Source organism: Collinsella sp. AF08-23 (assembly GCF_003479805.1).
Lineage (GTDB): Bacteria > Actinomycetota > Coriobacteriia > Coriobacteriales > Coriobacteriaceae > Collinsella.
On record NZ_QUHV01000015.1, the window covers coordinates 1 to 56329 of the forward strand.

Annotated in this window: 48 protein-coding genes and 8 tRNA genes; 10 read left to right on the top strand and 46 right to left on the bottom strand. The window is 62.6% G+C overall.

All coding sequences use genetic code 11. The features are described 5' to 3' along the window. The 25 genes from DWV48_RS09420 to DWV48_RS08155 all read right to left on the bottom strand — a co-directional run. A partial coding sequence (locus DWV48_RS09420; RefSeq protein WP_233546241.1) for a hypothetical protein occupies positions 1–186 on the bottom strand: 186 nt, incomplete at its 3' end. Between the two features lie 378 nt (positions 187–564). After that, entirely contained in the window at positions 565–1860 is a 1296-nt protein-coding gene (locus tag DWV48_RS08035) for a hypothetical protein (protein WP_118654298.1), read from the bottom strand. After that, the gene (locus DWV48_RS08040; protein WP_118654299.1) at positions 1860–2207 is read right to left on the bottom strand and encodes a PadR family transcriptional regulator; all 348 of its coding nucleotides are present in this window, start codon (positions 2205–2207) and stop codon (positions 1860–1862) included. The genes DWV48_RS08035 and DWV48_RS08040 overlap by 1 nt, the downstream gene beginning before the upstream one ends. 804 nt (positions 2208–3011) lie before the next feature. Continuing rightward, complete coding sequence (gene rplA / locus DWV48_RS08045) at positions 3012–3722, bottom strand: 50S ribosomal protein L1 (protein WP_118654341.1); 711 nt, start codon at positions 3720–3722, stop codon at positions 3012–3014. Between the two features lie 95 nt (positions 3723–3817). Continuing rightward, positions 3818–4246, bottom strand: coding sequence for a 50S ribosomal protein L11 (gene rplK / locus DWV48_RS08050; protein ID WP_118654300.1), 429 nt, complete (start codon positions 4244–4246; stop codon positions 3818–3820). A 125-nt stretch (positions 4247–4371) separates the two neighbouring features. Then, entirely contained in the window at positions 4372–4911 is a 540-nt protein-coding gene (gene nusG / locus DWV48_RS08055; protein ID WP_118654301.1) for a transcription termination/antitermination protein NusG, read from the bottom strand. A gap of 4 nt (positions 4912–4915) precedes the next feature. Beyond that, the gene (secE, locus tag DWV48_RS08060) at positions 4916–5173 is read right to left on the bottom strand and encodes a preprotein translocase subunit SecE (protein WP_118654302.1); all 258 of its coding nucleotides are present in this window, start codon (positions 5171–5173) and stop codon (positions 4916–4918) included. A gap of 75 nt (positions 5174–5248) precedes the next feature. Continuing rightward, a tRNA-Trp gene (locus tag DWV48_RS08065) sits at positions 5249–5324 on the bottom strand. A gap of 14 nt (positions 5325–5338) precedes the next feature. Continuing rightward, entirely contained in the window at positions 5339–5488 is a 150-nt protein-coding gene (gene rpmG, locus DWV48_RS08070) for a 50S ribosomal protein L33 (RefSeq protein WP_006720939.1), read from the bottom strand. A gap of 265 nt (positions 5489–5753) precedes the next feature. After that, complete coding sequence (gene tuf, locus DWV48_RS08075) at positions 5754–6944, bottom strand: elongation factor Tu (protein ID WP_118654303.1); 1191 nt, start codon at positions 6942–6944, stop codon at positions 5754–5756. 96 nt (positions 6945–7040) lie between these two features. After that, positions 7041–7117, bottom strand: a tRNA-Met gene (locus DWV48_RS08080). A 3-nt stretch (positions 7118–7120) separates the two neighbouring features. Beyond that, positions 7121–7196, bottom strand: a tRNA-Thr gene (locus DWV48_RS08085). A gap of 5 nt (positions 7197–7201) precedes the next feature. Then, positions 7202–7285: transfer RNA gene (locus DWV48_RS08090), tRNA-Tyr, on the bottom strand. A gap of 723 nt (positions 7286–8008) precedes the next feature. Then, a tRNA-Thr gene (locus DWV48_RS08100) sits at positions 8009–8083 on the bottom strand. Between the two features lie 48 nt (positions 8084–8131). Further along, positions 8132–8830, bottom strand: a complete 699-nt coding sequence (locus DWV48_RS08105; protein ID WP_118654305.1) for an NYN domain-containing protein — start codon at positions 8828–8830, stop codon at positions 8132–8134. Positions 8831–8905: 75 nt separating this feature from the next. Next, positions 8906–9880, bottom strand: a complete 975-nt coding sequence (gene rlmB / locus DWV48_RS08110; protein ID WP_118654306.1) for a 23S rRNA (guanosine(2251)-2'-O)-methyltransferase RlmB — start codon at positions 9878–9880, stop codon at positions 8906–8908. 436 nt (positions 9881–10316) lie between these two features. Beyond that, on the bottom strand, positions 10317–11789 hold the full coding sequence (cysS, locus tag DWV48_RS08115; protein ID WP_118654307.1) for a cysteine--tRNA ligase: 1473 nt from the start codon (positions 11787–11789) through the stop codon (positions 10317–10319). A 256-nt stretch (positions 11790–12045) separates the two neighbouring features. Continuing rightward, positions 12046–12534 carry a 2-C-methyl-D-erythritol 2,4-cyclodiphosphate synthase gene (gene ispF / locus DWV48_RS08120; RefSeq protein ID WP_118654308.1) on the bottom strand — a complete coding sequence of 163 codons (489 nt, stop codon included), beginning with the start codon at positions 12532–12534 and terminating at the stop codon, positions 12046–12048. Positions 12535–12828: 294 nt separating this feature from the next. After that, a complete protein-coding gene (locus DWV48_RS08125) occupies positions 12829–13698 on the bottom strand; it encodes a 2-C-methyl-D-erythritol 4-phosphate cytidylyltransferase (protein ID WP_118654309.1) in 870 nt (289 codons plus the stop codon). Positions 13699–13755: 57 nt separating this feature from the next. Then, positions 13756–14820, bottom strand: coding sequence for a DNA integrity scanning diadenylate cyclase DisA (disA, locus tag DWV48_RS08130; protein ID WP_118654310.1), 1065 nt, complete (start codon positions 14818–14820; stop codon positions 13756–13758). Between the two features lie 154 nt (positions 14821–14974). Continuing rightward, entirely contained in the window at positions 14975–17605 is a 2631-nt protein-coding gene (locus DWV48_RS08135) for an ATP-dependent Clp protease ATP-binding subunit (RefSeq protein WP_118654311.1), read from the bottom strand. A gap of 314 nt (positions 17606–17919) precedes the next feature. Then, positions 17920–19377, bottom strand: a complete 1458-nt coding sequence (locus DWV48_RS08140; RefSeq protein WP_118654312.1) for an aminoacyl-histidine dipeptidase — start codon at positions 19375–19377, stop codon at positions 17920–17922. A gap of 290 nt (positions 19378–19667) precedes the next feature. Continuing rightward, positions 19668–20513: a hypothetical protein gene (locus DWV48_RS08145; RefSeq protein WP_118654313.1), complete on the bottom strand. Its 846-nt coding sequence runs from the start codon at positions 20511–20513 to the stop codon at positions 19668–19670. Then, the gene (locus DWV48_RS08150) at positions 20506–20922 is read right to left on the bottom strand and encodes a PadR family transcriptional regulator (RefSeq protein WP_118654314.1); all 417 of its coding nucleotides are present in this window, start codon (positions 20920–20922) and stop codon (positions 20506–20508) included. Before DWV48_RS08150 ends, DWV48_RS08145 begins: the two co-directional genes overlap by 8 nt. Beyond that, the gene (locus DWV48_RS08155; RefSeq protein ID WP_118654315.1) at positions 20919–22856 is read right to left on the bottom strand and encodes an ATP-binding cassette domain-containing protein; all 1938 of its coding nucleotides are present in this window, start codon (positions 22854–22856) and stop codon (positions 20919–20921) included. Before DWV48_RS08155 ends, DWV48_RS08150 begins: the two co-directional genes overlap by 4 nt. 179 nt (positions 22857–23035) lie before the next feature. Between DWV48_RS08155 and DWV48_RS08160 the strand changes: the two genes are divergently transcribed. Both DWV48_RS08160 and DWV48_RS08165 read left to right on the top strand, forming a co-directional pair. Further along, entirely contained in the window at positions 23036–23416 is a 381-nt protein-coding gene (locus DWV48_RS08160) for a hypothetical protein (protein ID WP_118654316.1), read from the top strand. Beyond that, a complete protein-coding gene (locus tag DWV48_RS08165) occupies positions 23386–23862 on the top strand; it encodes a PIN domain-containing protein (protein ID WP_118654317.1) in 477 nt (158 codons plus the stop codon). The genes DWV48_RS08160 and DWV48_RS08165 overlap by 31 nt, the downstream gene beginning before the upstream one ends. A gap of 256 nt (positions 23863–24118) precedes the next feature. Here DWV48_RS08165 and lysS read toward each other — a convergent pair whose 3' ends face one another. The 18 genes from lysS to DWV48_RS08255 all read right to left on the bottom strand — a co-directional run bounded on the left by lysS (position 24119) and on the right by DWV48_RS08255 (position 41336). Beyond that, on the bottom strand, positions 24119–26104 hold the full coding sequence (lysS, locus tag DWV48_RS08170) for a lysine--tRNA ligase (protein WP_118654318.1): 1986 nt from the start codon (positions 26102–26104) through the stop codon (positions 24119–24121). 175 nt (positions 26105–26279) lie between these two features. After that, a complete protein-coding gene (greA, locus tag DWV48_RS08175; protein WP_118654319.1) occupies positions 26280–26750 on the bottom strand; it encodes a transcription elongation factor GreA in 471 nt (156 codons plus the stop codon). 97 nt (positions 26751–26847) lie between these two features. Beyond that, positions 26848–27099: a twin-arginine translocase TatA/TatE family subunit gene (locus tag DWV48_RS08180; RefSeq protein WP_118654320.1), complete on the bottom strand. Its 252-nt coding sequence runs from the start codon at positions 27097–27099 to the stop codon at positions 26848–26850. A gap of 257 nt (positions 27100–27356) precedes the next feature. Beyond that, a tRNA-Pro gene (locus tag DWV48_RS08185) sits at positions 27357–27433 on the bottom strand. A gap of 36 nt (positions 27434–27469) precedes the next feature. After that, positions 27470–28453 carry a 4-(cytidine 5'-diphospho)-2-C-methyl-D-erythritol kinase gene (ispE, locus tag DWV48_RS08190; protein ID WP_199588938.1) on the bottom strand — a complete coding sequence of 328 codons (984 nt, stop codon included), beginning with the start codon at positions 28451–28453 and terminating at the stop codon, positions 27470–27472. Continuing rightward, entirely contained in the window at positions 28454–28750 is a 297-nt protein-coding gene (locus DWV48_RS08195; protein WP_118654321.1) for a Veg family protein, read from the bottom strand. Between the two features lie 258 nt (positions 28751–29008). After that, positions 29009–29455, bottom strand: coding sequence for a D-aminoacyl-tRNA deacylase (dtd, locus tag DWV48_RS08200; RefSeq protein WP_118654322.1), 447 nt, complete (start codon positions 29453–29455; stop codon positions 29009–29011). A gap of 1 nt (position 29456) precedes the next feature. Further along, positions 29457–30122, bottom strand: coding sequence for an RdgB/HAM1 family non-canonical purine NTP pyrophosphatase (gene rdgB / locus DWV48_RS08205; RefSeq protein ID WP_118654323.1), 666 nt, complete (start codon positions 30120–30122; stop codon positions 29457–29459). 94 nt (positions 30123–30216) lie between these two features. Next, a complete protein-coding gene (rph, locus tag DWV48_RS08210; RefSeq protein ID WP_118654324.1) occupies positions 30217–30951 on the bottom strand; it encodes a ribonuclease PH in 735 nt (244 codons plus the stop codon). 172 nt (positions 30952–31123) lie between these two features. Then, a complete protein-coding gene (murI, locus tag DWV48_RS08215; protein WP_118654325.1) occupies positions 31124–32002 on the bottom strand; it encodes a glutamate racemase in 879 nt (292 codons plus the stop codon). Positions 32003–32094: 92 nt separating this feature from the next. After that, positions 32095–33018: an HAD family hydrolase gene (locus DWV48_RS08220; RefSeq protein WP_118654326.1), complete on the bottom strand. Its 924-nt coding sequence runs from the start codon at positions 33016–33018 to the stop codon at positions 32095–32097. Positions 33019–33292: 274 nt separating this feature from the next. After that, a tRNA-Val gene (locus DWV48_RS08225) sits at positions 33293–33368 on the bottom strand. 23 nt (positions 33369–33391) lie between these two features. Next, positions 33392–34675, bottom strand: coding sequence for an aminotransferase class III-fold pyridoxal phosphate-dependent enzyme (locus DWV48_RS08230; protein ID WP_118654327.1), 1284 nt, complete (start codon positions 34673–34675; stop codon positions 33392–33394). Between the two features lie 18 nt (positions 34676–34693). Beyond that, entirely contained in the window at positions 34694–35692 is a 999-nt protein-coding gene (gene argB / locus DWV48_RS08235; protein ID WP_118654328.1) for an acetylglutamate kinase, read from the bottom strand. Between the two features lie 9 nt (positions 35693–35701). Next, a complete protein-coding gene (argJ, locus tag DWV48_RS08240; RefSeq protein ID WP_118654329.1) occupies positions 35702–36991 on the bottom strand; it encodes a bifunctional glutamate N-acetyltransferase/amino-acid acetyltransferase ArgJ in 1290 nt (429 codons plus the stop codon). Positions 36992–37017: 26 nt separating this feature from the next. Beyond that, positions 37018–38085, bottom strand: a complete 1068-nt coding sequence (gene argC / locus DWV48_RS08245; RefSeq protein ID WP_118654330.1) for an N-acetyl-gamma-glutamyl-phosphate reductase — start codon at positions 38083–38085, stop codon at positions 37018–37020. Positions 38086–38468: 383 nt separating this feature from the next. Continuing rightward, positions 38469–39464, bottom strand: coding sequence for a hypothetical protein (locus tag DWV48_RS08250; RefSeq protein ID WP_233546242.1), 996 nt, complete (start codon positions 39462–39464; stop codon positions 38469–38471). Between the two features lie 657 nt (positions 39465–40121). Further along, on the bottom strand, positions 40122–41336 hold the full coding sequence (locus tag DWV48_RS08255) for an iron-containing alcohol dehydrogenase (protein WP_118654332.1): 1215 nt from the start codon (positions 41334–41336) through the stop codon (positions 40122–40124). Between the two features lie 280 nt (positions 41337–41616). Here DWV48_RS08255 and DWV48_RS08260 point away from each other — a divergent pair, with 280 nt between their 5' ends. The 6 genes from DWV48_RS08260 to DWV48_RS08285 all read left to right on the top strand — a co-directional run bounded on the left by DWV48_RS08260 (position 41617) and on the right by DWV48_RS08285 (position 47951). After that, the gene (locus tag DWV48_RS08260) at positions 41617–42033 is read left to right on the top strand and encodes a NusG domain II-containing protein (RefSeq protein ID WP_118654333.1); all 417 of its coding nucleotides are present in this window, start codon (positions 41617–41619) and stop codon (positions 42031–42033) included. 195 nt (positions 42034–42228) lie between these two features. Further along, positions 42229–43314 carry a hypothetical protein gene (locus tag DWV48_RS08265; protein WP_118654334.1) on the top strand — a complete coding sequence of 362 codons (1086 nt, stop codon included), beginning with the start codon at positions 42229–42231 and terminating at the stop codon, positions 43312–43314. Next, positions 43314–44339 (top strand): hypothetical protein, encoded by a 1026-nt coding sequence (locus DWV48_RS08270; protein WP_118654335.1) that lies wholly within the window; start codon positions 43314–43316, stop codon positions 44337–44339. Before DWV48_RS08265 ends, DWV48_RS08270 begins: the two co-directional genes overlap by 1 nt. Before the next feature lie 75 nt (positions 44340–44414). Then, complete coding sequence (locus DWV48_RS08275; RefSeq protein WP_118654336.1) at positions 44415–44867, top strand: peptidylprolyl isomerase; 453 nt, start codon at positions 44415–44417, stop codon at positions 44865–44867. 3 nt (positions 44868–44870) lie between these two features. Next, entirely contained in the window at positions 44871–45665 is a 795-nt protein-coding gene (locus DWV48_RS08280; protein WP_199588939.1) for a hypothetical protein, read from the top strand. Between the two features lie 84 nt (positions 45666–45749). Then, a complete protein-coding gene (locus DWV48_RS08285; protein WP_158574854.1) occupies positions 45750–47951 on the top strand; it encodes a MurT ligase domain-containing protein in 2202 nt (733 codons plus the stop codon). A gap of 65 nt (positions 47952–48016) precedes the next feature. Here DWV48_RS08285 and DWV48_RS08290 read toward each other — a convergent pair whose 3' ends face one another. From DWV48_RS08290 to DWV48_RS08300, 3 genes are all read right to left on the bottom strand, one after another. Further along, complete coding sequence (locus tag DWV48_RS08290; protein ID WP_118654338.1) at positions 48017–48541, bottom strand: biotin transporter BioY; 525 nt, start codon at positions 48539–48541, stop codon at positions 48017–48019. A 266-nt stretch (positions 48542–48807) separates the two neighbouring features. Next, a tRNA-Glu gene (locus tag DWV48_RS08295) sits at positions 48808–48884 on the bottom strand. Positions 48885–48909: 25 nt separating this feature from the next. Continuing rightward, positions 48910–51000 (bottom strand): glutamine synthetase III, encoded by a 2091-nt coding sequence (locus tag DWV48_RS08300; protein WP_118654339.1) that lies wholly within the window; start codon positions 50998–51000, stop codon positions 48910–48912. Positions 51001–51362: 362 nt separating this feature from the next. On the opposite strand from DWV48_RS08300, the gene gltB reads away from it, so the two are divergent. Beyond that, on the top strand, positions 51363–56084 hold the full coding sequence (gene gltB, locus DWV48_RS08305; RefSeq protein WP_118654340.1) for a glutamate synthase large subunit: 4722 nt from the start codon (positions 51363–51365) through the stop codon (positions 56082–56084). Further along, positions 56077–56292: a hypothetical protein gene (locus tag DWV48_RS08310; protein WP_233546243.1), complete on the top strand. Its 216-nt coding sequence runs from the start codon at positions 56077–56079 to the stop codon at positions 56290–56292. The genes gltB and DWV48_RS08310 overlap by 8 nt, the downstream gene beginning before the upstream one ends. Positions 56293–56329 lie beyond the last annotated feature (37 nt).

Consider the following 56329-nt stretch of genomic DNA (forward strand, 5'->3'; position numbering starts at 1 on the left):
GAGCATTTCCCAGTTGACAAAACTATAGGAACACCCCCCGTTCTCAAAATCCGAACTGAGGGATGGTGTTGACGCGTACGTTCCCGCGTTGGCGTCCATCGGAGTATTAGCTTGTTCCAGCATCGCAGCCATGTCTGCCTGGGCGAGCGCCTGGCCAGCCAACGCCGAGGCGAGCTGCTCGCGCATGCGAGCGGTCTGGTATGCGCCAACCCCCGCCGGGAACGATCCCAGCGAGCATGATGCGATGAGCAATCCAACGACAACTTTGCGGAACAAAAAGTGACCTCCCCTGCGGGAATGTTCGGAACGCAGATGTCTCAACCTTAACAAACTTTTTGACCCCCGTTAAGCTACATTTTCCTTTCTTTTGCTGTATTGCTAACCCCTACTCACAGATGGGTATTTCCGCCGCAGCTCATTTGGTGACCCACTGGATACGGTAAAACCGACACGGGGGATTGCTCCATATCTGTTACATGATTTGTCGTATATTCCGCGCAGCAAAAGGGCGGCCGCATGGCAGCGGCCGCCCCCTCCTCGCATCAATCTCGATAGGCAACGGGTCTACCGGGCGTCGCGCTCGGCGCGATCGACCATGTGCTCGGCGAAATCGTTCCTATACAGGTTATCGCCCTTGAGCTGGCCCCAACCGGCCTCGTTCACCATGCTTGCGTCGAGCGGCACGCCGTAGGCCTCCTCTACCGCTGCGCGATCGAACACATAGCAATCGTGCTCGTTCACTTCGTCGCTCTCCGAAACAGTCACCTGGATCTTTTGCGCATCGGGCACAGCGCAAAACAGAGCCGTCACGTTATATGCAAGCGCGAGGTCGATCGAATCGCCATCGAAGTAATCCGGAACGCGAACGTAGTCGAAGCGCAGGACGCCGTTGCCGCGCGTCACATCCAAATTCGCAGCCCACTCCCCCATTGGCAAGTTGAAGATGAGCGTGTTGAGGGTGTCCACGTCGTTCATACTCGCATCCGACTGCGCCAGGACATCGTTGCTGGAGGAACCCACCACTGCGCGCACCAGCTCGTCAGCCGGCTCGCCATCGAAGTAAACGGGGCCGTTTGGATCCACGTACACGCCTTCATCACTCGGAATCGCCGGCGTTGCCGTACCGCTGCCGCTCGCCACCTGGTCGTTCCCACCGCTGCCCTGAGGATCGATCGACTCGTCCTGAGCGCTCGTATAGTGCTCAAGCGAGCTGATGCCCGCCATCATGTTGCAGCCCATGATGCCGATGGCGAAAAAGATCAAGATGCCCACCACCGAGAGAAGCACCAGAGGCCACACGCGGCGGCGTTCCACCGGCTGCTCGGGCTGCGGGTGCAAAGTCGCCGCGGGCGGCTCCGCGACGGGCGTAGGGCCGCCAGGACGAGTCGCGCCGGGCTCGACGGCCGCAGCGGCGCCCAGAGGAATCGTTGCGGCTGCTCCCAAGGGCGTCGTCGCCGCAGCCGACGCGCCCTCGGAGGAAACCGCAGCCGTGCTGGCGGCCTCACCCACACGCGCAGTATCTTCATCTTCGTTAGTGCCCGTCTGTGCGGCAGTCGCGACGTCACCATTCGAGCCGGCGCCCTCGGCCTGACCAAATCCCTCTTCAACAGCCGCAACAGGCACAGATCCCCCATCACTTGCGGCGTCCACATCAGACGGCTCCTCGGCAAACACATCGTCCAGACTCGTAAAGCTCTCCTTGGTGCGGCGAAGCGCCTCGGTCTCATCCACGCCCTCACTCAGCAGGTCTTCGTAACGCGCCACGAGATTGCCGTAGATTTCCTCTTTAAGCTCGATGTTCTCGGCCGTGAGCACCTTGCCTTGAAACAGGTGCTCCACATACATGCGCAACTCGTTCATTATGCGCTCCCTTCCTGCACCAACAAGCGATCAATAATCCGGCGTACATGGACCCAGCGATCCGTCGCCTCGGTCAGCTCCTGCAGCCCCTCGGCGGTCATGCGGTAGTACTTACGACGCGCGCCTTGGGTCTCATTGCCCCAATAGCTCTCTACAAAACCCTGAGACTCAAGTCGCTTGAGGCTCGTGTACAACGAGGGCTCTTTCATCTCATACTCGCCCTTGCTGAGCGTGGCGATGGATTTTAGAATCTCATACCCATAGCTGTCGCCACTCGACAGGATCTTGAGAATGATGGCGTCGATGTTTCCGCGGATCAGGTCACTCACGGCGTCTCGTGTTGCCACATCAGTCACCTCCCTTGAGCTCTTAACCGTGCCCTAAATGTAACACGTAGTACTGTGTGTGTCGAGGTATTTTGTTAGACGGATCTTTGGTCTTGGCTAAATTTCAACATGATCGGTTTTGACAGAACAAGAACATCCATGTGCACGGCAGCATCTTTGAGCAACAATGTGAACGCGTTAATGCCCGCGCTATCTTCGCTGCCAAAGTAGAACTCACCGTTCGGCGTATCCCTTCACGAGCCTAAGCCCCATAAGCAGAGTTGCTGCAAAATTCCCTTAACGTGAATTGCTACATACCACACTTCATTAGTTTTTACAAAATCGCAATTTCTTACCTGCGGTTTCACTGCCAAAATTCTGTACTTTTCTGTGGCATTGTTAGTCACATTTTATTTGAAGGGAATTTTTCAGCACATAGTCGTTTCGACGACATTGGTAAGCGCGCAAACCCTACCGTCCCCCACAGAGCTCTTGAGCCGAGCCCGGCAATGGACTTGCGCCCCATCGCAATATTCGTAGATTCGCACCTAGAGCAGCCGCTTTATGCGAAACGCCATCTTAGGCAAAGTGCAAGTGTGATGTTCATTCAGCGTGATGTTCATTCGACAATGTGGCATTCGCGATCATCTTAAGCTCAAACAAATTTGTTTAAGCCATCTCGTATTGCAGCAGCAACACAACTCCCAAATGGTAACCGAAACTTTGGAAGCCTGTGAGCAGCCTCGCTTACGAGCTCATGCAAAAAACCCGGCTCGCACAGGCGAGCCGGGTTTTCCGAGTCAAAAGGGTTAAGCGAGATATCGCTTAGGCCTCCATGAAGTTGCGCTGAACGGCGGAGTCAACCTTGACGCCAGGGCCCATGGTAGAGGACACGGAGATGCTCTTGACGTACTTGCCCTTGGCGGAAGCCGGCTTGACGCGGAGGATCTCGGTGTAGAGGGCGGCGTAGTTCTCAACGAGCTTCTGCTCATCGAAGGAGACCTTGCCCAGTGGCACGTGGCAGATGCCGTAACGGTCGGCACGATACTCAACGCGGCCGGCCTTGAGCTCAGAGACCATCTTGGCAACGTCCATGGTCACGGTGCCCAGCTTGGGGTTGGGCATGAGACCACGGGGGCCGAGGATCTTACCGATGCGACCAACCTTGGCCATCATCATCGGGGTGGCGATGGCGGCGTCGAAGTTGATCTCACCCTTCTGAATCTGGGCGATGAGCTCGTCGGAACCGATGACATCGGCGCCGGCCTCGGCAGCCTGCTCAGCCTGAGCACCCTCGGCGAACACGGCGACGCGAACGGTCTTGCCGGTGCCGTGGGGCAGGGAGATGGAGCCACGGATGTTCTGATCGGCCTTACGAGTGTCGATGCCCAGACGGAAGTGAGCCTCAACGGTCTCGTCGAACTTGGCGGCGGAAAGCTCCTTGACGAGCTTCACGGCCTCAAGCGGAGAGTAGACGGCGGCGCGATCAACCTTAGCCGCAGCCTCGCGGAACTTCTTGCCATGCTTAGTAGCCATGTCAATACCTCCTGTGGTGCAGACGGGCGAACCCTCCCACATCGTTCACACGCCCCTTTGGCGTGCGAGTTACCTAATAACGAGCGAGCAAATACTTACTCGGCAATGGTGACGCCCATGGAACGGGCGGTACCGGCGACGATCTTCTTGGCCGCATCGATGTCGTTGGCGTTGAGATCGGGCATCTTGATCTCGGCGATCTTGGTGAGCTGCTCATCGGAGAGCTGGCCGACCTTATCGCGCTGGGGAACGGCGGAACCGCCCTTGAGACCGAGCTCCTTCTTAATGAGGTGAGCCGCCGGCGGGGTCTTGCACACGAAGTCGAAGGTACGATCCTCGAAAACGGTGATGACGACCGGGATGATGTCACCCATCTTGTCCTGCGTGGCGGCGTTGAAAGCCTGGCAGAACTGCATGATGTTGACCTGCGCGGCACCAAGGGCGGGGCCCACGGGCGGAGCGGGGTTGGCCTTGCCGGCCGGAATCTGAAGCTTGATGACGGTGGCGATCTTCTTCTCTGCCATGTCACACCTTCCTTGAACGTGGAATATCGAAATCAAATATCGTCAGCGCACGTTCGCTAGAAGCACGGACACCGATGAGCGGTCGGGGCCGAAGCGCTCAAGCGCGGACAAACAAACGGGAATGCTTAGGCAATGACCGTGATCTGGTCGAAGCTAAGCTCAACGGGAGTCTCGCGGCCGAAGATCATGAGCGTTACCTTGACCTTGGCAGACTCAGGCATGACTTCGGAGACCTTACCGTCGAAATCAGAGAGCGGGCCGGAGATGACGCGAACCGAAGACCCGACCTCGATATCGACGACAGCACGCTTGGGCGCAGATGCTCCCTTGTCGGTCTTACGCATCATCTTGTTGTATTCGTCACGGGAAAGCGGGGCGGGCTTGCCGCTGCCGCCGAGAAAACCGGTGACGCCGGGAGTGTTGCGAACACAAGTCCAGGCGTCGTCATCCATCTCCATACGGACGAGCACATAACCGGGGAAGATCTTGACGTCCTTCTCATCGCGCTTGCCGCCCTCTTTAAGTTCGGTGACACGCTCGGTGGGAATCTGAATGTCGAAGATACGATCCTGCATGCCCATGGTCTCGATACGATGCTCAAGATCGGATTTGACACGGTTCTCGTACCCAGAGTAGGTATGTACGACGTACCAGCGCTTGGACATCTGCTTACCCCCTCAAGCCGGCGAAGAGCACGAGGCCCTCACTGATGACAAGATCGAGAACGGCAATCGATACGCCAACGACAATCAGTGAGGCGCAAACGGCGACGGTGTAGTTGACGAGCTCGTTCTTGGTAGGCCACACAACGCGCTTCATCTCGGAACGAACAGAGGCCATGTATGCCTTGCCGCGGGCAATGAGGCCAGGCTTCTTGTCTGACTTCTTCGCCTTCGCAGGCGTCTTGGTGCTCTTCTTGTTGGCCATAATGGCTTACCTCCGCGCAATGCGCCTATACATTGAAAACCGTAAGCCTCGCGAGGAGGCTTACGGATTAAAGACTGGCACGCCAGGAAGGACTCGAACCCTCAACAGACGGTTTTGGAGACCGTTGCTCTACCAATTGAACTACTGGCGTGTATGCGAAAGAGACTAGCGAGTCTCCTTGTGCAGCGTATGCTTCTTGCACCAAGGGCAATACTTCTTAATCTCCATGCGATCAGGCATGTTTGCCTTGTTCTTGGTGGTCGTGTAATTACGACGCTTGCACTCGGTGCAAGCCAGGGTAACCATAGTGCGCATGTATCTAAACCTCCATGTACTGCCCCGTTGCGGGCACGGTCGCTAACAATACCATCATCTTGGTAATGCTGTCAATCCCATTGGTATTACCGCGTCTATTCTGCAAATGAGATTCACAACTCTTATACAAAAGGCCGTGAAAAGCAGCACAGACGTGAGAATACCCAACACCTTTGGCGCGTTAGGTACGAGACTGGCAGAAAAAAGACCCGGCACCAAATGCGGCGCCGGGTCCCTTAAATACGCCTAGATCAGCGAGTGTAGGTTACTCGATGATGGTGGAGACGATACCAGAACCCACGGTGTGACCACCCTCGCGGATAGCGAAGCGCAGGCCCTCCTCCATGGCGATCGGGTGAATGAGCTCGCCGGTAATGGTGATGTGGTCACCAGGCATAGCCATCTCGGTGCCCTCAGGCAGCTTCACGGTACCAGTCACGTCGGTGGTACGGAAGTAGAACTGGGGACGATAACCATCGAAGAACGGGGTGTGACGGCCACCCTCGTCCTTGGTCAGGACGTAGATCTCGCCAGTGAACTTGGTGTGAGGGGTAACGGAACCCGGCTTGCAGAGAACCTGGCCGCGCTCGATCTCCTCACGCTTGATGCCGCGGAGCAGCAGGCCGACGTTGTCGCCAGCCTCGCAGAAGTCCATGGACTTGCGGAACATCTCGATGCCGGTGCAGACCGTGGACTTGGTCTCCTTGATGCCGACGATCTCAACGTTCTCGTTGAGCTTGAGCTCACCGCGCTCGACACGACCGGTAGCGACGGTACCACGACCGGAGATGGTCATGACGTCCTCAACGGCCATCAGGAACGGCTTCTCGTTGTCGCGCTCAGGCGTCGGGATGTACTCGTCAACAGCCTTCATGAGCTCGCGGACGGAATCCATCCACTTCTCCTCGCCGTTGAGGGCGCCGAGAGCGGAACCGCGGATGATCGGCAGGTCGTCTCCCGGGAACTCGTACTCGGAGAGGAGGTCACGGGTCTCCATCTCGACGAGGTCAATGAGCTCCTCGTCGTCGACCATGTCGCACTTGTTCAGGAACACGACGATGTAAGGAACGCCGACCTGACGGGCGAGCAGGATGTGCTCGCGGGTCTGGGCCATCGGGCCGTCGGTAGCGGCGATAACGAGGATAGCGCCGTCCATCTGGGCAGCACCGGAAATCATGTTCTTGACGTAGTCGGCGTGGCCGGGGCAGTCAACGTGAGCGTAGTGACGAGTGGCGGTCTCGTACTCAACGTGGGAAACGGAGATCGTAATGCCGCGCTCGCGCTCCTCGGGAGCCTTGTCGATGTTCTCGAAGGCGGTGAAGTCGGCCTTGCAGCCCTCGGTCTCAGACAGAGTCTTGGTGATGGCAGCGGTCAGGGTCGTCTTACCGTGGTCAACGTGACCGATGGTGCCGATGTTAACATGCGGCTTAGTGCGCTCAAACTTTTCCTTGGCCATGAAGCCCTCCTTCTGGAAAAGGTTGCCCCCTTTTGGAGCAAGTCCCTACTTAACTTAAGCGGCCCCCTCGTTTCCTCGGAAGCCGCCCTAGTTACCTGGTAGCGGTGACTGGATTCGAACCAGTGACAACACGGGTATGAACCGTGCGCTCTGACCAACTGAGCTACACCGCCAGATGGAGCCTGCAACCAGACTTGAACTGGTGACCTCTTCGTTACCAACGAAGTGCTCTACCGACTGAGCTATACAGGCCTGACTGGTGGGGATGATAGGACTCGAACCTATGAACCCAGAGGGAGCGGATTTACAGTCCGCCGCAGTTGCCGCTGTGCCACATCCCCAGTCTGTCAAACTCAACCACGGTCCTTGGTTTCCCTCGTTGCGTGCTCGAGCGAATGGAATAATAAAACGTGAAAACCGGCCATGTCAACAATAGCTTTTATATACACGTGTCCGGGCGTATCGCATTGCAGGTCAATGGCCATATTCTTGATGTGTTGGACCTGTGATTGCCACTCTCTCAGCTCATGTGCACGCATGTTCCGTGCAAGCACTTTAGGAGGATGCAGCGCTGGGGCGTGATGTCCGTACAGATCTGTGCTCGGCTCGATAGGATCCCGTGCTCGGCCGAATCCCGTGCTCGGTAGGATCTCGTGCTCGGTGTGAGAAAACGTTGGTTTGAAATGACCCTGGTATTTCAAACCCATGATAAATCACATTACCAGGCCCTTTTATGTGAGGAATCCGCAGTTTGAAATGTCCCAGCTGTTTCAAACTGCGGATTCCTCACACTGCGCGCAAGCAACCGGGTTCGATTCCAGCCCGTCATAGCAGAAAGCCCGGCACCGCAAATGGCACCGGACTTCTCACCTCAATGGAGCCAGCGACAGGAATCGCCGGACGGCTAGCGCCGCCCTCCTTCCGCTGCGGGCCTCACGGCCCTTGCGCGCTGCGCTGGCCAACGCTTCGCATTGCCTCAGCTCCGCGCCCGCAACCGGGTTCGATTCCGGCCCGTCATAGCAGAAAGCCCGGCACCGCAAATGGCACCGGACTTCTCACCTCAATGGAGCCAGCGACAGGAATCGAACCCGCAACCCACTGATTACAAATCAGTTGCTCTACCGTTGAGCCACGCTGGCACGCTTGGCACGTTCGTACATGCGAAGCCGTTTTAGGATAGCCGAGCTCTACCTGCCGCGCAAGGACTTAAGTTTGGCGAGGGACTCGGGGCTGAGCCTGCTGCCAAGCGTGAGCTTTATGTCCACATGCTCCTCACGTGCGCGCTCGAAGTCGCGCTGCATATCGCCAATCTCTTCAACGAGCATACGGGCGGAAATACGCGTGACGCCATGCCCCATGACCGTGGCCTGGATCATGGCGTCACTGGTAACCACCGAGCATGCCCTCCCCTCCTCGCGCGCTTTTGTGCACAAGTTTTGGATGACCGTATCGGCTGTGACGCCCGTGGGGGAGAATTCGATTCGCACGCCTCCCTGGGGTAGATTCGGCCGCTCGGGAGACACGTTGCCCGCGGCGTCGAACACCACGACTGCCTCGTACTGGCGGCCTGCAAATGCGGCGACATCGTTGATGAGCGCCTCACGGGCACGGTCGTAGAGATCTGTGGAGTACGGATGGTCACCACGATCGAACATGAGGCCCTCGTATTTGGGCGTGGCATGAATTACGTTGTAGCCGTCGACGACGAGCAGCTCCTTTTTGCCCGAGCGCACACCGCGCGGAGGGACTACGGGGCCCGCCGTGTTGGTGGCATTGAGCCCGGCGAACGCGTTCCCCACGCCGTAGGTGCTGGCATCGACAATGGGCTTTGCAGAACCCTCGCCAAAGCGTTTGGCCTTTGACTTTTGGCGGTTCTTTTTGGTCATGTCCTACTCCCCCGCATTCCGTGCCGCGCAGCGCATTGTACGTGGCAGTGCCGTGAATTTGATGTGCATGACCTCTTACTCCCCCATCGCCGGTGCATCCACCAACGTCGTGCGATTGCGACGCAGCCATTCAAAGCACAAAGCCGTGGCGGCCTGGGCCACATTGAGGCTCTCGGTTTGACCGAGTTGGGGGAGCTTAGTGGTGAAGTCGCACGTGTCGAGGACCAGACGCGAGATGCCATCGCCCTCCGATCCCATAACGAGCGCCACGCGGCCCTCGAATGGCGCATCCCAGCACACATCGGTGGCATGCTCGGTGGCACCACCGACCCAAAAGCCAGCGGATTTGAGGTCTTCGAGCGCGCGGGCTATGTTGGGAACCTGCGCGATCGGCAGGTGCATGATCGCGCCAGCCGACGTCTTGTAGGTGGCGACTGTCACCTCGGCAGCGCGTTTGTTGGGGATGACGACGCCAGAGGCACCCACGACCTCGGCGGAACGCACGATGGCGCCGAAATTACCGGCATCGGTCACATGGTCGAGCACCACAACGAGCGCCGGACGGTCGGCGGGGGCGGCGGCGATGATATCGGAAAGGTCCGCGTAGGGGAACCTGCCCACCTCGAACACGATACCCTGATGCGCCCCGTGACTGGAGATGGCGTCAAGCTGTGCGCGGGGGACGCTCTTGACGTTCACGCCTGCCTCGCCAAGGCCCGCGAGCAACTCACGGATAGCCGGTTCGCCCTCCACTCCCTGGGCGATGAGGACACGCTTGATGGGAAAACCCGTGCGCAGCGCCTCGAATGCCGCGCGACGGCCCTCGATGTAATTCCCCTCTGCAACATGGACGTCGCGGCGTCGAGGAGCCGTCTGGGATTGCGTGGTTCGCTGGACATCGCGGGACTGCTGGCCGCGGGCCCTGACGGGACGTTGCTGCCCCGCGGACTTCTGATCGCGACTACGCGGCGTCTTGGAGCGGCTCTCATTGACGCGCTTCGGTTTGCCCTGATAGTCTCCGCCCCTTTGCGGGCGCTTCCCCTGTGCCATCTCGGCCCCCTTCGCTATGAATCATTCAGCGACATTGTCACATCCCGGCGTGCAAAACTGCACCCATCCCCAATTTACACACGAGCGCCGCACCCGGGATCGGATGCGGCGCCCGACGAGTGAACGGCAAGACGGCGTGCCCAAATCCTCGCTTCCTAGGGTGCCCCAGATTGCCCCGAAGGAGGAGGGAGGACGCCTTAGGGCGCCGACCGACGAGTGAGGGGCAAGGTGGGGTGCCCGCCAAATCCTCGGTTCCTGAGGTGCGTCGTATTGCCGTGAAAGAGAAGGGCGTACGCCTGGTGTGCGGCGCCCGACGAGTGAACGGCAAGACGGCGTGCCCAAATCCTCGCTTCCTAGGGTGCCCCAGATTGCCCCGAAGGAGGAGGGAGGACGCCTTAGGGCGCCGACCGACGAGTGAGGGGCAAGGTGGGGTGCCCTAGGAAGCGAGGTGTTTGATGCGGGAGCCGGAGGCGGTATCCTCTATCGCCAGCCCCATGTCGCGCAGCTGGTCACGGATGGCGTCAGCGGTGCCCCAGTCCTTCGCGGCGCGAGCGGCGGCGCGGGCCTCGAGGATCTTCTCGGCGGCTTCGTCAATATCGTCTCCCGTATAGCCCGTAAGGCCAGCGGCCACGCCAAGCAGGCCAACCGGAAGCGGCTCCTCGATCACGGGAAGCTCGACGCCCAGCTGCGCGAGCGCGCCGGAGATCACGGCAGCGCACACGCGGGAGGCGTCCTCGTCAACAGCACCAGCCGCCTGCTCAAGGTACTTGTTCGCCTCGGTCACGAGCTGGAAGTACGCGGCGACGGCCCCGGCCGTGTTGAAGTCGTCGTCCATGCAGGCCTCGTAATCGGCTGCAGCCTTGCTCATGGCGGCGGTCAGGGCCTCGGCGAGCTCGGCATTCGGCTCACCCTCGGCATGGTCGGCAGCCCACTTGAGGTTGCGGACCGTGCCCGCGATACGCGCGAGCGAGTTCTCGGCGCCCTCGAGGCGCTCCCAGGAGAAGTCGAGCGGGCTGCGGTAGTGGGTCTGCAGCATGAGCAGGCGCAGGGCCGCAGCGGAGTGCTTCTCGAGCACCTCGGCCAGCGTGAAGAAGTTGCCCAGGCTCTTGCTCATTTTCTCGCCGTCAACGAGCAGCATACCCGTGTGCATCCAGGTGTTGGCAAAACCCTCGTGCCAGGCGCAGGTGGCCTGAGCGCACTCGTTCTCATGGTGCGGGAAGGCGAGGTCGGAGCCGCCGCCGTGGATATCGATCGGGGTGCCCAGATAGCGGTGGACCATCGCGGCGCACTCGGTGTGCCACCCGGGACGGCCCTCGCCCCAGGGGCTCTTCCAGCTGGGCTCGCCGGGCTTGGCGGCCTTCCACAAGGCGAAGTCGAGCGGATCGCGTTTGTCCTCATTCTCTTCGATGCGGGCGCCGACCATGAGGTCATCGATGTTGCGGCCGGACACCTCGCCATACGCGGGATCGCTGCGGACGGAGAAGTACACGTCGCCGTTGTCGGCCGCATAGGCGTGGCCGCCCTCGATGAGCGTCTTGATCATGCCAATCATCGCGCCGATTTCCTTGGTGGCGCGGGGGCGCACGTCGGGGTCGAGCACGTTGGCGGCGCGCATGACACCGATGAACTTGTCCGAGAACTCAGTCGCGACCTCCTCGGCCGTGCGGCCCTGCTCGTTGGCGCGGTTGATGATCTTATCGTCGACGTCCGTGAGGTTCTGGGCGAACGTGACCTCGTAGCCACTCGCGATGAGCCAGCGGCGAATCACGTCGAAGCTGATGAACGTGCGGGCGTTGCCGATGTGGATGTTGTCGTAGACAGTGGGGCCGCACACGTACATGCGGACCTTGCCCTCCTCGATGGGGCGGAACTCTTCTTTTTGATGGGTGGCGCTGTTGTAGATCTTCATAAGCAACTCCTCCTGGGTCGCTCGGGGGCGTTTCATCCGGCGCTCGGACAGTCCTGCGCAAGACGCAGAGTCCGCTGGACTCTGCTTTGCGTGCGGAACTCGCGGCGGATGAAACGCCCCCCGAGCGACCTTGGAACCGTATACGTGACAGTCTATACGAGCGGGTGACCTTGCAGAAGCGGGGAGTTCCGCTCCGCCGGGTATAGGTCCGCTCAGGATGCAAAGCAAGATGGCGAATCGCCCAAGGGCAATCATTTTAGATACATCGCTCCAGCAGGCAGACGGACCAGGCACCGATGCCTTCGCCTTTGCCTTCCCAGCCGAGCTTTTCGGTAGTGGTGGCCTTGACGCCGATGTTCTCTACCGAACAGCCGATGGCGCGAGCGAGGTTCTCGCGCATAGCCTCGCGGTGCGGGCCGATTTTGGGTTCTTGGCAGGCGATGGTGCAGTCGGCATCTACGAGCTCATATCCGAGCTGCCGCGCATACTCCATCACCTTGGAAAGTAGCGTCAAAGAGTCCGCGCCCTCATACGCCGGGTCGGTATCGGGGAATAGCTTACCGATATCCCCTCCACGGCAGGCTCCCAAGATAGCGTCAGACAGGGCGTGGGCAAGCACGTCGGCATCGCTGTGCCCGAGCAGCCCCTTGCTGTGCGGGATATCCACACCGCCGATAATGCAGCGGCGGCCCTCAACCAACCGATGCACATCATATCCATGCCCAATGCGCAGATTCGATGCCATGCGACCCCCTGTTCCAACTGTGTGCACGGGCTAAGCATATACCCTGCAACGCTCTTTTCGCCCCATAGCGCGGAATTGACTGGCCACTGGGCACCTTCTCGGACATCTTCTCGAGCTTTTTCGTATCGTTTTCGGAAAAGCCCGAATAGACCGCGTTTTCAAGCAACGCCGAGCTGCGCTTTTGTCTTGGAAACAGAAGCTCTACTCGAAGGAATCGAAATCCAGTACGAAAAACCTCAAGATGCGTTCCCGAATGCGGCACTCAACGCTAAGGAAGCACCTGCATCACGATGGTCAGCCTTGAAGCCGGGCGTGCAGGGCGGCCTCCACTGGGGCAAGGTCCTCGGGCAGCGTCACCTTGAGGTTGTCGCGAGGAGCCTTGAAGCCGCGCACACGGCCGCCCATGCCCTCGACCAAGGACGAATCATCAGTGCCCACAAAGCCCGTGCGATCGGCCCACTCATACGCGCGGCGCAGGGAATCGGCCCAGAACACCTGCGGGGTCTGGACCGTCCAGAATTGAGCGCGAGGAGGAGTTTCGACAAAACACCCTCCTGCATCGATGACCTTGAGGGTATCGACCGCGGGCTGGCCGCACACGACGGCATCGAGTGCATGAAGGTCATCGGAGGCAGATATGGAGCTAATCGATGCGTCCTCGCACCGAGTCGGACTGGGCGCATCACCATGGAGTGCGCAGTCTGCTCCAAGCTCGCGTTTGCCAGAAACGTTCCCACCCGGGTCGCCGAATGCTGGGGCCTGATCGGCGGATACCAGCGCGTCGATCGCCGCATCGATCGTCTCCGGGAGGATCAACGGGCGGGCGGCATCGTGCACCAAAACGATATCGCAGCCTGTGGGAACAGAGTCCAAACCGTTACGCGTGGAATCTTGCCGCTCAGCGCCAGAGGGCGCGAATGCGATGGGCGTCGCGAATCCGAACGGCGCGACGGCCGCCCGATGCATCTCGTCCGTCTTCTCGGGTGGGCATACCACGACGATGCGCTCGACCCGGCTTGCGGCATCGAACGCCTCGAGCGTCCAGGTGATCAGCGGCTTTCCCGCCACATCAATCAACAGCTTGCCGCCCGGGTTTCCAAACCGCGTGCCGGACCCGCCGGCGACGATGATGGCGCAGCCGCGGGCGCGCGTATTTGTATCCATGCATCCCCCTACATGCAAAGCGGCGCAAAGCCGCGCCGCCTCGTCCAAGGTATCGTGTTACGGTTCGCGCTTTCCGCCATGCATGCGCGCGAGCGAGTCCGCGAGAATGGCAGGGTTGTTCACGCCAAAACTTCCCAGGCGATCGGGGTCCTTCTTGATGTCGTCCATGAGGTCCTGCAGCGAGCCGTACTCGTCCACGATCCGCTCCGCAACGCCATCGCGAACAACCGAGACACGAGAAAGCGTACGCAGCCCCAGCGGCGACATAACGGAATCCTCGTCGAGGTCCTCGTACCCCAGAGCGGCGGCGACTTTGCTGGGGCTCGTAAGGTCCTGGGCCGACATGTCGGAGAACATCACGCGGATCCGCTCGCTGTTCTCCTCGGAAGCATCGGCGGCGTAGTCGCGGATCATCAGGTTGTATTCGGTCTCCATGCTTGCGCCGGCGAGCTGCTCGAGCTGCATCTGCACGAGCTTGCCCTGGTTGCCGAGCTTGGTGATGCAGCTTTGGAGCTCGACCTTCGCTTGCTCCATGATCTCGAAGCTGGAGAAGATGCTCGTGATGTCAGCGAGGGTGACGTAGTCGTCCAACTCGAGGGCGGTCAAGCGGAGCAGCGCACGGTCGAGCGAGGAGCGCGTGGTCTGGAGCGTGGACACGAGCTGATTGACCGAGCTCATGATCTCGGTGACGGGCTGAATCTGGTAGGAGCGGCCGTCAACGTACACATTCACCACGCCGCGGCGCTCGGAGACCGAGATGACCGTAGCGTTGGTGAGCACGCTCATGCGTGCGGCGGTACGATGACGCATGCCCGTCTCACTCGTGGCGAGCGACGGATCGGGATTGAGGTGAAAGTTGGCGCGCAGGATCTTGTTGAGCCCACCGTCGATGACGATGGCACCGTCCATCTTGGAAAGCTCGAACAGGCGGTTGCTCGTGAAGGAGATGTTGAGCGGGAACCCATCGTTGCCGGCGGCGAGGACGGCCTCAGTGTCGCCCACGCAGATAAGGGCGCCGATGTGACCCGCGATGATCATGTCGAGCGCGGTGCGCAGCGGCTGACCGGGCGCAGTGAGGCGTACGGCCTCCTTCATGCGATCTTCTGTGCTCTTCTGTTCCACGACGAACCTCCTCGATTACACGCTTGTCCCATTGTCGCATGAATCGCGCAGTGTCCGAAGGATTTGCAGAAAAGCTACTCAGCGCGAAAAACTGGACCCGTGCGCCTTTGGGGAACACCCCTTTGGCACACGGGTCCAAATCGCATCCTTGCGTTTACTGCGCGCCCGCGCCGACGCTGGTGAGGCCACCGGCGCTATTGGTCTTGCGCGGAGCACTCGTGGCGCGACGCGGAGCGGAAGGTCCAAAACCGGCACCCAACGCGCCAACCGCACGGGGTGCGGGGATCTCGCCCGTCGTATGGCTGAACACGAACTTGCCATCCGCCACATCGCAGAGCACCGTGTCACCGGCATTCCACTCCCCCGCCAGCAGCTCCTCGGAGAGCGGATCCTCAATCAGCCGCTGGATGGCGCGGCGCAGCGGACGGGCCCCGTTGGACAGATCGGTACCCTCGCGCACGATCTTGTCGAGCGCCTCGTCGGTGAGCACGATGTTCATGCCGTTGGCAATCAGACGTTCGCGCAGGTCGGCAACGAGCAGCTCGGCGATGCGCGTCAGGCTCTCGCCCTGCAGCTTTTGGAATACCACGATGTCGTCCACGCGATTGATGAACTCAGGCCGGAACAAACGCTTGAGCTCGCCCATCGCCCGGCTCTTGATCTCGTTGGCGGTGAGACCGGCCTCGCCCGTGGTGCCAAAGCCCACGCTCGCGTCCTGCGCGATCTCGCGTGCGCCGACGTTGCTCGTCATGATGACGACCGTATTGCGGAAGTCCACCGTCTTGCCCTGGCTATCGGTGAGGCGTCCCTCATCGAGCACCTGCAGCAGTATGTTGAAGATGTCCGGGTGCGCCTTCTCGATCTCGTCGAACAGGACGACCGAGTACGGGCTGCGGCGGACTGCCTTGGTGAGTTGGCCGCCCTCCTCGTGGCCCACATAGCCGGGAGGCGAACCGATGAGCTTGGAGACCTCGTACTGGCTGCCGAACTCGGACATATCGAAGCTGATGAGTGCATCCTTGCTGCCGAACAGATATTCGGCGAGCGTCTTGGCGAGCTCGGTCTTGCCCGTGCCCGTGGGGCCGAGGAAGATGAACGAGCCGCCCGGGCGGCGGGGGTCCTTGAGCGGGCTGCGACTGCGGCGAATGGCCTTTGCGACGGCGGCAACGGCCTCGTCCTGGCCGATGATGCGCGTCTTGAGGGCGCTCTCGCACGCAAGCAGGCGACGACTCTCGTCCTCGGTGAGCGACGAGACGGGAACGCCCGAAGTCACGGACACGATGTCGGCGATCTGCGGCACATCGATGACGATGGGGCTCGCGTCGAGCTCCGCAGTCCAAGCGGCGCGGGCCTCGCCCAGGGCAATCTCAGCAGCCTGCATTCGCTCCTTGAGCTCTGCGGCCTTGTTCATGTCGTCGGCAGCGGTCGCCTCATCCATGCCCGCCCTGAGCTCGGCAACGCGCGCCTCCGCCTCGCGAACCGCCTCGGGGGCCTTGTTGCGGGCAATGCGCGCGCGGGCGCCGGCCTCGTCCATGAGGTCAATCGCCTTATCGGGCAGGAAGCGGTCTTGGACGTAGCGGTTAGACAGGCTCGCGGCCGCCTCGAGCGCCGCGGTCGTGTACCGAACATGATGATGCTCTTCGTATTTGGGGGCGAGTTTGGCGAGAATCGCCACCGTGTCCTCGACGCTCGGCTCATCCACATCAATCGCCTGGAAACGGCGCTCGAAAGCAGGATCCTTGGCGAGGTACTTGCGGAACTCCTCGGCCGTGGTAGCACCGATGATCTGGAAGGCGCCGCGGGCGAGCACAGGCTTGAGCATGGAGCTTGCGTCGATGGAGCCCTCCGCCGAACCCGCGCCGATGAGCGTGTACATCTCATCGATGAACAGGATGATGTCGTCCGCCTCGGTTGCCTCGGCGATCACGTTCTTAAGGCGCTCCTCGAACTCACCGCGATACTTGGCGCCGGCGACGAGCCCGGGCAGGTCGAGCGTCCAGACGTTCTGGTTCATAAGGTTCTCGGGCACGTTGCCCGCCGCGATCTCCTGTGCCAGCCCCTCGACGATCGCGGTCTTGCCCACGCCCGGATCACCCAGAATGAGCGGGTTGTTTTTGGTTCGGCGGGACAAGATCTCCATCATGCGGGAGATCTCCTTTTCGCGCCCGATGACCGGATCGAGCTTGCCGGCGCGCGCTTCCTCGGTGAGGTTGGTCCCGAACTGCTTGAGCGTGCTTTCGGTCTTGCCGCCCGCCTGCCCCTGCGCTCCTCCGCCAAAAAACGGCAGCCCCGCGCCCGGGCGACCGGAACCGGCGCCCGCAAGGGGGCGCTGTTTGCCTTGGTCGTTTGACGTGAGCTTTTCCACAGCGGTGCGCACACTCGCGGCGGAAACGCCCAAACGGCGCAAGATGTCCATCGCGACGCCGTCGCCCTCGCTCACAATGGCGAGCAGCAGGTGCTCCGTGGAAACATAGGTCTGGTTGTTCTCGCGCGCCAGGCGGAAGCTCTTTTCCATAACCGAGATCACAAGCGGCGTGAACGCGAGCTTGGCATCCTCGGTCTCCTGCTCATCCGCCTTCGAACTGCGGATTTCCTTAAGCTGCTCCAGGACGTCATCGTACGTGATCTCGAGGTCGCGCAGGGCCTCGGCGGCAATGCCCTCTTGCTCCTTGGCGAGCGCGAGCAGCAGGTGCTCGGTGCCGACCTTGGTGGTCTTGAGGGACTTGGCCTCCTCTTTCGCAAGTGACATGACCTTGCGTGCGCGGTCGGTGAATCGATCCAACATGCGTGTACCTCTTACGTGCTATCTCAGACGTATTAGTTTTGGTCTGTACCCTTTAAGGTTCACCATCATACCCGATAGCAGCTCAATCGTTGAAGTGACACACACGGACGCAACGCGCTTCGTAACGAAACCTCAAGATCAACGGGGGGCGAGCCCATTTGCGCGAGCACCGTTCCTTTTGGAGCCGCGCAACATGACGCCAAACGAATCAACGCCTCCGGTAGCCCGTGGGCTTACCGGAGGCGCGATGATGAAGTTGGTAGGGACGTCCTCTTCTGTTGCAACTGGAATACGTCCCCAACTGAAAATCCGCGCTACGCGGCGAGGCGCTTGAGCACGTCGACGAGCAACGTGTAGAAGCGCTCGGAGGAGGCGAGCTCCATGCTCTCGTCGGGCGTGTGGACGTCCTTGAGGGTTGGGCCCACGGCAATGGCGTCCAGCCCGTCGAGGGCCTCGGCGAACAGACCGCACTCAAGGCCGGCATGGATGGACTCGATGCGCAGCTCGGTGCCGAACAACGTGCGGTAGCTCTCGAGGAAAACGTCGCGCACGGGCGAGTGCTCGGCATAGCTCCAGCCCGGATACTCGTACTCGAACTTGGCGTCGAAGCCCAGAACGTCGGCGAGCGTCTGCAGGCGGTCCTTGAACTCCTCCTGCAGGGAAGTGATGGAGGAACGCGGGGACAGCAGAATCGTGGCCTCGTCGTCGGAAGTGGCGACCACGCCGATGTTGGAAGAAACGTCCACGGCACCGCCCGCCGCGAGGTTGCGGCGCATCACGCCGTTGGGCGCGAGGCGAAGGGTGCGCACGAAGGCGAGCGCCGTGTCCTCGTTGATGGCCTCGACCTCGGCGTCGTCGGCGATGGCGAGGGCGCAGGAGAAGCCGGGGTCGTAGACCTCGAGCTCCGCGGAGACGGCATCGGCGATGCTCCGGGCAAGTTCGGCGCCCGCCTCGGCGGCGGCGTGATCTTTGTAGACAAGGACCGCCTTGCATTCGCGGTTGATGGCGTTGTCCTTGGTACCGCCGTTGAAGCTCACGAGGGCGGGTTCGCCGGCAGCCATGAGGCGCTCGACGATGCGGGCCATGATGAGGTTGCCGTTGCCGCGCTCAAGGTGGATATCAGCACCGGAGTGACCGCCCAACAGGCCGGAGATCTCGAGCGTGAGGGTGCTGCCGGACTTGTGCTCGCGCGTGATGGGACGGGTGTAGGTGACCACGACGCCGCCGGCGCAGCTCACGGTGGCAACGCCCTCCTCCTCGGAGTCGAGGTTGATCATGATGCGAGCGTCGATCTGGGACTTGTCGAGGGTCTCGGCGCCCACGAGGCCGGACTCCTCATCGGTGGTAAAGACGCACTCAAGTGCCGGATGGGCAAGCGCATCATCATCGAGCACGGTGAGCATGAGGGCGACGGCGATACCGTTGTCGGCACCGAGCGTGGTGCCGTTAGCAGTAAGGATGCCGTCTTTGACAACCAGGTCGATGCCGTCCTTCTCGAAATCGTGCTCGACGGACCCGAGCTTGTCGCACACCATATCGATGTGGCCCTGCAGCATTACGGCGGGTTTGTCCTCGGCGCCTGCGGAGGCGGGCTTCTTGATAATCACGTTATATACGTCGTCCTGGTACACCCATAGGTCGCGGTCTTTGGCGAACGCCACCAGGTAATCGCTGATGCCCTTCTCATTGCCGGAGCCGCGCGGGATAGCGCTGATCTCCTCGAAGTAATGGAATAGCTTGGCTGGTTCGTAACCGGTGATCTTGTAGTCCATGGTGCCTCCTTGGAACAACGTCAGTGAATACTTCACATACGGTTTTGTATATTCCCAAAGATCAACGCGCCAAACCAGCACGCGCCCGCAGACGCTTCCGTGATGTCGCTAGACGGCGGCAGCGGAATCTCCTCGCGTACGTTGAAACCCCTGATTCCTCACAGTTTTAGGCCGTTTTCTGTGAGAAATCGACGGTATCAATGTTCCGACAGCCGCATGGGACGACCGCGCGCCAAAGGGGGACGTGCCCCTTTAGCGCGCTTTGGCGTGCATGTGCCACGATGAACGGACTACGTACGTGGATTGCGCGACTCGATGAGGTATACAACGAGTGCGCTCAAGACAAGCACGATTGCAATCGCTGCAAATAAAATGAGGTAGTTGACGTTCATCCACGGCTGGTCACTCGTATACACAATTGAGCCAAATTCCCCCGGTAACATCGCTCGCATCGAAGCCTGCGCCTGGACAATCGGAGCGATGGAATCCAATACGAGAGGATTGAAGATGATGACACCTCCGGGCAGCGTGATGACGCCGACTACTGACGTATACCACATGAGCAATGCATGCAGTAAAGGTGCCGCAACTGCAGGCAACGCATGCGGCCATGGATTACGGCGAGCACGTGCTGAGACGATTTGCACGATAAGAAAGACTGTCGCCACCAGGACGACCTCCATGTTGAACATAAGCATGTCGAAGGTCCGCAGATTCACCATGTACCAGGGCAGCCAGCCTCCCGGGGGTTTGCTGCCAACCCGGTACGCCAAGTGCGCGGCGAGCACCACGGCAAGCGCTACGAGCATCAGGGCGAAAAACCTCACGACGACGAGCGCCGTAGGCAGCCGCGGACACTCGGGCGCGACGCCGTCACAAAACGCGTTGATCGCCGCATCGAAGGACGACACGCTGGCGGTGCCCAGCAGCATTTCGACTGGATCGCCGCCCGAGGACTCGCACTCCGCCAGCATGAGCAGATTGTCGTGCAAGATGCCCTCGCGTTGAGCCGTGGTGAGGCCACGGCGGGTGAGCTCGGTCCGGATGCGCCGAATCGCGTTTTGCGCCGACTTGGATGCCAAGGCGCACTCGAGCTTTGCATTGCGCACACGCAGGGTGATGATGGTCTCACGCATGGGTCTTCCCCGCCTTCTCCTCGATACTCTCGCTCATTTCGAATGTTGGCCTGGACACGCTGCCGAGCGCTTTCCCAGCTGCGCTGCCGGGCTCCTCCCCCAGTACGCTCTCCACCACGTCGGACAGCTTCGCGAACTCCTCGGCGAACGCGTCGATCTCCGCCGCGCCCTCGGGCGTGATGCGGTAGTACTTGCGACGCGGGCCCATCTCGGACTCGCGGTACGTCGAGGAGATGAAGCCCTTCTTTTCCAGGCGCATGAGCAGCGGGTACAGAGTGCCCTCGGCAATACCCGAAAGCCCGCACGATGCAAGTGTGCCCACAAGCTCGTACCCGTAGGTCTCCCCTCGCCCGACAAGCGCCAGCACGCACCCCTCGAGCACGCCTTTCAACATCTGCGATGAGGTCATGGAGTGCCATCCTTCCCTTCGCTCCCGTATGTGCGAGGCATTCCAAACAACCGCTCGTACACCTCTCGCGCGCCCCCGCTCTCCGCATCGAGTGCAGCACGAATGAGCGAGCCGTCTTTGATGGCCAGCATGGTATCGCAGAGTTCGTCGAGGTTGGACAGAATATGCGATGAGAGTAAGATGCTCATTCCCTGCAACGCCAAGCGCTTCATGATGTACGTATTGAGCGCCACGTTACCAGGGTCCAATGCGTTCATGGGCTCGTCAAGCACCAGATAACGAACACCCGTACAGTACGCCACCGCAAGCGCCAACTGCTGCTTCATGCCCGAGGAATACGCGCGGACGGGCTTGTTGAGATAACCCGTAAGACCGCACAGCTCGATGAGCTTGCGCGTGTCCACCTTATCGGGCCACAGTGCTGCGGCGAGCTTGATATGGTCCGCCGCCGAAAGGTTGGGGTACAGCAGTCCTGCATCGCAGGGAACGTACAGCACCAGCCTGCGAAACGCCGCTTGCGCCGATGCAATGCCGTTGGCATGCACGCTTCCCGCACGTCGCGTCCCGCTCAACGCCACCATGGCCTCGAGCAACGTCGTCTTGCCCTTGCCATTCGGCGCTATGAGTCCCGTGATCGTGCCCGGGGGCAGCTCGCATGAGGCGTTGTCAATCACCACATGGGTTCCGTATGATAACAAGACTCCCTGGACGACCATGCCGCTACCGGACGAAGCGGGGCGGTGGGCATCCTTGCGAGCAAGCGCCCGGCCTCGCACAGCGACAGCGCCAAAGGCAATTGCAAGGGCCACGAACGCCCACCCCAACAGTACGACAGCCGCCAATCCAAGCGTAAGGCGCTCGTCGTTCAGCTGAACCTGATTGGGCCAATAGTTCGCACGACCCGCCACGTCCATAAAGTCGTTCAAATATGAAAGCGGATTGTATGGCGCGATTACCTCGAGCATGGCAGATTCATTATTCACGCTTTCGACGCCGGGGAGCGACCCCATCGCCATATACGCCTCGACCATCGGCCAAGCCAGGAGCAAGCAAACCGTCACAGGGGCGACAAACAAGATTCGCCTCGGCACGACACGGGCTATCGCATGAGTGAGAAGCGTGGAAAACATGGCCGCTAGAAGCAGCATTAGTAGGGCACGGGGAACAATTTCTCCCACCGACCATTCGCGCACCGCTGTCTGGGCCTCGCCCAACACATTCACTACTGGATAACTCGCCTCGCCGAAACCATTGACGAGCATGGGGATAATGAACGAGGGAAGGGCGATAAGGATGATTGCGCCTACCGAGAGCACCGAGAGCACAAGGATCTGACCCGCCATCGCGGTAAAGCACCCCAAGGGAGCTTGAGCGAGCAGGCATCTGCCACTCACCGAGCGGTTGAGCAGTACCGCCAGCACAACCGAAGGCAACACCCACATGAGCAGGGGAAGCGAGCTGTATGCCGCAGCGAAATAGAACAACGCAGGAGCCTCGCGGTACGTTTCGAATATGCGCGAGTCTTCTTGCTGGGAGAGCAGGGTGAAGAACTGGTATTCCGACTCGAGACTCTTCTCGGTGGGGCCGATCAGATTGCCCGCCCTGAATGATTCGAGGTCACTCGCGAGAAGTTGGGCGCGTAGACGGGCGTACTCCGCCGGATCATCGGTCAGGCTCGCCCGCGTCATGAGGCTCAGTTCCTCTTTCATCTGCTCGCGGAACTCGGGCGGAGCGGAGTCGTACGCACCTTCCTCAATGCTCTTGCGCCTCTCTCGCAACGCGGTATCGAGCTGCTCCGCTCCCAGGAAGTAGCCCATCGTGTCGTCGCCTTTGATAAACGGAGCCGCCAACATGAGTTGGCACACCAGGATAACCAACCACAAAACAGGATTCTTCACCATGACTTTTACCAATGCCTGCATGTAACGCAACATGTGCACCACCGCCTTGAGCCGCTCTTCCGCAAAGCTACTTTGCCTTACTAGGTAGCAGCTACATAGTAACGCTAAGTAGCTTATGGCGGGCGCGAAACCGTTCACCGCTCGGCAGACGGCGAAGCGTATGGTCCGTTACCTGATACACTTATGCTATACGTATAGCGTCAGGAGGAGCCATGGAAGCGACAATGCAAATGAACACACGCCTAGCACGCTCGATAAAAGTCGGAGGCGACGCGGTCTTGAGCCAGTGCGGCTATAGCCCCAGCCAGGCCGTTCGGGCGCTTTGGACATATCTATGTGACCACCAGGATGTGCCCCCGTTTATGAAGGAGGCCGAGGCATGCGATATAGACGCAGACCGACAAAGGAAGCTATCTCTCATCCATGACGGCGCCGGCTTGGCAATCAGGGCCGCACGACAACACGGCTACACGGGTCCCACCGGCGACCTGTTAGGGGAAAAGACCTGGCATCAGCTGCGCGACGAGATGTACGACGACATGATCGGCGAGATGGAGGCCCGATGCGTGTATCCGGCAAAAACCTCAGCCTGATAATCGACACCAACGTGTGGATCGACTACTTCATGCGAAGCGAAGTCGACGCAGGCGCATCAGAGCGCTTGCTCGAGGCCGCCATCTTGAGCGAGACGACCCTGCTCGTTTGCCCCACCACCCTAAAGGACGTGTTCTACATCCTGCCGAGGCGATTTCGACAGCAGGATATGCGTGAGGGCAAAGCGGGCCCATCATACGAACCCGTCGCATGGGCATGCGTCGAGCGCATCCTTGAGCTCGCCACGCCAACGCCCCTCGGTCTTTTTGAATGCACCATGGCGCGGTCTCTGCGAGATAAGTTCGGAGACCTGGAGGACAATCTGGTTCTCGCATCGGGCGAATCCGCGCAAGCGGATTACATCGTCACGCGCGATGCCCCGCTGCTGCAACGCTTCCCCGAGGCATGCATCACCCCCGACCGAGCACTGGAGCTCATTTCATAGCGAAAGGCCGCTCGAGCAGCTCGAACGGCCTTTCACAAAATGGTGCAGTTGGGGTACGTCCCCAACTGCACCATTTCGTGCGAAAGAGGAGGGCGCACACCTTGCGTGCGGCGCCCGACGATTGAACCCGAAGGCGGGGTGCCCCGTGCGAAGCTAGGGTTTTCCAAGTGCCCGATATTGACGCGAAAGCGGGGGCGCGTACACCTTAGGGTGGCGCGCCCCCGCTTGAACGGCAAGATCGGGTGCCTGGGAAAGCCTAGTACAGCTTGGCGCCGGCGGGGATGCTGTCATCCACGATCAGCACGTTGAGGCGCTCGGGGGTCTCGTCGCCCTCTACCTCGGCATGGACAGCGGAGATGATCATGCCGCAGCTCGGGATGCCCATCATCTTGCGCGGGGGCAGGTTGGTGATGGCGATGAGCGTCTTGCCGATCAGGTCCTCCGGCTCGTAGTAGTCGTGGATGCCGGACAGGATAGTGCGGTCGGTGCCGGTACCGTCGTCCAGGGTGAAGTTCAGCAGCTTCTTGGACTTGGGCACGGCGACGCAGTCCTTGACCTTCACGGCGCGGAAGTCGCTCTTGGCGAAGGTGTCGAAGTCGACGAAGTCCTCGAACAGCGGCTCGACGACCACCTTGGAGTAGTCGACCGTGGGCTTCATGGGTGTGAGGAACGGACTCGCGGCGCCCGCGGCCTCGGCCATCTGGGCGGCCTTGGCGGCAGCGGCGCCGGACTTGGAGCCCTTCTCGGGCTTCATGTGCGGGAACAGCAGGACGTCGCGGATGGACGTGGAGTTGGTAAGCAGCATGACCACGCGGTCGATGCCGATGCCGATGCCGCCCGCCGGGGGCATACCGTACTCGAGGGCGCGCACGTAATCCTCGTCGTACTCCATGGCCTCATCGTCGCCTCCGGCCTTCTCCTCCATCTGCGCGGCGAAGCGCTCGGCCTGATCGACCGGGTCGTTGAGCTCGGAGAACGCGTTGGCGTACTCGTGCGCGGCGATGAACAGCTCGAAGCGGTGCGTGAGACGCGGGTCGTCCTCGTGGCGCTTGGCCAGCGGGGACACCTCGACCGGGTAATCCACGACGAAGGTCGGGTTGATGAGGATGGCCTCGCCCAGCTCGTCGAAGAGCTCGGCGATGAGCTTACCGGCGGTCCACTCGGGCTTGTACTCGATGTCGTGCTCGTCGCAGGCGGCACGGAGCTCCTCGACGGGAGTGTCGATGGTGACCTCGCGGCCGAGGACCTCGGACACGACGTCGGTCATGGGGCGAGACGGCCACGGGGAGAACAAATCGATGGCCTGGCCCTGGTAGTCGATCATGCCCTCGAGGCCGATGGCGCGCGCGGCGGCCTTGATGACGCCCTCGGCGAGCTCCTTCATGCCCTCGAGATCGGAGTAGGCGCGGTAGGCCTCCATGGTGGTGAACTCAGGGTTGTGGGTGAGGTCCATGCCCTCGTTGCGGAAGATGCGGCCGATCTCGAACACGCGCTCGTAGCCGCCCACGAGCAGGCGCTTGAGGTGCAGCTCGGTGGCAATACGCAGGTAGTTCTCCTGGTTGAGCGCGTTGAAGTGCGTGATGAACGGCTTGGCGGTGGCGCCGCCTTGGATGGACTGCAGGATGGGGGTCTCGACCTCCATGTAGCCGTTGTCCTCCATGTAGCGACGGAACGCGGAGACGATGGCGGAGCGCTTGCGGAAGGTCTCGCGCACACCCTCGTTCACGATGAGGTCGACATAACGCTGGCGATACCTGGTTTCCTTGTCGGAGAGACCGTGGAACTTCTCGGGCAGCGGACGCACGGCCTTGGAGAGCAGCTGCGCCGTGCGCGGGGCGACGGAGAGCTCGCCGCGCTTGGTGCGGGTCACCTGGCCGGTCGCCTGGACGATATCGCCGAGGTCGAGCTCCTTCAGCACCTCCCAGGACTCCTCCTCCACATCGTTCACGCGGCAGAAAAGCTGGATATCGGCGGAGGGGTCGCGCACGACGATGAACATGATCTTGCCCTGGCCGCGCTTGGCGACCACGCGGCCGCCAATGGTGACGACCTCGGGAGCAAACTCCTCATTGGCAAGCCCCTCGTAGCGCTCGAGCAAATCGGCCGCGTGGTCGGTCACGCTGGAGTGCTCGGGATAGGGGTTCTTGCCGGCGGCGTACAGGGCGGCGCGGTCGGCGAGACGGCGGGCTCGCTCGTCATTCAGCGTGTTGACGGCCTCGGTGGCAACGAGGTTCTCGGCCATGCGAACAGCTCCTCTCATACGACGGAATCGGGTCCGTCGGACAGTGATGGTCAACGGGAGACGCGGACATCGTCCCCGCCATAAGCAACGTAAACGAAAACCGCCCCCCAGCGCCATGAGGCGCCAGGGAGCGGAACGAGCGCTAGGGTTCTACCGGAAATACGGAGCGCGAACCCTAGCGCGTGATCTTGGCGATGGTGAAAACGCGCTTCTTGCCAGATGCAAGCACGACCTCAACGCTCTCGCCCTCGGCATGACCGATGATGGCACGGCCGACCGGAGACTCGTTGGAAATCTTGTGCTCAAGCACGTTGGTCTCGGTGGTACCGACGATGGTGAAGTCGGAGACCTCGCCGTCGCCGTCAATCAGCGTCACGATGCTGCCAATGGAGACGATCGCATTGGAGCCGGCGACGGCGTCCTGAGCGTTGGCGAGTGTGGCGCGAATCTCGGCGATACGGGCGGCGTTGCGGGCCTGGTCTTCCTTGGCCGCATCGTACTCGGCATTCTCGGAAAGGTCGCCGAACGCACGGGCCTCTTTGATGTGCTCGACGATCTCCTTGGCCTTCTCACCCTCGAGATAGGCGAGCTCCTCTTCGAGCTTCTTGCGGCCTTCGGCGGTCAGTACGATCTGGCTTGCATCCATGCGTCGAACTCCTCTTCTTATTGTGCAGAATAACAGCAAAGCGACCGGTGAACCCAAAGCGGGTCAACCGGCCGCGATCAACCCTTTTGCGAGCGGGTTACTCGGCGTCCTTGGCAGCGGCTTCCTTCTTGGCCTTGGCCTCGGCGAGCTGAGCCTCGAGCTGGGCGACCTCGTCGTCCTCCTCGACGACTTCGGCGTCCTCGGTGGTGGACTCCTCGCCAGACATGCCCTCACGGATGTTCTTGACGGTCTTGCCCAGGGACTTGCCGAGTTTAGGCAGGTTCTTGGGACCGAAGATCAGCAGGGCGACGATCAGGATGACAACCCACTCAAAACCTTTAGGGAACATACATTTCCTCCCAGAAACTTTCCGTTTGGCGTGAACGGCGAAACACCGTGCGCGTTACAGCTCGAATGAGTATAACCCGCCGCCATGGCTCTGCACAACATCCGCCTATTTTACACGGGCGATCGAGGCCCTTCGTAAGGACTCGGTAAACGGCTTCTAGACAATCTATGGGGCCTTGCACGCTTCTTGCCATATGCCAGCATTCGCAGAGCCCCTTACGCAACAGGGCCGCCCGAAGGCGACCCTGTAAAAATCGATGGTCGGGTTGACTGGATTTGAACCAGCGACCCCCGCGTCCCGAACGCGGTGCTCTACCAAGCTGAGCCACAACCCGAAGCTTCGCTATAGTATCAAAGCCTCGGATGAAAATCTAGCCCACGGCGATAATTGGTCCAGTTTTTTCCATCTTCGCAGCTTGCGCCCACCAACCATGCTCCTTCATGGCCGCGATGCCAATCTTTTCGGCCGCCATCTGCGTGTTGCACACGGCAAAGACGGTCGCGCCGGAACCGCAGACATCGACCGCGCGGACGTCGGGTTGCTCGCGCATCCAGTCCACGATCTCGCCGATCTGGGGGCACAGTTCGCGCGCGATCGGTGCAAGGTTGTTCGAGACATGCTCGAAGATGGCCTGTTCGTCGTGGGACCGCATCGCCTCGAGCATGGGCTCGAGCGGGCTGGCCGCAACGGGGGCCTCGTCGAATCGGCGGTATGCCTCGACCGTGGACACGCCACCCGTCATGGGTTTGACCAGAGCCACAGGAGTGCCGGTGAGCGGGCGGAACAACTCGCTCATGCGATCTCCGCGTCCATCCAGGTGGGCGGGTGGCCCGTAGAGGAAGAACGGCACATCGGCGCCGATGGAACGAGCCACGGCATCGATGCGTTCATCACGCGGGTCAACACCCCAATAGCGGCAGATACCCATGATAGTCGCAGCGGCGTCGGTGGACGGACCACCGAGTCCTGCGCGGATGGGAATATGCTTGTCAATGAGGATGGCGAAGTTCGGTTCGCGATCGAACGCCTTGCCCATCGCGACGGCGGCCTTGTAGGCGGTGTTGCTCTCCTGCGGAAAATCGGCCTCGGGCACCGTCTTGACCATGAGGCGATCGGACGGCGCGATGGCCAAGGTGTCCGTGAGGTCGAGCGTCGTCATGACCGTATCGACACGGTGGTAGCCGTCTTCGCCAGTGCCCTCATGAACCCCCAAGTACAGATTGATCTTGGCGGGCGCGGTGATAAGCATGAACCGGCCCTGCGGGGCTATGGTGCCCTGCGCACGAGCGGTTGCGCGATACGGGTCGAACGCCGGGTTGGGCACAGTGCCCGTCATTTGACCGGTCGCCGACATCTAGTGCTCCTCGAGCTGCGTGCCAAGCGGGGTGAAGATGTGCTCGCCGCTCTCGGGGTCGAACAGCTCGACCGTACCCGTGAGCACGTCGACGTACTGATACGACTGGCGGGACTTGCGACCACGACGCTCGTCGACCTCGATGATGAACACGGCAGGGTGCACGCCCTTGATGACGCCCATGCGCTCGATAACGCGGGTTCGGCCCATGTTGGCCTTAACCTTCACACGGTCGCCGACCATTCCAGCAAGCGCATCCTGAATCTCCGCGACGTGGTTAACTTCCAGCTCTTCCATGCTATAGCCTCCGTTGGGGCGCAAAAGTACAGATTGCACCCAAAATATACAAACGCTGGAAGTATAGCAGGGAGACGGCGTGTCCCTCAAGGTCACGCCGGCCATGGGCACAACATTGCCTATGGCACGGGGGAGATTGCCTATGACGTTCGTCCCTTTGGACTTGCGAAAAGGATGTTTTCCATAGGCAATCTCCCGGTGGGCATAGGCAATCCCGGCAATCGGTGTGCCGGGGTGGGTGTCGATTCGTCTTGCGAGTTACAGCTCGTCGGTGTCGAGGACGATGGTGAAGGGGCCGTCGTTGACGAGTTCCACCTGCATGTTGGCTCCAAAGCGGCCTGTCGCGACGTGCGGCACATCGGCTCGGGCGAGACTGACGAAGTACTCGTAGAGCTCCGTTGCTTGCGCCGGGGGCGCGGCCTCGGTGAAGGACGGGCGGCGGCCCTTTTTGCAGTTGGCGAACAGCGTGAACTGCGACACGACGAGAACCTCGCCCGCTACATCGTCGAGGGCGAGGTTGGTCTTGCCTTCCGCGTCATCGTTGATGCGCAGGGCAAAGATCTTGCCCCAGAGCTTCTCGGCAGTCTCACGCGTGTCGGCATGACCAACGCCGAGCAAGATGAGGTACCCGCGGCGTATGGACCCCACGAGCTCGCCGCCAATGCTCACACGGGCATGAGACACGCGCTGGACGACGGCGCGCACGTCAGCGGCCCTCCGCCGCGGCGTCGCCCGCCGAGCCGACGAGCTGGCGCGAGAGGTCCTGCAACGCGTGGAACCTATGGCTGATGGCGTTCTTCTCCTCTGGCATGAGCTCGGCCATGGTCTTGCCGGGCGTGTCGTCCGGCAGGAACAGCGGGTCGTAGCCGAAGCCGTGGTCACCGCGGCCCTCATGGCCGATAGTACCCTCGCAGGCTCCCGTGCCGGTGAGGACGGCACCCGAGGGCTCGATGAGGGCGATGACGCTCATGAACCGTGCGGTGCGCTCCACATCCGGCGTATCACCGAGATTCCTCAGGAGCTTGGCATTGTTCGCGGCATCGTCACCGTGAACGCCGGCATAGCGGGCGGAATAGACGCCAGGTTCTCCGTCGAGCGCATCGACCACGAGGCCGGAGTCGTCGGCGATAGCGGCGAGCCCCGTCGCCGCGACGGCGGCCTCGGCCTTGATGATGGCGTTCTCCACGAAGGTCGTCCCGTTCTCCTCCGGGTCCTCGAAGTCCCCGAGTTGTCCCAGGGCGACGAAGCGGACCTCGGGCAGGACCGCGCCCAGAATCGCCTCGATCTCCGTGAGCTTGTGGGCGTTGCCCGTCGCCACCACGATGGTGCGCTCGGAGTCGAGGGTATCGATGTCGATCTTATCCAGCGCCATGTGCGCCTCCTGTCCTCTCATGTGCTCTGTCGATTTACGTGCGCCCGGACGGGCGTCTGATGGGTCGAGTGGGAACCTGGGCGCCCCGCATTCCTCAGTCGCGGAAGGCCGTCACGTCGTTCTGCAGGTCGATGAGCTCCCGTATGCCGAGCTCCCCGAGGTCGATCAGCCGGTTGAGGCGCGCGCGGTCGAAAGGCGTCTGCTCTCCGGTGCCCTGGATCTCGATGATCTGACCGGAATCCGTGGCGACGAGGTTCATGTCGATCTCGGCATGGCTGTCCTCGGAATAATCGAGGTCGAGCAGCTCGCAGCCGTCCACGAGGCCCATGGAAACGGCGGCGACCTGGCCGGTGAGGGGTAGACGGGAGATCTTCCCCGCCTCCACCCAGGCCATGAGCGCGTCGTGGAGCGCGACCCAGGCGCCGGTGACGCTGGCCGTGCGCGTACCGCCATCGGCCTGAATAACGTCGCAGTCCACGGTGACGGTGCACTCCCCGAGGGCCTTCATGTTCACCACGGTGCGCAGGCTGCGGCCGATCAGGCGCTCGATCTCCATGGAGCGGCCCTTGCGGCTATTCGTCTCGCGACGAGTACGACGATTGGTGGACGCGGGAAGCATGGCGTACTCCGCAGTGACCCAACCCTGGCGGCTCGCCTTGCGCCAGCCGGGCACGCCCTCCTCGATCGTGGCGGCGCATAGCACCTTCGTATCGCCGAATTCAACCAGGCAGGAGCCCAGTGCGTTCTTCATGACGTCGCGGGTGAGATTGACGGGGCGCATCTCGTTTGCTGCGCGGCCGTATGAGCGGTCGATGAGCATGCGGTCCATGGATTTCGTTCCTTTCGATCTGAGCGCGCATGGCGCGACACGTACCTGTGAGTCGTATATGGGTTGGGGTCTCACCAAACGCGGGCAGCCGACTTCAGGCTGACGGGCGAACGGCACTCAACGTTCGCGGCCCGCCTCGGTCTTGCCCACGGGGCGGTCCCCGCAGCGGTCCCTACAGCCCGCGAAGCTCGTCGAGTGCGATATGCTCGATGCTCCTGAGCGGTTGACCGAAGATGAAGCTGCCGGCCGCGGCAAACTCGGCAATGTTGTCGGACGTGGTGGCAAAGCGATGCTCGGGACGGACGGGCTCCGGCGCCAGCTGGTCGCGGCGACGCAAGATGTCCTCGAGCTCACGCGTGGTCTCCTCCGCAGAGGACACAACGCGCACGCCCGGGCCGAGCGCATGACGAATGGGTCCTGCAAGCAGCGGGAAATGCGTGCAGCCCAAGACCACGGTATCCACCTTGGCCCCGCCATCGACAATCGGCGCCAACGTGCGCTCCACTTCCACGCGGTTCTCCGGCGTGTCGAAGATGTCGCCGTCTTGGAGCCAGCGCTCCTGCAGGTGGGCCCCGGTGGCAAGCTCACGCTCGACCATCTCGACGAAGCTGGGAGCGGGGCAGCCATACACGTCGACGCCCGCGTCCAAGTCCTGAATGGCGCGCGTATAGGCACCGGTACGCACGGTGAGCGGCGTGGCGAGCACGCCGACCTTGCGGGTGCGGGTCGAATTGATGGCGGCGCGCGCTCCGGGCGCGATCACGCCGATCACGGGTACGGGCAGGATCTGCTGTGCGATGCGCAGACCCGCCGCCGTCGCGGTGTTGCAGGCGATCACCATGATCTTGATGTCGCGCTCGGCCAGCCAGCGCCCCGCCTGGAGGACGAACGAGCGGACCTCCTCCTCGGAACGCACGCCATACGGGCAGCGCTTGGTGTCACCCACGTAATAGATCGATTCATGCGGCAGCGCCTCGGCGATGCAACGTGCCACCGTGAGCCCACCCAAACCGGAATCGAATACACCGATCGGTCGTTCGCTATCGAGCATCAAACGCTCTCCCCTCTTGCCGTGCCCACCGTGCGGAGCGGCACCGTGTGATATTTCGCCTGCGCGATACGGGGCAATCCCGCGTGGTCTTTCTACGCCTTAGCCGCCAGCAGGGCGTTCGCCATCGCGATCCAACCCTCGACGACTTTGCCGCGCGTGATGTAGACGTTGTCGTTCTCCTCGATGAGCGCGGGCGCAGCCGGGTCCTTGAGCGCATTTTCCACGCACACGAAGGTCCCCACGTAGGGGGCGGCGAGGAAGTCGGACTCGGAATCGCCGATGGCGAGGGTCTCGGAGCGGTCGATGCCGCACAGCTCGCAAAAGCGCTCGATGCCGCGGCCCTTGTTGAGGCCGGCGGGCATGATGTTGAAGGCGCGACCGGGACCGTCCTCGCCGAGGTCGAGGGTGGTGGGCTTGGACACGTGGGTGAGATAGCCGTTGTTGCCCCACACGAGACCGAGCCCGGCGACGTCGATCATCGCCTGTGCCTGATCGTCCGGCACCTCGCCGCGCATGCCGACGGTGACCTCGCGGTACTTGATGCCGTTGGCCATGTCGTTGTGGTACTCGATGCGCCCCGGCCAGCGATCGATGATGCCCTGGCACACGCCTGCCCGCTCGATGACCTGATGCGGTGTGAGGCCGCAATCGGGGTCGTAGGGCATGTCGCCGGTAAAGTACTCCCACCGGTTCGCCTTCAAGTCGAGCATGAGCAGGCCGCCCATCTCGCCGATGTAAGAGTTGAAACCGAGGATGCGGGAGTCCTCGTGCATCATCACGCGGGCACGGCCGGAACACGGGATGATCTCGATACCGGCGCGCTTGAGGGCGACGATGGCCTCGACGAGTGTGGTTGACGGGTTGCCGTCGTTGTCCGAGAGGGCGCAGGAGCCAGGCGCCAGCATAGTGGCGTCGAGGTCGGTGAAGACGTATTTCACGCGGGCGAGCTTGTCGTGCAGCCCACCCGTGGGTTCGCACGGCAGGACGGGATAGTTCGAGAGGTCGAAGTCGCTCATGGCAGCCTTTCTCGCGATGCAGGTTCGTCCTCACCATCATAAACAAAAATGCGAGGGCACTCTCTGCCCCCGCGTTCAAAAACATGGGTGGGCGATGAGGGATTCGCCGGGCGGCTGGCGCCGCCCTCCTCCCGCCGCGGCGCTCGCGCGCCTTGCGGGCTGCGCTGGAAAACGGCTCGCGCCGTTTCCTCAGCTCCGCACCCCGAACGGGGTTCGAATCCGCGCAATTCAAACAAAAACGCGGGGGCGCCGTGACCCCCGCGTTGACGTTCTATGGTGGGCGATGAGGGATTCGAACCCCCAGCCTTGTGCGTGTAAAGCACCTGCGCTAACCGTTGCGCCAATCGCCCGTGGGTGAACAGTATAGCGGCAACTAGGCCAAAACGCGAGTGAGAGCGGAAATGAGCCGGTCGATATCCGCAGTACCGCAGATGAGCGGGGGTAGGAACCGCAGCGTATGCGGGCCCGTAGCGTTGATCACGAAGCCCTCCGCGAGCATCGCCGCCACCACATCATGGGCATCTCCCACATCCTCGGCGATATCGCAGCCCACCATGAGGCCGATGCCACGCACCTCGCGAACCGCATCCAAGCTGCCAAGACGCTCCGCAAAATAGGCTCCCACCTCGGCGGCGCGGTCGTCATATGCGCCGAGCGTGAGTTCGCAAAGCACGGCTGCCGCCGCCGCAACTGCCAAGCAGCTCCCGCCGAACGTCGACCCGTGGTCGCCGGGACGGAACACGTCGGCAATCTCCTTCTTGGCCACACACGCCCCCGCCGGAACGCCGCCGGCGATACCCTTTGCCAGGCTCATGATGTCGGGCTCTACCCCGAGAACCTGGAACGCAAACGGTTTGCCGGAGCGGAAGATGCCCGTCTGGACCTCATCGGCAATGAGCAGCGCTCCATGCTCATGCGCCACGTCGCGCGCTGCCTCCATGAACTCGCGCGTGAGCGGATGCACGCCGCTCTCCCCCTGGATGGGTTCGAGCATGACGGCGCAGATCTCATCGCCCAGGGCATCGAAGATGGCCCTCAGCTCATCAACGTCGTTCGGCGTGCACGCCGCAAAGCCGCCCGGCAACGGCCGGAAGCTATCCTGCAGCCAATCTTGCATGGTCGCCGCGATGGTCTCGAGCGTGCGCCCGTGAAAACCGCCGCGCAGGCACACGATCGTGTTACCGCCGTTGCCGACACGCTTGGCGTACAGGCGAGCGAGCTTCATCGAACCCTCATTTGCCTCCGCACCCGAGTTCGCAAAGAATGTCTTCCACACCTGCTCGCCCTCCGCCGGGGCAGACGCGGCGCGCACCGCCTCCTCATCACCTGCATCCATGGCATGAGCCAATGCCCGCGCACCCTCCACATCGCCGTTGGCAAGCTTGGAGATGAGCGCCGCCACCTCGCCTCGATGCTCGATATAGAAGTAGTTCGACACGTGCGCCAGCCGATCCGCCTGCTCCCCCACGGCACGCGAAACCGCCGGGTGCCCATGACCCAGGCAGCACACGCCGATTCCCGCGAGAAAATCAAGGTACTCGCGTCCCGCGTCGTCGACGAGCGTCATGCCGTGACCGCCGACGAACTCTACCTCCGACCTGCCGAAGGTGTGCATTACATATGAAGACTCGAGCGTCTGTTGAGCCGCAAGCGACATACGCCTCCCCTTTCTCGTTTAGCTGTTCTCGGTCAAGCGCGCGGAAAACGCGTCAAGCGGTGCTGGCGAAGACGGCGCGCAGGCCTCGGCGTCATACGCCGACGGATCGGGATGGCGGTCGTATTCGTAGGCATTGCGGGACGCGTGAATCACCGTGCCGATGCCCGCGTCGGTGAGCAGCTCCAGCAGCAGCGAATGCGGCATGGTCCCGTTGATGATGTGGGCGCGCAGCACGCCGCCGGCGAGGGCGGCGATGCAGCTCTCGAGCTTGGGGATCATGCCCGCGTCGATCGCACCGTCCTTCAACATGGCGCGCGTCTCGTCGACCGTGAGGTTCGATATGAGGGAGGACTTATCGGAAAAGTCCTCGTACAGGCCGTCGACGTCCGTGAGGAAGATCACCTTGTGGGCGCCAAGCGCAGCGGCTATGTGCCCTGCGGCGACATCGGCGTTGATGTTGTAAAAGCCGCCGTCCTCGCCAACGCCCACGGTCGCGACGACGGGAATGTAGTCGTTCTCGACCAGGTTGTTAAGGTAGCCGCCGTTGATGCGGACAATGCGCCCCACACGGCCCAACTCGGGCGCGAGCTGCTCGGCCACAATCGTTCCCGCATCGGAGCCCGACACGCCCACGGCAAGATTGCCGTGCTGGTTGACCGCCGACACGAGCTGTCCGTTTACCTTTCCCACGAGCACCTCGCGCACGAGCTCCATCGCCTCATTGCTCGTAACGCGCTGGCCGCCGCGGAACTCCACGGGGATCTCGTGCCGCTTGAGCGCGGCGTTGATATCCTTACCACCGCCGTGGACGATGACCGGCTTCATCCCCATGATCTTGAGCAGCACGATGTCGCTCATCACATCGGCACGCAGGCGCTCGTCCACCATCGCGGCGCCGCCGTACTTGATGACGACCGTCTTGCCCGTCAGGTTCTTCATCCAAGGCAGCGCCTCGAAGAGCAGCTGCGCGGTCTCCTCGCTTGAAAGCGAGGTCCTGCTGTCGCGTGCGTATTTCATGACTTGCTCCTAGGAACGGTAATCGGCGTTGATGGACACGTATTCGTGCGTGAGGTCGCAGGTCCACACCGTCGTGGAGCACGTGCCCGCGCCCAGGTTGGCCTCGATGACGATCTCGGGCTCCTCGAATCGTCGCAGGGCCTCGGCCTCATCGAAGGGCACGGTGAGGCCGGCACGACACACGGGCATCCCCATGATGTCGATGTCGACCCGGCTCTGATCGAACGGCACCCCGCATTTGCCAAGGGCCGCCGCAATGCGCCCCCAGTTGCAATCGTGACCGGCGATCGCAGTCTTGACCAGCGGCGAATTGGCAACGGAACGGGCGGCGGTATCGGCATCGGCTTTGGTAGCGGCACCGTGAACGTTCACGGTCACGAGCTTCGAGGCACCCTCGCCGTCCGCGGCGATTGCACGGGCAAGGTTCTCGCACACGGCATGGACCGCTTGGCACAGCTCGGCGTAGGCCGGCGTCCCCTGCTCGATGAGCGCAACGCCCGGTGCCGCGTCACCCGAGGCGAATATCACACACGTGTCGTTGGTGGAGCTGTCCGAATCGACGGTCACCTTGTTGAATGTCACACGCACCTGCGAGAGCAAGATCTCGTGCAGGGCGGCGGGCTGAACGGGGGCGTCGGTGGTGATGACGGCGATCATGGTCGCCATGTTCGGCATGATCATGCCCGAGCCCTTGCACATACCGCCCACAGTGAACGCGCAGCCCTCAAAACCCGGCGCCGTGCTCTCGTACGCAACCGCGTACTCCTTGGCATGCGTATCAGTCGTCATGATCGCGCGGGCCGCATCATGGGCGCCCTCGCGCGAAAGCGCCGCCGCCGCTTGCGGGACCCCTTGCTCGAAGGGCTCGATATCGAGGGGGACACCGATGACCCCCGTCGAGGCGACAAGCACCTCACCTGCCTTGCAACCTAGGGCATCCGCGACGACGCCACAGGTCTCCCGTGCGATGGCGAGACCGGGCTCCCCCGTCGCAGCGTTGGCGTTACCGGAGTTGATGACCACAGCGCGCATCGTGCCATATCCGTGCTCGATTCCGCCGAGCTGCTCGCGGCTCACCTGCACGGGGGCTGCGCAGAACCGGTTGGTGGTAAAGACGCCGGCTGCGGCAACGGGGCGGTCGGCGACCACGAGCGCGAGGTCGGCGCGGCCCGGGTTCTTTCGAAAACCGGCATGGACGCCGGCGGCGGTGAAGCCCTGCGCACTCGTCACGCCGCCCCGAGCGATGGGGCGCAACGATACGGCGGAAGATGTCGAGGTCGTGTTGAAGGTCGTGTTCATAATGCATCCCTTAGGACTCGTTTTGGCTAGACTGGCATGGCGACAAGCGGCAAACCTCGTCGCTCCTCGAGCCCAAAGACGATATTGGCGCACTGCACAGCTTGACCGGCAGCCCCCTTGCACAAGTTGTCGATGGCTCCCGTTGCCACCAGCACTCCCGTGCGCGGGTCCACGGCGAGGCCGATCTGGCACCGGCACGTGCCCGCCACTGAGGCAGTTCGCGGCATGGCGCCCGCATCGAGCACGGTGACAAGGGGCGCATCCTCGTAAAACGAGCGGTACGCCTCGACGGCCTCCTCAACATCCATAGCTGCCGCCTCCTGCGTGAGCCTCAGCGTCACGGTGGACAGCAGTCCGCGTTTGAGCGGCGCGAGGTGCGGCGTGAACACCACACGGTCTTTCGCCTGCAAGATCTGCTCGATCTCCGGCGTGTGACGGTGTTTGCACACACCATATGCCTCGACATTTTCATCGGCCGAACAATAATGCGTGCGGGCGTTGCAGCCCTTTCCCGCGCCCGTCACGCCAGAGACGGCATCCACCACCACAATCGTATCCTCGCGGCACCAGCCCATGCGCAACGCCGGAGCAGCCGCCAGCGACGTGGCCGTGGGATAGCACCCCGCGCATGCCACCAGGGCTGGCTCCCCCGTCTCCAAACTGGCACGGGCATCGGCGAGATCTTTGGCGAACAGCTCCGGAAGCCCGAATGCGCGCCCTGCGAGCAGTTCGGGCGAGGCGTGCGGGACCCCATACCATTCCTCGTAGACCTCCGCGCTCGCCAGCCGGTAATCCGCGGACAAGTCGAACACCGAGACGCCGTGCGCCAAGAGGCTGGGCGCCATCCCCATGGCTGCGGTATGCGGGACGGCAAGGAACACCGCATCGAGGGCCATCAGCGCGGGATCGTCATGGCTGGTGAACACGAGGTCCGTCTCTCCCGTAAACGCGGGGTAGATGTCCGCGAGCCGCACACCGGCATCGGCGTTGGACGTTATCGCCTTGAGCTCGTAATCCGGGTGTGCGAGGAGCAAGCGGACGAGCTCCGCCCCGGCGTACCCCGCTGCGCCAACGACTCCTACCTGATACGCCATGTGTTCCGCCCTTCTGCCATGTATACGCTGCGATGCAGCTCCGCCCGCCGGACCCGGGGCCGTGCGTCGCTCCCGGGGCCGTTGCCGAGCCCTGGTCCGCTGCCGCTTCCGGGACCGTTGTCCGACCCGAGGCCGTTCGTCGCTTCCATATGCATTGCCCATCAAAACATTTGCAATATTGCGAAAGTTTGACAGTAAATATTATCATTTCTGATTGATTCATTCACTTTTATACATTCGTAACAAAGCCGACACGCGCGCTTCGAAACGCGAGCTCCGAAACGAGGGTCCCGATTTCAAACCGTTGGTAAATCACATTACCAAGCCTCAAAATGTGAAAAATCATGGGTTTGAAATCGTCCCCGCTGTTTCAATTCGCCATATCAGCGCGATGTCCCGCCGCGCGCAGCACCTTGTCGTGACGCCCGGTCGACGTAATCCCGTCGAGGAACGCCCGCCGTCGTCAACAGGTTCTCGAAGTACTCGACGTTGTAGACCTCCTCCATGGAGAACCGAATCACCGTTGCATTGGCCATGTTGATATGCGCCTCCCGACGGCGCTCCTTCGCCATGGCATGAATCACCGCATCGATATCGCCGGCATTCGCCGCTCTCGCCCGGTACTTCTCCAGCCCGTCCAGCTCGCCGATGATCCAGTGGCCGTTGCTCAAGCACCAGCCAAAGTCACCGTACTTCGGGTTGTCCGGTTCCATGGGGTCGATTATTTCCACCTGCAATTCAGGCGGCTGGAAACCGAGCTCGATCATCGCGGCGCGCGCGATGGACTCTCCTCCGTTCTCACTTCTCCCATCCGCCCACAACAGCGTCTCGCGTGCCTGGCGAACACCCCGTTTACGGAAGCCATCCTCCGCCAGCCACTGACTCGGCTCTTCCTCACTTGTCATCCCCCAATGCAATGCGGAGTCGACAATCGCCAGACCCTCTTTAAACGGCGCCGCGCAGAGGCAATCGATAAGAGTCCTCCGAAGGGACGTCACCTGCACTCCCATGACCTTGACGACGTCGCCATCGCGTAGCGCCCACGTGTGGCGCGCGATTGGACTTGCAGGGCTGTTTGGGAGCGCCGACACCACGTGCGCCTTGTCGAGTAGCCGGTTCGGAACCTGCAATCCGTGCACCATCGCAGCGGAATACAGGCAGAATATCCATTCCGGGTGCGTTTTGCCCAAAGTGCGGACGAGCTTGTAGGAACGCACGCGCGGCGGGGCAGACCCATACGCCGCGGTCCGTGCGAAGATGCCTCGACAGGGGCAGGTCACTTCGCCTGCCGCGCGAAGCCGATGCAGCAAGGCCTCTTCTGCGTGGCACTCCGGCATCAGCCACAGTCCCTGCCGGTCACACCGGTCGAACTTATCCAAAACTCGCTGTTTTGCGTCCCCCATATGTCGTCCCGTCATCCGCACACCTCGGAACCTCTACGGTATCAATGAGACGACGGAATGAGTCTTGCACGTGGTTGGGGATTATCTGACACCCAGCTCAGTGCCACAGCCGATGTATTTTTATCCATGGGCGGTGGCAATTCATCGGCCAACGGTCGGGTCAAAGGTCGAAATCGCATCATCAGAGCTCGACTTGCGTCACATTGAAAGTTCTTTCGACCGTCTGTACCCCCAATATGGCCGTACGACCTATTCGGAGCTTGACAAATCGATCAAACCCTCCTTGGCCGCCCGCTCGTCCTGCTGGATTGTGAGGAAACACGAGTTTGAAATGAGCACGTTCATTTCAAACCCGTGATAAATCACATTACCAAGGCCGTTTATGTGAGAAATCATTGGTTTGAAATAATGCACTCGTTTCAAACCCACGTTTCTTCACATCGTCGAGTGAAGGAGGCCGGGGCCGGCCAACAGCGGCATCGGCCGGGACGCAGGCGCGGAAACCGGGCGATCGTAAGAACAAGCATCAAAAAAACCGCCCTGGGACAGTTCAAAACTGCCCAGGGCGGCTCATGTGTGCGATGACATCGCACGTGCACGCCGCGAATCACGCAGCGCGCACGCCAAGGGAGACTAGAACGTGACCGGGGTATCCGTGTAGACGCACTCAAGCAGCTGCTCCATCTCCTCCTGCGTCGGGATACGCGGGTTGGAACCGGTGCAGGCATCGAGGATGGCGTTGGCGGCAACCTCGGACTTCTTGGCCTCGAACTCATCGTAGTCGATGATAGACTCGTCGGCCTTCACGCCGTACTGGCCGTAGTTCTTGATACCCTGCGGGATGTCGAGAGCGTCGTTGAGGTCGCGGATCTTCTGGACAAGGGCCTCCACGAGCTCGTCCTCGGTCTCACCCTCGAGATGCAGGATGTCCTTGGCGATGAAGGCGTAGCGGCTCTTGGCGCGCTCGTCCTTCGCGTTGAACTGGATGACCTTGCCGAGGTACATGGCGTTGGCGCAACCGTGGATGATGTGGTCGCCGGAGAATGCGGCGCCGGTCTTGTGGGCCATGGAGTGGACGATGCCGAGCAGGCCGGAGGAGAAGGCGATGCCGGCGATGCACTGGGCGTCGTGCATGTGGGCGCGGGCCTCATGGTCGCCCTGGTAGGACTTGGGCAGCCACTCGACGATCTCGCGGATGGCGTGCAGCGCGTTGCCGTCGGTGTACATGGAGCCGGCGGTCGAGACATAGGCCTCGATGGCATGGGTCAGCGCGTCCATACCGGTGTGGGCGCAGAGCTTGGCCGGCATGGTGTAGGTGAGCTCGGGGTCGACGATGGCGACGTCGGGCGTGATGTTGAAGTCGGCCAGCGGATACTTGATGCCCTTCTCGTAGTCGGTGATGACGGAGAACGCGGTGACCTCGGTCGCGGTGCCGGAGGTGGAGGCGATGGCGCAGAACTTGGCCTTGGTGCGGAGCTCGGGGAAGGAGAAGGGCACGACGGCCTGCTCGAAGGTCTCCTCGGGATACTCGTAGAACAGCCACATGGCCTTGGCGGCGTCGATCGGGGAACCGCCGCCGATGCCGATAATCCAGTCGGGCTGGAAGGCCTCCATGGCCTTGGCGCCCTTCATGACCGTCTCGACGGACGGGTCGGACTCGACGCCCTCGAAGATCTCGACCTCGAAACCGGCCTCCTTAAGGTCCGCCTCGACGTCCTGCAAAAAGCCGCCACGGCGCATGGAGCCGCCGCCAGTCACGATCATGGCTTTGGAGCCCTTGAGGTTCTTGACCTCGTGGCGAGCACCCTCACCAAAATACAGGTCGCGAGGATTGGTGAAACGTCCCATTACTTACCTCCCATTTCGCGGAATCAACCGCGTTTGCGCGGGGCACCGTTAGCCCCACATGGACTATGCCCGCAGATCGACCGGTTTCACCGCTCGGGCCCAAACAGGTGCCCGAGGGGGCGCCCCCCGCGGATTCCCGAGTGCCTAACGAGAGCGTGGTAAATCGTTCAATCACAGACGCTCACATCATATCGCGTGCGCCCATCCGACTAGGTTCGAAATCTGTTAGGCTTCTTGCATACTTCGCCCTCTTAGCAGCAGGTCGCGAAAGGGAACGTGTATGAAAACGCGCATCAAAACGGGGGATATCCTCCTTTTTACTGGTCTTTTGCTGGCAGCCGTCATAGGTGGAATCTGGTGGTTGGCAAACTCCGCAAACGCTGGCGATTTTTCGGCGAGCGGCGAGCTCGTGGTTACCCAGACCAAAGAGGGCTTCCGCCGCACCGACCCGCTCTCCACGGAGACGACATATGTGGTCGAAACGCCCGGGACGGGAACGGGGCCCGATGCGCACGAAGGCCTCAACACCATTCGCATCGCGAACGGCACCGTAAAGGTCGAGAGCGCCAACTGCAACAACCAGGTCTGTGTCGAGCATGACCCCATTGCGGGCGTTGGAGAAGAAATCGTATGCCTTCCCCACGGACTCGTCGTCGAAATCGTTCAAGACGAGTCACAGGCGACCGTCCTTCATTGACGCGTCAACGTCCTGCAAGCCAATGGCGTGAGCCCAAAGGGACGCACGCCATGGGCAAGAAGAAAACGGCTACACTAGTTCGATAACGAATAAGAGCCGTACGTGCGGATATATACCTCGGGCCCCGGAGCCACGTCCCGCGACCATCACGAACGACCAGGCCCACGCCACCAGTCAACCGGAAAGGAGAGACCCATGGCATTCGACCCCATCCAGGAGGACTGCCTTCGCCTCATCCTCGCCAATATGGAACGCGAAGGCGTTCAGCTCCTCCAAGACCCCTTGTACATCGATCGTGCCTCCGAGGCGTTCCAAAACGACCCCTCGTCGCTCATCCACACCGATCGTGAGCGCTCGTTTCACTTGGTATCCAAGGCAACGGAGGTCGTCGACTACCGTGCGCCGTTCGCACCGACCGAACAGGACGCCGAGGCGCAGTTCGACATTGCGGAGAACTACCTGCGCGAGGCGACCGAGCTCGACCCGCGCAATTGGGATGCCCAGCGCATGCTCGCCACCCTGCAATCGGAATCGGACGACGAACTCATCTCCTATCTGCTCGACCATCGCGCAGATGTCGAACGCGACGTCGAGCACCTCCTCGAGGACGCATCGAACCCCTACGAAGAGGAGTTCGCGCGCGATTTGGGGCAGCGGCCCCTCCAACGCTGGATTGCCATGCTCGCCTCGCGGCTGTTCATCGCCGGGCAGTACCGCATGGCCCTCATGTGCGCCGAGGAGGGCCTGAGAGCCTACCCACTCGACATGGCGGGCATTCGCCACACCGGCATGCTCGCGCTCGCCAAGCTCGAGGTGGCGCCCGAGGAACTCAAACGCTACCGTTCGCGCCATGCAGCCGCCTATCAACTTGCGGGCAAGAGCGCCTCGCGCCGCACACAACCCGGCGGCCACGCACCGGACGCGTGGAGCCTTATCGCGCAGATGAGCCTGGCATACCGCTCCTTCGACATGGCAGGGGCCACGACGGCGTTGCGAACGCTCATGCGCGTGTACCCTCGCAGTGCCCAATCCCTCTACTTCCAGGCAGAATTCCCCGACGGCGTGTTCTCGCGCGTGAATGTGCAACCCGGCAGCGAGGATGAGCTGGTGCTGGCCCTCTCGGAGGCGACGCCGCTCCTGCAAGAAGGGATGGGCACGCCCGATTCGGCGAGCTTTGCGTTGTGGATCGCCGAACACGACCTGGTGCAGCGTTCCCTCGACGCACGCGACCCGCTCCCCCACACCGAGACGCGCGGCAACGCACCCGGAGGCGAGAACTGATGAATCCACGTGCATACGTTCCCGCGTACCTTGAACATCGCTACGCCCTCGCCCATCCCGAGCTCACGAACGCGGCGCGCGAACTCGTTCACGAACAGATCGAGCGCGATCCCGATCGCTATGCAACCGATGACGGCGCGCGGGCCCTCGTGTCGTACATGCGCGTGCAGGAGGAGCTCCTCGACGGGTTGCTCCGCATGGAGGACCTGCCCGACGGAGATTTCGAACGCGACCGCAGCGCGCTCTTCGAGCGTGCCCGCACCCAGCTCGCGGCGATCATGCGAACGGACCCCCACTGCGTCGACGCGAGGCTCGTCGCCATACAGCTCGCCGAGGTGCCCCTCGATGCCTGCCTGGGCGATATGCTCCAGCTCGAACGTGAAACTCGGGAGAGACTCGTGATGTCCCGTCCGGGATTCGACCCCGATATCGAGGGGCTATGGCGTGAAAGCGCACTCGCGGCAAGCGAGGATGCCGGGGAGCTCACCGCACGCGACCCCGAGGTCATCGGCTGGCTTCACACCGTTGAGGCGCTCGCCCAAGGATGCATCTTCACAGCCCGCTACCGCGCCGCCGCCTCGTACGCCCGCACGGTGATGCGCGCGCACGGCTACCCCAACCTCGCCGTGGGCACGCTCTTCCTCGCACTCGCGCGTCTGGAGGACGAAGACGGGTTCTTCGCGGCTGCGCGCGATGCGGGTGAGGGCGCCGAGGACCTGCCGTGGTTCCTCTTGGGACGCACCATCTTGCTCTACAAGCTCGGACAGCGTCGCAGCGCGCGCCGTGCGCTCCGTGATTTCGCGGCGCGCTGCGACGGCGGGGCGTTCTTCCTCATCAACCCGACCTACCACGACCCGTACCTGCCCGTGCGGCCCGCGGCCCTCGAGGCATGGGACTTGTCGCACCAAGCCGTGTGGGAGGCCGACGGCATCATCGCCGACACGCCCGATTTCGCCGCATGGGCGGAGGGCGTCGAGGGAATCCGAGAGCGTGCCGAGGAGTTCGCGTTACGGCATGGGTTCTAGCCCCCATGCGCGCCGGGCACCGGGCCATCCGTGATACGCTTATCGGGTTGCCAATCGATTCCGGAGGAACCGCCCGTGCAGGATTTTTCGCTCAAGCACCGCGTCACCGTGCACTACACCGGCTCATTTGAGGACGGCGAGGTCTTCGATACCACCGAGGGCCGCACGCCGCTCACATATGTCGAGGGAAACCACGAGGTCGTCCCAGGCTTCGAGGTCGCGGTGCTCGGCATGGAGCCCGGCGAGAAGAAGACCGTGACCCTTGCGCCCAGGGACGCCTACGGTGAGCACGACCCGCGCCTTCTGTACGTCATGCCCACGATCGAGATTCCAAACTATGAGGAACTGGTACCCGGGCAACTCATCTACCTCATGAACGGCGAGGGCTACCAGCAACTCGCACGCGTGATGCGCGTGGCCGACGACGGCGACACGCTGTTTGACTTCAACCATCCCATGGCCGGGCACACCCTCACCTTCGAACTCTCGCTCGTGAGCCGTGAGCCCTATACCGATGAGGAGGCGTAGACCATGGTGACGTCCCATCCCATCCGGCGCGGCGTGGCGTGCCCGGGTTGCCCCCACCGCGCGGCATACGTGGCATGTAGGGAGGCACTTGGGCGTGGACGCGCCCGCGTTATCTGCGGCGACGCAGGCTGCGCCGCCGTTGGCTCCATGCACCCGGCCGCCTGCACGTGCGTAGGCGGCGAAGAGGCGCTGCTCGACCGCTACAAGGTGCCTGTGCCCCAGGGCGGTACACCGCAGGAACCCTCCTGCGAGGCGTGCATCCACTTCGTGCCCGACGCCGCGCTCGCCCGTGATGACGAATCAGCCGAACTCGCGGGGCTTTCCGCAGAGGGACGGGTCACCATCCTTGCCGTGCTCGCATCCAGCCGCGCATTCCTCACGCGTGAGGCCATCGAAGGACTGGCGGAACGTGCCCTCGCCCTGGGTTGCGGCGACGCCGTGATCGTGGATCCGTTCGACAGCCAACGCGCCGCGGGCGTTCTCTGCGGTGCCTTGGCGCGCCCCGGCGTCCACGCCGTGGTGTTCGCCTCGCCCTGCGCCCAAATCCAGCGCGGCGAATACGAGGCGGAGCCCGCCGAGATCGATGCATACGCCTGCATGAGCTGCCACCGCTGCCAGCAAATCACCGGCTGCCCGGCGATTAGCTTTGAGCCGCCCGTGTTCCGCATCGACGCAGATGCCTGCGCCGGATGCGATCTGTGCGTCGAGTGCTGCCGCACACACGTCATCTACTCCCCGCGCAGCCGCATGACACCCGAGGAGCGCAGCCGCGCCCGATACGCAGCTGCCAGCCAGTAAGCCCGTCGTTCTCCCCGGCCCTCCACCATGGAAGGCGGGATCGAACGCCAGGCACATGACATCCCCGTCACGATAGGAGCTCTCATGAGCATCAGATCGAACATCGCAACCGTCACCGCCGACCTTGCCCGCTGGGGGCTCCGCTCCGTCCTCCATCGTAACGGCGGTGCACTGCCCGGCAAGCTCGCCCTTTCCATCGACCCCGAACTCGTCGCCGATCTTGCCGGCCTCCTGGACGCAAGCGTGGTCATCACCGGCACGAACGGCAAGACCACCACGACGAACCTCATAGCCGATGCCGTGGCGGCGAGCGGAGCCGTCTGCGTGTGCAACCGAGCGGGAAACAACATGGAGACCGGTATCACGGGCACCCTGCTCGAGGCGAACTCCAATCGACGTCGAACCGCCGGCAAGCGCCGCGTGGGCGTGTTCGAGTGCGACGAGCTGTACACCGTGCGCATCCTGCCGCGCCTCAAGCCCACGTATTTCGTCTTGCTCAACCTGTTCCGCGACCAGCTCGACCGCTATGGGGAGATCGACCATACCCAGGACGTCATCGCGCAGGCGCTCGCCTTGTCGCCAACGACCACGCTGATCTTCAATGCCGACGACCCGCTGTGCGCCTCCATCGCCGACCGCGTGCCCAATCCCTCGCTTCCCTTTGGGCTCGATGGCCCCACCGGCGGCGAGGCCTCGCACATCGCCGAATCGCGCTTCTGCGCCCACTGCAACGCCCCGCTCGAATACGACTACATCCAATACGGTCAGCTGGGCTCCTACCACTGCCCCGCCTGTGGCTGGAGGCGCCCCGACCTCGCCTCGGGGGCCTCGAACGTGCACCTCAGCAGCACCGGTTATTCCTTCGAATTGAAGGCGCAGCAAGACGGGTCCTCGCAGACCGCGCCCCTCTCCACCAGATACAACGGCCTGTACATGGTCTACAACATCACCGCCGCTTGGACCGCCGCCTGGGTCCTCGACGCGCTCGACGGCGATTCCAGCCGCTTCCAGGGCGTCCTCGACACTTATGTGCCCACCGGAGGGCGCATGACGCGTTGGCAGGCGAAGGGGCGCATCGTCGCGACCGACCTGGCCAAGAATCCCGTGGGCTTCGATCGTCAGATCCAGCAGATCAAGGCCTCGGGCGGCAAACTCATGGCCTTCTACCTCAACGACGCAGATGCGGACGGACGCGACGTCTCGTGGATTTGGGACGTTGACTTCGAATGTCTGAGCGCTCCCGGCGTACGCGCCTTTGCGGGCGGATCGCGCGCGCACGACCTGCAGGTTCGCCTCAAGTACGCCGGCATCGACGCCTCGCTCGTTAATAGCATCGGCGATGTCATCGATACCTTGGCGGGTGAGGATGTCGGCGAGGTCCTTCATGCCGTTGCCAACTACACCGCGTTCCCCCCAATCGTCAAGGAGCTCGAGGGGCTCGGGGACGTCGTGACCGGCGATGCGAAAACCGTGTCCATCGATGTGACGGCCATCCACGATGACGACGACACCCCGCACTCGGACAAGATGCTCGACCTGGGCCGTCCGTTGCGCATCGTCCACCTCTATCCCGACGCCTTGAACCTGTACGGCGATGGCGGCAATGCCATCATCCTCGAACGCCGCTGCAGGTGGCGGGGCATTCCCGTCGAGGTTGACGACGTGCACATGGGCGATGTGCTCGACCTGTCCACGGCGGACATCGTGCTCATAGGCGGCGGTGCCGACCGCGACCAGCTCGCCGTTGCCAACGAGCTGCGCCACCAGCGCGACGAGCTGCAGGGCTACGTTGAGGATGATGGCGTCGTTCTCGCAATCTGCGGCAGCTACCAGCTCCTCGGGCGCTCGTATTACATGGGCGATGAAAAGGTTGAGGGGCTGGGCATCATCGCCGCCGACACGGTACGTGGCGAAGGCCGCCTCACGGGCAACGTCGCGGTGAAAACCGATATCGCCGACGCCCCGTTCGTAGGGTTTGAAAACCACGGCGGACGCACGGTGCTCGACGCCTGCGAGCATCCGCTCGGCACCTCAGTGCTCGAGGGCACCGGCAACAACGGTCAAGACGGCTCTGAGGGATGCCTCCACCGCAACCTGGTGGGAACATACCTCCACGGACCCGCGCTCTCCAAGAACCCCGAGCTCGCCGATTGGCTCATCACGCGAGCCCTCGAGCGCCGCGGGCGCGGCGGTAACATACAGGCGCGAGAGCTGTTGCCACTCGCCATGCTCGACGATGCCTGCGAGCACGCCGCACACGAGGCGGCGATGAAACTGCTTGGTTAACGCAGCCGCCAGTCCCTGTGGCACATATTCGAAGATGCGCGCGTCACGTCCCGTGGCGCGCGTTTTTATGGCAAGACGCGGGCAACGGACACCCCGACCCGCGCGCCGCAGACGAGCTTGACGGCATCGGGGATGATGAAGGGAGCCACCGCGATGGCAAGCGCGCCCCACAGGTCGATCGACAGAAACGCCATGAGCTGGACGGTGCCGCATACATACGAAACGAGCAGCAACACAGCGGCGGATGCGAGGGCACGCGGGTACGCGGGGATACGTGCCGGAAGCGCCCTGTCCAGAACGCCGGCTGCTACCATGCCCAGGATGAATCCCCACAGAAAACCGCCCGTGGGGCCCGCAAGCGCACCGAAGCCTCCCATGAAGCCGGAGAAAACCGGAAGGCCAACGGCGCCGAGCAAGACGTACGCGACAACCGTAAGGACCGCCGTGCGGCGATCGAGCACGGCGGGGATCATGGCGAGCACGAACGTCTGCAAGGTGAAGGGCACGGGGCCAAAAGGCAGCATGACCTGGGCGGAAGCCGCCAATAGCGCCACCATGAGTCCGGCACGGGCAATACGCTTGGCGTCCATGTTGCTCCCCCATTCATGAAAAGAACGAGCCCCGTTACAACAACAAGCCCGAATCCCGCAAGGGATCCGGGCTGGCAATTCGATGGTGCCCCCAACGGGATTCGCGTCCGGCTGCGCCGTCCGCGGCTTCGGGCGCATAGCGCCCTCGCACGCTCGCTGGGAAACGCTCGCGCGTTTCCTCAGTCTCGCGACCCCAATGGGTTCGAACCCCGGCCCGTCAACGTAACAAGCCCGAATCCCGCAAGGGATCCGGGCTGGCAATTCGATGGTGCCCCCAACGGGATTCGAACCCGTGATATCCACCTTGAAAGGGTGGCGTCCTTGGCCGCTAGACGATGGGGACAGCGCGCAAGAGTATAACAGAGTTCCTACACGTAGAACAAGACGTCATCATACGTCGGGACCGGCCAGTAATCTGCGGCCACGATCTCCTCCATGGCATCGACTGCCGCGCGCAGGTCGGCCATAGCGGGTGCAACCTCGTGCGCATAGCAATTCGCCTGCTCCTGGCCATCTGCCATGGACTCCGCCTTGACGTGCACCGCATCGAGCGCCTTGATGGCCTCGTTGATGTCGGTGATGCCGTTGCAGAGCTTATTGAGCGTATTCTGCTCGCACTGCATCGCCGCCTCGGCACCGGCGGCGCGGATGGCCTCAAGACCCTTGGCGACCTTGGTGGCGTAGGCGGTGATGACCGGGCGGTACGTGCGGCGCGCCTCGCGGATCATCGTCGTGGCCTCGATGTTCATGAGCTTGTTGTACTTCTCGAGCTTGACCTCGTAGCGGCACACGGCCTCGGCCTCGGAAAGCACGCCGAGCTCCTGGAACAGCGCGAGGTTCTTCTCGGCGACAAATGCCGGCAGCGCGTCGGCGGCGGTGCGGAAGTTGCACAGGCCGCGAGACTCGGCCTCCTTCTCCCACGCCTCGGAATAACCATCACCGGAGAAGAGGATGCGGCGATGCTCACGCAGATGCTCGGCGCAGTAGGCCAGCGCGGCCTCCTGGAAGTCGTCCTCGGGCGTGCCCTCGAGGGCGTCCGCGAAGTCGCGCAGGGCCTGGGCGACGGCACAGTCGAGCACCAGGTTCGCGTCGGAGACGTTCGCCTCGGAGCCCACGGCGCGGAACTCGAACTTGTTGCCCGTGAAGGCGAAAGGGCTCGTGCGGTTGCGGTCGGTGTTGTCCTGCTCGAGGTTGGGCAGCAGCACCGTGCCGAAGGTGAGCGTGTCGGTGGTGGCGTGGACGCTCGCCTCGCCGTCCATCAGCATCTCGACGACCTCGGTGAGCTGATCGCCCAGGAAGATGGACATGATCGCCGGCGGCGCCTCGTTGGCGCCCAGACGGTGGTCGTTGCCGCAGCTCGCGACGCTGGCGCGCAGGAGATCCTGGTACTTGTCGACGGCCTCGATGACCGCAGTAAGGAACACCACGAACTGCAAGTTCTCGAGCGGCGTGTCGCCGGGCTCGAGCAGGTTCTCGTCGGCGGTGCCGAGCGACCAGTTGTTGTGCTTGCCCGAACCGTTGATGCCCTCGAACGGCTTCTCGTGCAGCAGGCACACCAGATCGTGGCGGCTGGCGATGAGCTTCATCTTCTCCATCATGAGGAGGTTGTTGTCAACGGCCTCGTTGAGCTCGGAATACACGGGCGCGAGTTCGTGCTGGCACGGCGCCACCTCGTTGTGCTTCGTCTTGGCCGGGATGCCCAGTGCCCAAAGCTCGTTATCGAGGTCCTTCATGTACGCGGAGACGGTTGGGCGAATGGCACCGAAATAGTGCTCTTCGAGCTCCTGGCCCTTGCACGGAGCCGCGCCGAACAACGTGCGGCCGCAGATAACGAGGTCGCGGCGCTTACGGTATGCGTCCTTCTTGATGAGGAAGTACTCCTGCTCGTCGCCCACGGAAGGCACGACGCGCTTGGGATGCTTGCCGAACAGGGCGAGTACGCGCTTGGCCTGCTCGTCGAGGGCGGTCATGGAGCGCAGCAGCGGGGTCTTCTTATCCAGCGCCTCGCCGGTGTAGGAGCAAAACGCCGTGGGGATGCAGAGCACGTCGTCCTTGATGAACGCCGGGCTCGTGGCGTCCCATGCGGTATAGCCACGTGCCTCGAAGGTGGCGCGCAGGCCGCCGTTGGGGAAGCTCGAGGCGTCGGGCTCGCCCTTGATGAGCGCCTTGCCCGAGAACTTGGTGATGGCGGTGCCATCGTGGTTGGGCTCAAGGAAGCTGTCGTGCTTCTCGCTCGTGATTCCCGACAGGGGCTGGAACCAATGCGCGTAATGCGTGGCGCCGTGAGCGATCGCCCATTCCTTCATGGCGTGGGCCACGGCGTTCGCGACGTCGAGGTCGAGCGGCTTGCCCTCCTCAATGGTTCCCGCGAGCTTTTTGTACACGTCCTTGGGCAGCCACTTCTTCATGACGTCTTCAGAGAAGACCATCGTGCCGAAGCGGTCGGTGAGATCGGCCATCAGATGCTCCCTTCGTGGCGCGCCGCGCGTGAGCGACGCTGGTGCTAGCGGACGATTGCAGCCTATACGCCATACGTTTCGATGCAATTACCGCTGCGTTGCAAGCGTGAAACATATCGTAGCGTACCGCATGCTGCCTGCGGAAAGAATGTCGTAAGCACACCTGCGGCAAAAAAATCATGCGACGGCGTATTTCGTCCGTTTTTGGATAATCCCAGCTCAGCATGGGTGTGAAATGTGCGTATTCAGATGTTCGCATGCCGGAAACCATCGGGAAACACACCTGCAAACCACACGCAACCAACCGAACGTACCATTCCTGCCGAACGATTCTCACTGGCATCAAGAGCAAAGGAGCAGGCATGGAACAGACACCCATATCGCCCGCCACAGGCAAGGACGACCAGCCGACCCTCTATAAACCCGAATTCGAACACGATGCATGCGGCATCGGCGCCCTGGCGAGCATCAAGGGTGAGCGCAGCCACCAGATCCTCGACGACGCCCTCTCCGTCTTGGTGAACCTCGAGCACCGCGGCGGCGTGGGGCTCGAGCGCAACACCGGTGACGGCGCGGGCATTCTCTTCCAGGTCCCCCACCGATTCTTCCGCAAGGAGGCACAGAAGTGCGGGCATCTCCTGCCCGCAGAGGGCGACTACGGCGTGGCGATGGTCTTTTTGCCGCGCGATGAACACGGAGTGGTGGACGCACGCCGCATCTTCGAAGAGGAATGCGCCGCTTGCGGTATCCCCCTGCTCTTTTGGCGCACCGTCCCCGTCGATCCGCACGACCTCGGTTCGACCGCACAAGCTTGCATGCCCACCATCATGCAGGCGTTCCTGGGACGCCCCGACTCGATCGAGGCCGGTGACGAATTCGAGCGCGCCCTCTACGTGTGCCGTCGCTCCATCGAGAAGCGCGCCGATGCCGAGCCCTCCCTCGACGGGAAGATCTTCTACATCTGCTCCATGAGCGCGCGGACCATCGTGTACAAGGGCATGCTCGTCGCGACCCAGATGCGCCGTTTCTACATCGACCTCAACGACGCCGCCGTCAAGACGGCCGTCGCGCTCGTCCACTCCCGCTATTCGACCAACACCACGCCCAGCTGGGAGCGCGCGCACCCCAATCGCCTCATCATCCACAACGGCGAGATCAACACCTTGAAGGGCAACGTCAACTGGATCCGCGCGCGTGAGCCCAACCTCTATTCGCCCGTGCTCCAACACGATTTGGAACGCGTGCTGCCCATCATCAACCGCGAGGGATCGGACTCCGCGATCCTCGACAACGTGCTCGAATTCCTTGTGCAAAACGGCAGGCCCCTCACGCGCGCCGTCTCGATGCTCATGCCCGAGCCCTGGGATCACAATGACGCACTCACGCCGGAGCGCCGTTCCTACGACGCCTACCAGTCCATGCTCATGGAGCCCTGGGACGGACCTGCCGCCATCGCGTTCACCGATGGACGCACGCTCGGCGCCGCCCTCGACCGTAACGGCCTGCGCCCGGCTCGCTATTACGTGACGCGCGACGACCGCTTCCTGCTGTCCTCCGAGGTTGGAACCATCGAGGTCGACCCTGCCAACGTCCTCACCTCCGGGCTGCTCGGTCCGGGCGAGATGCTCGAGGTCGATTTCTCCCAGGCGCGCGTGATCTACAACGACGAGCTTCGCTCTGGCCTGGCCAAGCTCAAGCCGTTCCGCGACTGGATTGCCGAGGAGATGCTCACCCTTGCGGACATCGCGGACGAATCTGGCAGCAATGCAGACGCCGACGGGGCAGATATGCTGTCGGCCGTCGAGGCCGCCAAGCTCGGCCACCACTGGGATGACGTCGATGAGGTCGTGCGCCCCATGGCCCTGACGGGCAAGGTGCCGCTCGCCTCCATGGGCATCGACGCCCCGCTCGCCTGCCTCTCCACCAAGACGCGCTCTTTCTTCGACTACTTCTACCAGCTGTTCGCCCAAGTGACGAACCCACCCATCGACGCACTGCGCGAGCACGTGGTCACTTCCACCATCCTGTACCTGGGCAATCACGGCAACTTGCTGGAGGACAGCCGCAGCGCCTGCCAACTCATCCGCCTAGACTCCCCAATCCTCACGGGTGAGCAGTTCAAGGCAATCTCCTCAATCGACCGCACGGGTTTCCATGCCCGCACCTTCCGCGCCGTCTACCTGCGCGATGCGGGAGAAGGTGCGCTTGAGCGCGCGCTCGATGAGCTGTGCCGCGAGGTCGAGCGGGCGGTGCGCGACGGCGTGAACATCGTGACACTCTCCGACCGCGCGGGCTCAGGTGAGGTCTCCATTCCGTCCCTCCTCGCCGTCGGAGCGGTTCACAACCACCTGATGCGCTCGGGGCTGCGCACCTTCGCCGACCTCATCGTCGAGTGCGGCGACGCGCTCTCGGCGCACGACCTCGCCGCGCTTGTAAGTTACTCGGCAAGCGGCATCTACCCGTACGGCGCCCACACGCACATCGCGCGTCTGGCGCACGAGGGCGACCTTGTGGAAGCCGACGGCCGTGTGCTTTGCGCTCGAGAGGGCATCGAACGCTTCGACCGCGCGGCAACAGCGGGCGTGGTGTCCATCATGTCCAAGATGGGCATCTCCACCATGCAAAGCTACCATTCCGCCCAGATCTTCGAGGCCGTCGGCCTCGCACCTGAGCTCGTCGACCGCTTCTTCTCGGGCACGGTCAGCCGCGTGGGCGGCATGGGCCTCGCCGAGCTTCAGCGCGAACTCGATGAGCGGGTGGATGCCGCGGAGAGAATCGCGCATTCTCCCGCGCCCGACCAGCTCCCCACGCTCGGCCTCACCAAGTGGCGCCCCTTGGGCGGCGAAGACCACCTCATCGACCCCCAAACCGTCTACCTGCTGCAACGTGCCGTGCACGAAGACGACGCCGAGGCATTCGAAGCGTATAGCGCCCGCCTGCACCGCCCGGGCCGCGTCGTGCGCCTGCGCGACCTGATCGACTTCGACGCATCCGATCGCGCGCCCATCCCGCTCGATCAGGTCGAGGACGCGCGCTCCATCGCCACGCGCTTCAACACCGGCGCCATGAGCTATGGCTCCATCAGCCGCGAGGCCCACGAGTGTCTCGCCATCGCCATGAACCGTCTGCACGGCCGGTCCAACTCGGGCGAAGGCGGCGAGGACCCGCGCCGCGAGACGCCGCTCGCGGATGGCGACTCGGTGAACTCCGCCATCAAACAGGTCGCTTCTGGCCGCTTTGGCGTGACGAGCCGGTACCTCTCCTCGGCAACCGAGATCCAGATCAAGATGGCGCAGGGCGCGAAACCCGGCGAGGGCGGCCACCTGCCCGGCAAGAAGGTCTACCCTTGGATCGCCGAGGTCCGACAGTCGACGCCCGGCATCGGCCTCATCTCGCCTCCTCCGCACCACGACATCTACTCCATCGAGGACCTGGCCGAGCTCATCTTCGACCTCAAGTGCGCCAACCCCCGTGCGCGCGTGAGCGTCAAGCTTGTGAGCGAGGCGGGCGTGGGAACCATCGCCACCGGCGTCGCCAAGGGTGCCGCCAACAAGATCTTGATCTCGGGCCACAACGGCGGCTCGGGCGCGGCCCCGCGCGATTCCATCTGGCACGCCGGCCTGCCGCTGGAGCTCGGCCTTGCCGAGGCACAGCAGACGCTCGTGCGCAACGGCCTGCGCTCCCGCGTGGTGCTCGAGGCGGACGGCAAGCTCATGGACGGCACCGACGTCGCCGTGGCGTGCCTGCTGGGCGCCGAGGAGTTCGGCTTCGCCACCATGCCGCTCATCGCCATGGGGTGCCTCATGCAGCGCGACTGCCAGCAGGACACGTGCCCGGCCGGCATCGCCACGCAGAACTGCCGCCTGCGCCACGGCTTCGCCGGTAAGCCCGAGCACGTCGAGCGGTTCATGTTGTTCGTCGTCGAGCAGCTGCGCGGCGTGATGGCGCGTCTGGGCTTCGCCACCGTCGACGAGATGGTCGGGCACGTCGAATGCCTGCGCCAGGTGCGCGGCGCCGGAAACTGGAAGTCCGACCTCCTCGACCTCTCCCGTGTCCTCGCGCCGGCTCGCTGCGAGTTCGGCTCCCATATCCCCGGGGCCGATTGCCGCCACTACCTGCCCTACATGGCGGCCGATTCGAACCTCGACGAGACGCTCGACGCCACGCTGCTCATCCCTCGCACCGCCCACGCCCGCTCGCACATGGTCCCCGTCCAGCTGGACGTCGACATTGCCAACATCAACCGCTGCACGGGCACCATGCTCGGACATGCCGTCACCAGTGCGCACCCCAACGGGCTGCCGGAGGGCTCCATCACGGTACGGTGCACGGGCTCTGCGGGCCAGAGCTTCGGCGCATTCGTTCCCAGCGGCATGACGCTCAGCGTGCGCGGCGACGCGAACGACTACTTTGGCAAGGGCCTCTCGGGAGGCGTCCTGTCCGTGGCACCCCCAGAGGGCGCGACCTTCAAGTTCGACGAGAACGTCATCGTGGGCAACGTCGCGTTCATGGGCGCGACGGGCGGTCGCGGCTTTGTAAACGGCCTTGCCGGCCAGCGCTTCGCCGTGAGGAACTCGGGTGCGACCGTGGTCGTCGAGGGTGTGGGCGCACATGGCTGCGAGTACATGACGGGCGGTGTCGCGCTCATCCTCGGCGAGGTCGGGCACAACTTCGGCGCCGGCATGACGGGCGGCGTCGCCTACGTCTACGACGAGTACGGCACGCTTGCCAGCCGCGTGAACGCGGAGACGCTCACGCTCGAGCGGCCGGACGCCTCCGAACTCGCCCGCATCCGTTCACTCATCGAGGAGCACGTCAGGTACACGGCGAGTCCGCGCGGCATGAGGCTTCTGTACTGCTTCTCCGACATCGAGCACGCCTTTATCAAGGTGATTCCCACCGAATACCGGCACATGCTCGAAATCGTGACGGAGGAGGAACGCGCCGGACACTCCCACGAGGCGGCCGTCGAGCGCGCCTTCGAAATCATGACCGCGCCCTCAGCAAGCGCAGCATCCGCTGCAAGCACCATTCCCTCATCCATCTGCAGTCCCATGAGCACCAAGGAGGCCCACCATGGGTAAACCCGGAGCTTTTCTCACCACGGATCGGCAGGCCCACGTCCTGCGGCCGACCGATGAACGCACGCGCGACTTCGACCCGCTGTATCGCGAACCCGGCGAGGATGTCCGGCGTGAGCAGGCGAGCCGCTGCATGATGTGCGGCGTCGCCTTCTGTCAATCGGGCATATCGTTCGGGCGCGCACGCACGAGCGGGTGCCCGCTGCACTGATGTGGCTATACTAAATTGGACAGTCGGATGAGAGTCT

Bases quoted from the DNA above. Each gene is read 5' to 3' on its own strand.
- DWV48_RS08035 (WP_118654298.1), bottom strand. From the start codon at position 1,860: ATGAACGAGTTGCGCATGTATGTGGAGCACCTGTTTCAAGGCAAGGTG.
- rplA (WP_118654341.1), bottom strand. From the start codon at position 3,722: ATGGCTACTAAGCATGGCAAGAAGTTCCGCGAGGCTGCGGCTAAGGTT.
- rplK (WP_118654300.1), bottom strand. From the start codon at position 4,246: ATGGCAGAGAAGAAGATCGCCACCGTCATCAAGCTTCAGATTCCGGCC.
- nusG (WP_118654301.1), bottom strand. From the start codon at position 4,911: ATGTCCAAGCGCTGGTACGTCGTACATACCTACTCTGGGTACGAGAAC.
- secE (WP_118654302.1), bottom strand. From the start codon at position 5,173: ATGGCCAACAAGAAGAGCACCAAGACGCCTGCGAAGGCGAAGAAGTCA.
- rpmG (WP_006720939.1), bottom strand. From the start codon at position 5,488: ATGCGCACTATGGTTACCCTGGCTTGCACCGAGTGCAAGCGTCGTAAT.
- tuf (WP_118654303.1), bottom strand. From the start codon at position 6,944: ATGGCCAAGGAAAAGTTTGAGCGCACTAAGCCGCATGTTAACATCGGC.
- DWV48_RS08105 (WP_118654305.1), bottom strand. From the start codon at position 8,830: ATGACCAAAAAGAACCGCCAAAAGTCAAAGGCCAAACGCTTTGGCGAG.
- rlmB (WP_118654306.1), bottom strand. From the start codon at position 9,880: ATGGCACAGGGGAAGCGCCCGCAAAGGGGCGGAGACTATCAGGGCAAA.
- cysS (WP_118654307.1), bottom strand. From the start codon at position 11,789: ATGAAGATCTACAACAGCGCCACCCATCAAAAAGAAGAGTTCCGCCCC.
- ispF (WP_118654308.1), bottom strand. From the start codon at position 12,534: ATGGCATCGAATCTGCGCATTGGGCATGGATATGATGTGCATCGGTTG.
- DWV48_RS08125 (WP_118654309.1), bottom strand. From the start codon at position 13,698: ATGGATACAAATACGCGCGCCCGCGGCTGCGCCATCATCGTCGCCGGC.
- DWV48_RS08135 (WP_118654311.1), bottom strand. From the start codon at position 17,605: ATGTTGGATCGATTCACCGACCGCGCACGCAAGGTCATGTCACTTGCG.
- DWV48_RS08140 (WP_118654312.1), bottom strand. From the start codon at position 19,377: ATGGACTACAAGATCACCGGTTACGAACCAGCCAAGCTATTCCATTAC.
- DWV48_RS08145 (WP_118654313.1), bottom strand. From the start codon at position 20,513: ATGCGTGAGACCATCATCACCCTGCGTGTGCGCAATGCAAAGCTCGAG.
- DWV48_RS08150 (WP_118654314.1), bottom strand. From the start codon at position 20,922: ATGACCTCATCGCAGATGTTGAAAGGCGTGCTCGAGGGGTGCGTGCTG.
- DWV48_RS08155 (WP_118654315.1), bottom strand. From the start codon at position 22,856: ATGTTGCGTTACATGCAGGCATTGGTAAAAGTCATGGTGAAGAATCCT.
- DWV48_RS08160 (WP_118654316.1), top strand. From the start codon at position 23,036: ATGGAAGCGACAATGCAAATGAACACACGCCTAGCACGCTCGATAAAA.
- DWV48_RS08165 (WP_118654317.1), top strand. From the start codon at position 23,386: ATGCGTGTATCCGGCAAAAACCTCAGCCTGATAATCGACACCAACGTG.
- lysS (WP_118654318.1), bottom strand. From the start codon at position 26,104: ATGGCCGAGAACCTCGTTGCCACCGAGGCCGTCAACACGCTGAATGAC.
- greA (WP_118654319.1), bottom strand. From the start codon at position 26,750: ATGGATGCAAGCCAGATCGTACTGACCGCCGAAGGCCGCAAGAAGCTC.
- DWV48_RS08180 (WP_118654320.1), bottom strand. From the start codon at position 27,099: ATGTTCCCTAAAGGTTTTGAGTGGGTTGTCATCCTGATCGTCGCCCTG.
- ispE (WP_199588938.1), bottom strand. From the start codon at position 28,453: ATGTCGGCGACCGGTCAAATGACGGGCACTGTGCCCAACCCGGCGTTC.
- DWV48_RS08195 (WP_118654321.1), bottom strand. From the start codon at position 28,750: ATGGAAGAGCTGGAAGTTAACCACGTCGCGGAGATTCAGGATGCGCTT.
- rdgB (WP_118654323.1), bottom strand. From the start codon at position 30,122: ATGGCGCTGGATAAGATCGACATCGATACCCTCGACTCCGAGCGCACC.
- rph (WP_118654324.1), bottom strand. From the start codon at position 30,951: ATGGACCGCATGCTCATCGACCGCTCATACGGCCGCGCAGCAAACGAG.
- murI (WP_118654325.1), bottom strand. From the start codon at position 32,002: ATGCTCGATAGCGAACGACCGATCGGTGTATTCGATTCCGGTTTGGGT.
- DWV48_RS08220 (WP_118654326.1), bottom strand. From the start codon at position 33,018: ATGAGCGACTTCGACCTCTCGAACTATCCCGTCCTGCCGTGCGAACCC.
- DWV48_RS08230 (WP_118654327.1), bottom strand. From the start codon at position 34,675: ATGTCGCTTGCGGCTCAACAGACGCTCGAGTCTTCATATGTAATGCAC.
- argB (WP_118654328.1), bottom strand. From the start codon at position 35,692: ATGAAATACGCACGCGACAGCAGGACCTCGCTTTCAAGCGAGGAGACC.
- argJ (WP_118654329.1), bottom strand. From the start codon at position 36,991: ATGAACACGACCTTCAACACGACCTCGACATCTTCCGCCGTATCGTTG.
- argC (WP_118654330.1), bottom strand. From the start codon at position 38,085: ATGGCGTATCAGGTAGGAGTCGTTGGCGCAGCGGGGTACGCCGGGGCG.
- DWV48_RS08255 (WP_118654332.1), bottom strand. From the start codon at position 41,336: ATGGGACGTTTCACCAATCCTCGCGACCTGTATTTTGGTGAGGGTGCT.
- DWV48_RS08260 (WP_118654333.1), top strand. From the start codon at position 41,617: ATGAAAACGCGCATCAAAACGGGGGATATCCTCCTTTTTACTGGTCTT.
- DWV48_RS08265 (WP_118654334.1), top strand. From the start codon at position 42,229: ATGGCATTCGACCCCATCCAGGAGGACTGCCTTCGCCTCATCCTCGCC.
- DWV48_RS08270 (WP_118654335.1), top strand. From the start codon at position 43,314: ATGAATCCACGTGCATACGTTCCCGCGTACCTTGAACATCGCTACGCC.
- DWV48_RS08280 (WP_199588939.1), top strand. From the start codon at position 44,871: ATGGTGACGTCCCATCCCATCCGGCGCGGCGTGGCGTGCCCGGGTTGC.
- DWV48_RS08285 (WP_158574854.1), top strand. From the start codon at position 45,750: ATGAGCATCAGATCGAACATCGCAACCGTCACCGCCGACCTTGCCCGC.
- DWV48_RS08290 (WP_118654338.1), bottom strand. From the start codon at position 48,541: ATGGACGCCAAGCGTATTGCCCGTGCCGGACTCATGGTGGCGCTATTG.
- DWV48_RS08300 (WP_118654339.1), bottom strand. From the start codon at position 51,000: ATGGCCGATCTCACCGACCGCTTCGGCACGATGGTCTTCTCTGAAGAC.
- gltB (WP_118654340.1), top strand. From the start codon at position 51,363: ATGGAACAGACACCCATATCGCCCGCCACAGGCAAGGACGACCAGCCG.
- DWV48_RS08310 (WP_233546243.1), top strand. From the start codon at position 56,077: ATGGGTAAACCCGGAGCTTTTCTCACCACGGATCGGCAGGCCCACGTC.